This window comes from Pedobacter jeongneungensis (assembly GCF_000633455.1).
GTDB classification, from domain to species: Bacteria; Bacteroidota; Bacteroidia; order Sphingobacteriales; family Sphingobacteriaceae; genus Pedobacter; species Pedobacter jeongneungensis_A.
Genome location: NZ_AYMG01000037.1, coordinates 1 through 57,671, shown reverse-complemented (window position 1 = coordinate 57,671; position 57,671 = coordinate 1). Strand labels below are relative to the sequence as shown.

Below are 57,671 nucleotides of genomic sequence, written 5' to 3'. Positions count from 1 at the left end.
GCTTTTCCGTAAGAGTTATTTCCATAGCCAGCACCCGAAACCTGATCAGACATCGAAATTACCGGTTGATCTTCTTCTGTAGATTTATCGTTAATGTATTGATCAACTCTAAATTTCTTGTAAAAATCATCAGCAGCTTGTTTGCCATGCTCAGCAATACCAATTACATATTCGAATGTTGTGGCCCAACCTTCGTCCATATAAGCATAACGGGTTTCGTTAATGCCCATGTAAAATGGAAAGTAAGTGTGCGCCACTTCATGATCCTGAACCAGCTGTGCAAAAACAGGATCGCCAAACTGCGAATCGTTCACCATCATCGGGTATTCCATGTCAGCAAAACCCTGAAAAGCAATGGTTTTAACGTAAGGATAAGGGATGCCCGGCCAATTGTTCGAAAACCAGTCTAAAGCATTCAAATTATATTTAACCGAGTTAACGAAATCTTTTCCTGTGGTTGGATTATATGCCGCTTGGGCGCTTGATCTGCGATTAGTCTTTTTATCTACAATCACACTTGCGCCATCCCACACATAGTGGTTGCTCAGTGCAAAAGTAACATCTGTAATATGGTTTACGGTAAATTTCCAGGTGTTCCAGTCTTTTTGCTGGGTTACTTTGCCATCTTTCATTTCCTGTTCGGTAGCAATGTGGATCACCTCATCACCATTATACGATTTTTTTAAACGGGCAGAAATCTCTGGCTGTAGCACCTCATCAGGATTAAGGAAATCGCCTGTGGCATATACCACATAATTTTTAGGTGCTTTAACCGAGAATTCGTAATCGTTAAAATCGTTATAAAACTCAGCCCTATCGGTATGTGGAATGCGATCCCAGCCGTTATAATCGTCGTAAACTGAAATGCGGGGATAACTGTAAGCCACAAAGAAAGAGTTTGGATCAATCTGCCCTTCGCGGCCACTTTCTTTTGATAAAGGGTAATCCCATTCAATTTTAACGGTAATTTTCGATTTTGGAGCCAATGGTTTCTTCATTTTTACATTACCAACCGTTCCCCAGTTTTTGCTGTCTACCTTATAAGTTTCACCATCAATAGAAAAAGAGGTAATGTTTAGCCCTGTGCTCAAAAAATCTTCACTCACTGCGCCGTTTCTTGGAGAAGTTGGTTTATGCAGGTTGTTTACAAAGCGGATGGCCAGGTTTTTTAAGGTATCGGAACTGTTGTTGCTGTACAAAACTTCTTCTTTACCGCTTACCACTTTGGTTTCGGCATCTACTTTAATATCCATGTTGTACTTGCCATGGTTCTGCCAGTAATTTGGCCCTGGCTTTCCATTCATCGAGCGTGTGCCCTTGGCGTATGCTGCTTTGATATTCCGGGGCATATAAAGCTCCTGGGCCGAAGCCATATACCCGCCCAGACTAAGGAGCAGGGCAATAGAAAATAACTTTTTCATTTTTTAAGAATAATTTAAGCTAAAATAGGATTAATGATTGAGTTAGAGAATGATTGAAAGAGAGATTTAAAAAATGATTGGATAAAAGGTCTTAAAATCTAAAAATCCGTTAAATCTTAATCTTTTATTTGCTTTTGTAATTTCCACATTTTATCTTCGTTATAATTGAAGCAAGACTATGTAGCAAACCAACTATATAGTCTTGTTTGTTTTTTATAGCGTTTGAATAAAAATTAATAGAGCAATGACAGAGGTAACATACTACACCCAAGAGGGGTTGGATAAATTGAAAGAGGAGGTACATTATCTAACTACCACCGGTCGTCAGCTTATATCTAAAGCAATTGCAGAAGCAAGGGATAAAGGTGATTTATCGGAGAATGCAGAATACGATGCCGCAAAAGAAGCGCAAGGTTTGCATGAAGCTAAAATTTCAAAATTAAAGAATACGTTGGCAAATGCACGTTTAATTGATGAGTCGAAAATGGATTTATCAAAAGTATTGGCATTATCTATCGTAAAAATAAAAAATGTTAAAAACGGTGCAACCATGACTTACCAATTGGTGGCCGAAACAGAGGCAGATTTAAAAACAGGAAAAATTTCTGTTAAATCGCCGATTGCACAGGGCTTACTGGGCAAATCGGTAGGCGAATTCGCCGAAATTGAAGTGCCTGCAGGTAAAATGCAGTTTGAAGTGCTAGAGATATCGAGATAAGGTAAGAGGTGGAGGGTGTAAGGTTTAAGGCCTATCCTCAGCCATAAAAACCCTAAACCTCACACCCTAAACCCTATACCTCAAATGACTATCTTTTCAAAAATCGTTGCTGGCGAAATCCCTGCGCATGTTGTAGCCGAAACTGTAGAATATTTAGCTTTTTTAGATGTTCAGCCTTTAACAGCAGGGCATGTATTGGTGATCCCTAAAATTGAAACCGACTATATATTCGATATGGATGAAGATCTGTATGTTGGGCTTTGGATGTTTGCCAAGATTGTAGCCAAAGGTGTAAAAATAGCTTTTCCTTGTAAAAAGGTGGGTGTTTCGGTAATCGGATTGGAAGTTCCGCACGCACATATTCATTTAATACCAATGAATAATGTAAGCGATATGAACTTTAGCAAAGAAAAATTAAAGCCAACAACTGAAGAATTGGCTGAGGCTGCTGAGAAAATTAAGCAGGCTTTATTAGCAGTATAAAAAAGGCCGGCTGATACCATCAGCCGACCATTCTACCCGCCTAACCCAAGTATTTTTATTGTGCCGGAGCAACAGTAGCGTTTAGCTGTAATACAGGCCAAACCGATCCTGGCGTTTTTCCAACCAGGAAGCCTTGATTATCGCCCCTGTTTACATCTGGGACATAATAGTATAATGGCCATCCTTTGTAGGTTAACTGTTTTTTGCTAATTGTGGCTACAGTAATTACGCCGATATCGGTTTTTGTTACAGCCGAAGGCACATTAAGTATTTCAGATTCGTAAACGGGCCAAATACCTTCCTGTGTAGCACTTTTGGTATAGGTATTTACACCATTTTTATCTGGCGCAAAGGCATATAAAGTACGACCTTTGTTATCGGTGAGGTAAATGGTTTTGCCATCGCCTACAGCATAGGTATTTGTGAAATTGGTACTGGTTCCGCTTACTTTTCCCATCAATTGTGTATTAGCCAACATTAAAGAATAATCGGGCTTAGCCACAAACCAGATTCCACCAACACCATCTCCCTTAATATCACCTTTTGCAGCATCGCCGGCAAAGTAATAAAGTGGATAACCGCGATAAGTACTCTGTTTACGTCCATCAGCTCTGGTAACTTCTCCAACTTCGGCTTTGTTCAGGTTTAAATCTGTACTGGCATCTGCGGAATAATAAAGTGGCCAGGTTGTTTCGCAACCACCTGTACAGGTTGGTGTGCCTGCAGCATCAGATGAAAAGAAGTATAAAGTTTTACCATCTTTATCCGTTAGTACCGATCCAAATTTGGTATCACTTGCCAATTGGATTCCCTTGTTATTATTAGTAACAGGTGGTGTTGTAGGTTCGTCTGAACTATTTTTCTTGCAGGCAGTGAATACCATGGCTATACAGGCAATAACCAATAGATTCTTTTTTAAGTAGATTAGCATAAGATTTTTGTTTTTAGTTTTAACTTTAATAAAAATTGATATGCCGCTATTACGCCTCCAAATTGCAAATGGTTGCTTATAGAATGGATATTTTTAACCAAAACGAACAAAATAAAATATTTTTTAAAAAAGTAATTTTTAAGGCAACCTTTTGTTATCCCTTGCCGTAATGTGTGTTGAAAGGAGAACTTGTGACCGCTAACCGCGATAGTGAAGAAATTATACAAAAGTATATTCAGGGCTGCGTTAGAAATGAAAGAGATAGTCAAAAAGCACTATACAAGCATTTCTATAGCTTTGCTATGGGTATCTGTTTGCGTTACGCACACGATCGGTTAGATGCTGCAGGGATACTGAACGATGGTTTTTTTAAAGCCTTTAAAAATATAGCCAAATATGAAAATTCTAAGGCATTTATGCCCTGGCTCGGACGGATTATAACCAATACCGCTATCGATTATTACCGGGCGAATTTAAAATTTGCCGATCATGTAGATATTCAGGAACATGAAAACATCGCTCAGGTAAGTTCGGTGTACGATAAATTGGCCTATAACGATCTGCTGGCATTGGTGCAGGCCCTAAGTCCTGCCTACCGAACGGTTTTTAACCTTTTTGCTATAGACGGTTATAACCATGAAGAAATTGCCGAAATGCTGGGTATATCAATCGGAACATCAAAGTCGAACCTGTTCAAAGCCAGGCAGAAATTACAGGAAATGCTAAAAGCTACTGATGCGAAAACTTACCAGGTAAGGAGTTCGGGCGTAGATAAAAACCTTTTACATATAAGGTTAAACACAAACATGCAATGAAAGAGGGAAAAGATATAGATAAATTATTTAAAGATGGATTGGGAAACCCCGATCTGCCTTTTAATGATTTAGATTGGGATAATCTGGAGGAAAGATTGCATCCAACGCCGAAAAGGAGGGTTGTGCCTTTGTTTTGGCTAGCCGCTGCAGCGGGAATTGCAGCGATGTTATTGATCGTGTTTTTACTAGTAAAGCCATCTGGTAAACAAAATGATGTTAAAGCGGTGGTGAAAACCGATAAGGAGAATCAGAATAATAATAATAAACAAAATAATACAGGAAATTTAACCGGGCTACCTACAAAACAGATTGATCCTGTTGTAAATATAGATTCAAATTCGTTTGCTGTAAACCAAAAAAATATTGAAGCAGGTAAATCAATTCAGAAGCATATGACTGATGTAAATGTAGAAATTGGTCAAAAAGCCATTGAAACTACAGATAATAATACCAGTTTGTTAGCCAATGTGGAGTTTAAGCCAGATTTAAGTTCGAAAATCGCTCCTGTTGAATTTAAAGATCAAAATTTAACAGCAAATGTTGCCATAGGCAAGCCTGAGCGGATTAAACCACCGGTTTTGAAACAAAAATCACGGTTTGTGTTGAGTATTTTAGCTGCGCCTGATTTAACCCGCGTTCAAAAATCGGGTACAAGTAATTTAAGCGGCGGCTTTGGAATAGAGGCCACTTACCTGATAACCAAAAAGCTAAGTATAACCTCAGGAGCATCCTATGCCAAGAAAATTTATGATTCGGATTTTAGTTTATACAATCCCAATACCAGTTATATTTTTAAAATAGCCCCATCAAATATCCACGCCAATTGTGATGTGATCGATATTCCTTTAAATGTGAATTATAAGGTTTTTGGAAATAGCAGAAATTCAATTTCGGTGAGTACCGGGCTTTCGAGTTACCTGATGTTAAAGGAAAAATACAGTTATTCTTATACAGGAGATTATAAAGGCCCTCAAGATTTTGAAGTTAAGGGTCAAAATCAACATTATTTAGGTATTGCCAATGTTGGGATAGAGTTTCAGCATAAAATAAATAATAATTTAAGCATCAGCGCCAAACCTTTTATGAAAATCCCTTTAACTGATATTGGTTACGGAAATTCAAGGTTATCCTCAACAGGCGTAGCAGTTTCAGTAAATATGAACCTGTTTAAGAAAAATTAATGTTTAATATTCTTAATAGGATCGGGTAAAGGCACAAAATCTGTTTCGCCAGGTACAGGTTTAAAGCTTTGTTCGAGCCACTTTTGCTTTGCCTTCTCGATAAGTTCTCTATCAGAAGCAACAAAGTTCCAGTAAATAAAACGTTCTTCAGGAAAAGGCTCTCCTCCGAAAATGTAAACCGTGGTATTTGCGTGCATGGTAAATTCGCAGAGTTTAGCATCATTGGCAATTAAAATCTGGCGGGGTTCAAAAATATGTCCGTCGCTTTCTATTGCGCCTTCTAAAATATATAGGGCACTCTCTCCGAAAAGAGAATCGCCGATACTTACTTTCTGGCGATCAGTGCTTTTTAACTCTAAAAAATACAGCGGACTGTAAACGGGCACGGGCGATTTTCGTCCGAAAGCTTCACCAGCAATTAATTTAATGGCAACGCCATCTTGCTCCCATGCAGGGATATCGGCACCCTCTATATGAAAAAATTCAGGTTCCATTTGCTCCAGCGCTTTGGGCAAAGCCACCCAGATCTGTAAGCCATGCAGCATTTTATCGGTATGACGAAGGTATTCTGGCGTTCTTTCAGAGTGTACGATGCCACTGCCTGATGTCATCCAGTTTACCTGGCCTGGTTTGATGACTACATCAGACCCCAGACTGTCTTTATGGGTAATTTCTCCTTCGAATAAAAAGGTTAAGGTAGAAAGTCCGATATGTGGATGCGGCGGAACATCAAGATTTTCGTGATCGCTCATCGCGGCCGGCCCCATGTGGTCGATAAAAGAAAAAGGACCAACCATGCGCTTCTCTCTGAAAGGCAAAAGCCTGCCAACCATAAAATTGCCAATGTTTGCTGGCCTTTCTTCGATAATCAGTTTAATGTTCGACATGTGGAGATCAATTTTAAAAAGGTGAATTTAAGGAAAAATATTGTCATCTTTCCTCAAGTTGCCGTGCGGTTGGTCGGGATTTCAAATCCCGACCCTTGAACTGTGGATTTATAATCCACCCAGAAGGATTACAAATCCTAAGCCCTAATGACGGGATTGCAAATCCCGACTAGCGCCGCGGGAAAGATTGCTTCCCCGAAATCGGGGCAGGCTGTCGGCTGAAAAAGCCTTCTCGCAATGATGGATTAGGATATGGAAATTAATTCCGTGATTTCTGTGTTTTCCGTGGCAAAAGATTCTAATGTCAGATGGTAACATCTGACATCACAAAAAAAGCATCTCGAAAGAGATGCTTTTAAAATAAAAAGAAAAATAGGGATATTTATTATACTAATTGCATTAAAGCCTCTTTGCTAAAGCCTTTCAATTCTTCAGTACGGTTATGTTTAATTTTCTCTACCCAGTTCGAATCTGCTAAAAGCGGACGGCCAACGGCAACCAAATCAAAATCGCCACGATCCATTCTACGTACCAATTCATCTAATGAGCTAGGTTGTGAGCTTTGACCAGCAAATGCGCCAAAGAAATCGCCATCTAAACCAACTGAACCTACAGAAATGGTTGCTTTTCCGGTGATTTTTTTAGCCCAGCCTGCAAAGTTCAAATCAGAACCCTCAAACTCAGGCTCCCAGAAACGGCGTTGCGAGCAATGGAAAATATCAATACCGGCATCGGCCAATGGTGTTAACCACTGCTCCATTTCCTGCTCATTTTTAGCCAGTTTAAAATCATAAGCAGCAGGTTTAAATTGAGATAAACGGATAATTACCGCAAAATCTTCACCAACCCTTTTGCGTACTTCTTTAATTACCTCCACACCAAAACGGGTACGCTCGGCCAAAGTTTTACCGCCATAAATATCAGTACGGTTGTTTGTTCCTTCCCAGAAAAACTGATCAATCAGGTATTGGTGTGCACCGTGTATTTCAACGGTATCAAAACCTAACGCTTTGGCATCTGCAGCAGCCTGACCAAAAGCAGCAATAGTATCGGCAATGGCAGCATCCGTCATGGCTACACCATTTTCGAAACCTGGTTTGTTAAAGCTTGATGGACCTTCGAAAGGAGTACTTGGCAACCAGCCTGATGCATGGTTTTCCATAATTCCCTGGTGCCAGATCTGTGGACCCATTTGCCCGCCAGCCTGGTGAACATCATTAATTACCTGCTGCCATCCTGCCAAAGCTTCGGTGCCATAAAAATGTGGAATGTTTGGATCTGCAGAAGAAGATGGACGGTTGATTACCGTACCTTCTGATAAAATTAAACCTACTTCGCCAGCGGCTCTTTTTGCATAATAAGCTGCAACTTCGGGAGTTGGCACTCCACCTGGCGAGAAAGATCTCGTCATCGGAGCCATTACAATCCTGTTTTTTGTATTTAATGTTTTTAGGCTAAAAGGCCTGAATAAACTATCTGTGTTCATATATTTTTAAATTTTATAATGCTTTATGGATGATTTCGCTTAATTTTTCCAAGCCTTCTTTATTGCGTTTGTAATAGGTCCATTGCCCAACACGGGTAGAGCTGATTAATTCTGCACGCTGTAAAATAGAAAGGTATTCGGAGATGGTACTTTGTGATAAACCACTTTTTAGCTGGATCTGCCCAACACAAACACCAACGTTTTCAAAATCGGCATTTGGCTGTTCCGGAAAATTAAGCTCGGGCTCTTTTAGCCAGCCTAAAATCTGCAAACGTGTTTTGTTCGAAAGGGCTTTAAATATTTCTACCTGATCCATGACACAAAGGTATATCGGAATTTCCCGATATACCAATTAAAGAATCAAACTTTACAATTGTGTGTAGAACCTGTTGTTAAGCGTTGCTAAAACGTTTAAAGCTCAGCATGATATTAAAATAATGTTAGGATTTACATTAAACAATTTCTTACATTCGTTTAATCATTCTAACCATTGTCAACTTATAACTCATTAACCGATCACGAACTTTTCGTCCTGATGCAGGATGGGAATAGGTATGCGTTCGAAGAAATTTACGAGCGGTTTAACGGTTTGTTATATATTTATGCTTGTAAAATGGTACCTGATAGGGAAGATGCGAGAGACATTGTTCAGGAGATTTTTGTGTACCTCTGGAGTAATCCGAATATTAAAATCAAATCCCAGTTATCGGCTTATCTGTACACCGCAGTGCGGTATAAAATCTTCGATTGGCTGGATAAAAATAAATCGCGTACCAATTATTTACAATCATTGGAAAACTTTGCCGATCAGGGTGATTATGTGACGGATAATTATATTCGTGAGCGAGAATTTGCTTCACTGATTGAAAAAGAAGTGGCTTTATTGCCGCCAAAAATGCGCCTGATTTTCGAAATGAGCCGTCGGCAACACCTTACTCAAAAGGAAATTGCCGATATTTTGCATTTATCAGATAAAACGGTAAAAAAGCAGATGAGCAATGCATTAAAGGTTTTAAGGTTAAAGTTAACATCGTTTTTATTACTGGCTGTAATTTTAATGCTTCGCTGATTTTTTTGACTAACCCAAAATTCATAAATTGATTGATTTGGGCGTTACCCAATCCCGTGAACTACGGGAAAGGGGCGGGCTTTTCAGGGCTTCGCTTCGCTCCGGTACCGATGAAGGATCGGTACTGAACCCTTACAATCCCTAACGTAAAACCCACCGGTTCAAACCTCGCAGGTTTAATTCGATGTTAATATTGTTTTTAATGGCCTCATTGAAGGCTGCGCCGTTTAAAAAAAACCATAAGGTCTAAAGTTACCAGTCCTTTTAGAAAGCAGGCTTTGTTAAATAAACCTGATAGGACGGAAAGCCCGGAGCGAGGCACGGGTGAGGACTTGGAGGGATAGCAGGATTTTCGTAACCGAAGCACACCGAACCCTGTTTTTCTAAATAATATAAATCACTTTAGGGTAACTAAATATACAAGTTTGCGACGGCCAAAATTTATCATTCAAAAAAAAATAAAAATATTTTCTTTTCATCTACTACCTGGGCTTTGGTTAACCTACATGTATTTAATTAGCCAAATATTTTGAAGTAATGAATAAAGCCGAAGTTGAAAAACTTTTAGAACGATACAGAGATGGATTGTGTACTGAAGACGAAAAAGCTTTAGTAGAATCGTGGCACTCATCCGAACTGTCTAAAAAGGTATCCGATCTGGATCACTCCGAGTTAATTGATGCCAAAATCCAGATCTGGAATGCCATTGAAGAAGAAACAGCGCTGAAACCTGCACGTAGAAGCCTGCTTTGGCCAAAACTGGCGGCTGCGGCAGTGGTACTTTTCTTTATTGGTTTTGTGATCAATAATCAGCTGAAAAAACAATTCTCAAATCCTCAACAAATTAGTAAAACAGCAGAAAAAATTATCAGGCCCGGTGGTAACAAAGCAACTTTAACTTTGGCAGATGGTTCTAAAATATCTTTAACTGATGCTACGAATGGCGTAATTGCTAAACAAGCAGGTATTAACATTACCAAAACCAGTAAAGGGGAGCTAATTTATACCGTTGCTGCCCAATTGGCATCGAATGTTAAAAAAGCAGTGTATAACACAATTGAAACGCCGCGTGGCGGACAATACCAGATCAATCTTCCTGATGGGACCAAAGTTTGGCTCAATGCTGAATCGGTTTTAAAGTACCCGGCTGCTTTTAATGGCGAAGAAAGAAAAGTAGAACTGAAAGGTGAAGCCTATTTCGAAGTGGCCAAATTAACCGATAAAAAAGGTGCAAGGGTGCCATTTAAGGTAAAAAGCGACATTGGTGCAGGCAGAAGTCAGGAAGTGGAAGTTTTGGGTACGCATTTTAACATCAATGCTTATAATAACGAACCCAGCAACAAAACCACACTGTTGGAAGGTAGCGTAAGGATTAAAAATTTACAGTCGAACCTTTCGCAGTTATTAAAACCGGGCCAGCAATCGATCATCACCTCTTCATCAGCATCAGTGAAAGTAGAAACCGTAGATGCCGAAGAATCGGTAACCTGGAAAGATGGTTATTTCAGTTTTAATGAAGAGAATTTAGCAACCATTATGAATAAAATTGCCCGTTGGTACAATGTAGAAATAGATTACCGCGGCAATAAAATCAATAAAACCTTTGGTGGGCGCATTTCGCGTTTCAATAGCGTTAACGAGGTGTTGGATATGCTGCAAACCACTGGGGCCGTACATTTTAAAATAGAAGAGAGGAGGATTTTAGTTATGCCATAACCTATACTTTTTCATCAAAACGATGATGATTTTTTAGAATATGCCTGACTAAAAAACCGGAAGCGCGGCAACGCTCCCGGCCATATTTAAGGCTTTATTCTAATCGTAAAATTGTGAGATACAACTATTCTAAACCTAATAACCAAATATATGAATTTTTATACTGAATGGTTGCCCAAACCAAAGGGACGCCTGTTTAAAATTTTGTTGATTATGAAATTGACTTTTGTCTTGCTAATCACTACATTTTTACAGCTCAGTTACGGGGCTGCAAATGCACAAAACGTAACATTATCAGAAAAAAATACCACACTACTTAAAGTTTTTCGCAAGCTGAACAAAAGCGTGGGTTATAGTTTTCTGTACGATTTAGATCTTTTAAAGGAAGCTAAACCGGTAACCATCGATATCCGTAATACAGATATTAAAGAAGCGCTCAAACGTATTTTTAGTGATCAGCCGCTTGGCTATACCATAAAAAACAATACCATTATTATTCACCGTAAATCGGAAGAGGGTACACCTTTAATGATCCGCACTTTTGTTGATATAAGGGGTAAGGTGGTTGATGAAAAAGGCCAGCCCATGGCAGGAGCCAGTGTTAAGGTAAAAGGTACCAACCAGGGTTCGGTAACTGATGAAACGGGTACATTTACTTTAAAAGATGTAACCGAAGGAGCTACATTGGTGATTTCTTACATCGGTTACGAAAATAAAGAGGTAACTGCAGCCAACGGCTTAACCATAAAATTAGAACCGCAGGCAGGTTTACTGGCCGATGCCGTGGTAATTGGTTATGGTACACAAAAGAAGAGTGTGGTAACCGGAGCAATTGCATCAGTTAAGGCCGCCGATTTAGAAAATGCCCCGGTAGTGCGTTTGGAGCAATCGTTACAGGGCAGGGCATCCGGTGTAAATGTAATGACGAGTTCTGGTCAGCCAGGCGATGGCGGTACCATCAGGATCCGCGGTACAGCAAATATTAACAATGCCGATCCTTTATTTGTAGTGGATGGGGTGGTAATAGGCGGCGGGATTGAATACCTTAATCAATCAGATATCGAATCGATCGAAGTGTTAAAAGATGCCGCATCGGCGGCTATTTATGGTACACGTGCCGCAAACGGGGTAATTATTGTAACCACCAAAAAAGGCGCCAATACGGGAAGAATCAGACTGGAGTATAATAATTATATCGGTACACAGGCTCCTTCTACAAAGCTTAATCTGCTAAATGCTACGCAATACGCTACCATTTATAACGAATCACAGTTGGCTGATGGGGTTACTGCAGTGCGTTTCCCTAATCCGGCGCAGTATGGTGAAGGTACCGATTGGCAGGCAGCTGTATTTAATAACAGCGCCAAAATCCAGAACCACGATTTAAACATGAGCGGAGGAAATGATAAATCTGTTTATTATGGCTCGTTCAGTTATTTCGATCAGGATGGTATTGTGGCTACATCCAATTCGCAGTTTAAAAGATTTACCGCCAGATTTAACTTTGAACATAAAATCACCAAGAACATTAAGTTTGGTAACTCGATCGGTTATACCAGGATCAATTCGGTTGGCGTAAGTACCAATACCGAGTATGGTTCGCCATTAAGCCGGGCCATTAATATGGATCCGATAACACCTGTTGTTGAAACCGATCCTGCAAAATATGGTGCTTCAAAGTACCTGAATAATCCTGTGGTTAGAAATGACGCAGGTTTTCCTTATGGAATTTCTGATTATGCACAATCAGAGGTTTTAAACCCTGTTGCAGCACTAAAGGTTGCCCAGGGAAATAGCTGGAGCGATAAAATAGTAGGTAATGCATTTGCCGAAGTAGAATTTATTAAAGGTTTAAAATTTAGAAGCACGGGAGGCGTGGATCTTGCTTTTTGGGGCGGACAGAGTTTTCGTCCGATTTACTATCTGAACTCCATCAATCAATCTACTTTAACAGCTTACACCAGGGATAGTAACAGAGGTTTGTTCTGGTCGTTGGAAAATACCCTGAGCTATGATAAAACCATTGGTAAGCATGTATTTACGGCATTATTAGGCTATTCGGCACAGAAAAATAAAGGTGAAACCCAGGGTGGTATTAAAGAAGGTATTCCGGTTGATAACATTAAAGATGCTTCATTACAATTTCCGGTAGCCAGAACCAATTCAGATTTTTATGGAGGGGAGTATCTTAATACTTTAAACTCCATATTTGGTCGTATTATTTATAACTACGATGAAAAATATCTTTTTACGGGGATTATTCGCAGAGATGGTTCATCACAATTTGGCCCGAATAATAAATATGGTTATTTTCCTTCTGCATCAGCAGGTTGGGTTGCTTCACGTGAGGATTTTTGGCCTAAAAACGATATTGTTACTTTCCTAAAATTAAGGGGGTCTTACGGTATTAATGGTAACGACCGTATTCCGGATTTCAGATACTTAGCAACGGTAAGCGGTGGACGAAATTATTCGCTGGGAACAGCTTCCGGCCAAACGCTTGTTAATGGCGTTAGTCCGAATGCACTTTCAAATCCTGATTTAAAATGGGAAGAAACCTCTTCATTCGATTTAGGTTTTGATGCTACTTTATTCGAGGGCATTACTTTAAGTACCAGTTATTTCAATAAAAAAACGTACGGAATGTTATTGCAACAGGTAGTTCCATCATACGTAGGTAATAGTGGTCCTTATGCCAATACTGCCGATTTATACAACAGGGGTTTTGAAATTGAACTGGGATGGAACAAAAAAATAGGCGAAGTGAGCTTTCATGTTGCCGGTAATGCTTCATTTATTAAAAATCAGGTAACCTTATTAGGCGCAGATAAAGATTATATTCCAAGCAGACAAACCATTACACCTCAGGCTTTAGAAGTAACACGTGTAGCGGTTGGCCAATCAGTTGATTCATTCTTCGGATACCAGACTGCAGGCCTTTTCCAGAATCAGGCAGAAATCAACAATTATAAAAACGGTGCCGGTACTTTGATCCAGCCAAATGCAAAACCGGGTGATATTAAATTTTTAGACCTGAATGGCGATGGCGTAATCAGCGATGCAGACAGGACTTTCTTAGGCCGATCGAACCCGAATTTTACTTATGGCCTAACTTTTTCTGCAAAATACAAAGGTTTTGATATTTCATTGTTCGGACAGGGCGTTTCAGGAAACATGATCTTTAACGGATTAAGAAGGTTCGATTTAACCCCATCTAATTATACCACCAATATTTTAAACCGGTGGACAGGCGAGGGAACAAGTAATACCATACCGAGAGTGACTTTACAGGATGATAACAAAAACTATAGCCGGGTATCGAGCCTGTTTTTAGAAAGCGGTGCATATTTCAGGTTAAAAAATGTTCAATTGGGCTACACCTTGCCTAAGCAACTGGTAAATAAGGTTGGTTTGGATAAGTTAAAAGTTTATGTAATGGGCAACAACCTGTTTACCCTGACCAAGTACACTGGTTACGATCCGGAAATAGGAGGCGGAAGCTTAGGTGTAGACCGCGGTTTCTACCCTCAGGCCAGATCATTTTTTGTAGGTGTAAATGTTGGATTTTAATAAGAGCGATATGAAAATTAGACATATAAAATATTCGATTGCCATTTTGGCGATGATGCAATTAACAGTTTCTTGCAAAAAAGACTTTTTAGAACTTGTACCCAAAGGAACTGCAACAGAAGAAAATTTCTACCGTAACGAAACTGAGGTTTACCAAGGCTTAATAGCTGTATACGATGTAATGCAATGGGGTACTACTGGTGGTTACACCATGAAACAACCATTATTAAGTGCCGCCTCCGACGATTGTTTTGCTGGTGGCAGTAATGCTTCCGATCAACCAGGTTGGGTAGCTTACGATAACTTTAACATGGATTCGAGATTGGGCCCACAGGTGGGTTTATGGAGTAAAAATTTTACAGGTATTAACCGTGCCAATATTATTTTAGAGAAAATTGCAAAAGCAACAACGCTAAGCGCAGGTTTTAAAACCAGGGTAACTGCGGAGGCTAAATTTTTAAGGGCCTATTTCTATTTTGATCTGGTTAGGTTTTTCGGCAATGTTCCGTTAATTACGGCAACCATACCAACCGCCGATCTTTATACGCAAAAACAATCTGCACCGGCAGCAATTTATGCGCAAGTGGAGAAAGACCTTCGTGATGCTTATCCTTCCTTGCCTACAACTGTTGCCACAAATGAAAAAGGCCGTATTTCTATGGGGGCTGCAAAAGCATTGCTTGCAAAGGTATTGCTATACCAAAACGATAATGCCAAACTTCAGGAAGCAGCTACTCTGTTTAACGATATCAACAAAGTTGGCAATGCTTATGGTTATTCTTTATTGCCAAATTATGCCGATATCTTCAGACCAGATAATAAATTTAATGCTGAGGTAATTTTAGAAATTCCTCATTCTACTTTAGCAGCATGGGGCGATTGGGGCTGGGTTAACGGTGGCGAAGGTAATGTAGGTACACAGTTTGTTGGTATGGATAGCTATAATGGCGATACATATTCTGCTGGTTGGGGTTTCTGTCCGGTAACGCTAAGCTTAGTTAATGCAATGAAAACCGACCCGCGATTTGCCACTTCTATCATCGATGGTGCTGCATTAAAAGCTACAGGCGCAACTTATAATGGAAGGTACCAAAACACCGACTATTTCATTAAAAAATATGCGCCCTTAAAAGCATACCGCTCAAACAGCGGTACTGCCGAGTTAAACTGGCCAATTGATGAAATTGAAATGCGTTTGGCCGATACTTATTTAATGGAAGCCGAGGCTTTGGTGAGGTTAAACAGCGATCCAACCCGGGCATTAGAACTGCTTACTGCTGTAAGGGCAAGAGTAGGTTTAACTCCGGTTCCTGCAACTTTAGATAACATCTTTAATGAGCGCAGGTTAGAGCTTGCTTTTGAAGGTCACCGTTTCTTTGATCTTGTTCGCAGTGGCAGAGCGGTTACCGTTTTAGGTCCGGTGGGCTATAAAGCAGGCAAAAGTGAATTTATACCGATCCCACAGCAGGAAATCGATCTTACAAAAGGGGTAATTAAACAAAATCCAGGCTATAATTAATTAAATATATCATGAAATTAAATTATATCATTAAACAAACAGCCGGGTTTATGACCTTGCTGCTTTTGCTGAGCTTTAGTGCCTGCAAAAAAGGAAATACAGATAAAGATTTGGGTGCTGCACCCACGGCCGATCAGGTTAAGTTTAGCGTAACGCCTACTGCAACCAACGCCAATATTGTTACTTTGGTTAATCAATCGCCAGGTTTTAAGGCCCTTTGGGATTTTGGTAATGGCGCCACAGCCGATGGTAATACGGTTACCGCTTCCTATCCTTTAGCAGGAACTTATACTGTTAAATTAACCATTGTTACTGATGGAGGTTCGGTTTCGAGTACCAAATCGGTGGTTATTGCGGCTACTAACCCAGCCATGTTAACTGACCCGGCTTTTACTACCCTTTCGGGAGGTTTGGCAAACGCTACAGGTTTTACCTGGGTAATCGATCAAAAATCGGCCGGACATCTGGGTGTTGGTCCTGTAACTTCTCAAACGCCAGACTGGTATCAGGCTGGTCCTGATGAGAAAGCCGGACTGGGCTTTTACGATGATGAGATGACTTTCAACATGAATGCCTTAAAATATACCTACGACAATAAAGGTACAACCTTTGCCAATGCATCTAACGCGCCGGGTATTGGTGGACCAACAGGTTCAAACGATCCAACGGTAAATTATACGCCACCCACCAATTTAACCTGGCTGGTTACCGAAACCAATGGTGCGAAATACATTACCATTTCTGGTGGAGGTTTTATAGGTTATTATCTTGGCGTTTCGCAATATCAGATCTTATCGTTAAATGAAAACGAAATGTGGTTGCGCTGTTTGGATAAAGCCAACAGTGGCAATGCCTGGTATTTAAAACTTGTTAAAAAAGGTTACGTAAGGCCAATTGTGCAAAAGCCGATTCAGGCCGCAAACCTTGCTGATGATTTTCAGGGTACTTCGAACTTCACCTGGACGGCGGAGAACATCAACTTTACAAGTCCTTACGATAATCCGGGCAAATTTCCTGTTAATACATCCGCAAAAGTGGGTTATTATGAAAAAAGAACAGGCGATGACGGTCAGTATGGAAACCTCAATGTAACCTTACCATACCGTTTTGACCTTGCGGCAAAAAACAAAGTCCGTTTAAAAGTTTTCATCCCCGGAGGAAACGATTTTACAACATTACAGCCAAAAGTTTCGGTTAAGCTGCAAAACTCGCTGTTGGGTGGCAACGCTTATACGACACAGATCGAAATTGTTAAAACGATTGCTGCTACCGATTACAATAAGTGGGTACAGTTAGAGTTCGATTATTCGGGCTCGGCTGCTCAAACGTTATATGATAAAATAGTGGTTCAGTTGGGTGGCGAAGGTCATCCTGCTCCGGGCATATTTTATATTGATGATTTTGAGTTTAAGTAAAGCCTGATTTACCGGGCAGTTTGTGCAACATACAAACTGCCCTATTTTAAAAATTAATACGATGATACATTCAGTAAAGCATTTTAAAAGTATGGTTTTTGCTTTTGCAATTGGAGCAATGGCATTGAGTTCCTGCTCAAAAAAGGGAGGTGATGATGGCTTGGTTTATGTACCGCCTGTAGTTGGACCGCCTGTTGATAAAGGCTGGGCTTTTGAATCAAACCCAACTTGGGCTGATGAATTTACCAACACCGGTGCACCACTTTCGGGCAATTGGGATTACGATACCGGAGGTGGCGGCTGGGGAAACAATGAACTGGAATATTATACCAATACCACCAATAATGCCAATGTGGCTAACGGAATATTAACCATTACCGCTAAAAAAGAGAATATGGGCGGCATGGCTTACACCTCATCACGTATGGTAACCCGTAATAAACTTGATGCTTTATATGGCCGTTTCGAAATTAAAGCGAAACTTCCGACAGGAAAGGGTACATGGCCTGCCATTTGGATGTTACCAACCGACCGCGCTTATGGCGATTGGCCTAAATCGGGCGAAATTGATATTATGGAGCATGTGGGCTACGACCAGGATATGGTGCATTTTAGTACCCATAGCGAAGCTTATTATTTCAAAATTAACACCCAGAAAACCATTACCAAAAAAATTGACGGGGCAAGTACAGCTTTCCATTTGTACCGTGTAGATTGGACACCTTTTGCCATCCGGGGTTATTATGATGATGTAAAGGTATTTGAATTTACCAATGAAGGAACGGGTTACAAGGTTTGGCCCTTTGATAAACGTTTCCACCTGTTGTTAAATGTTGCTGTTGGTGGCGATTGGGGCGGGGCAAATGGTATTGATGATAGTATCTGGCCACAAAAAATGGAAGTAGATTATGTCCGTTATTACAAAATGATCGATAAATAAGATACGTTAGTTTGATTGTAAAGTCGCTGAGGATTCAGCGGCTTTTCCGTGGTCTGTGTCCTCACAGACCACTTTTAGTTATAACCACCGCCCATGGTCTGTGTCCCCACAGACCATTTTGAAGAGTAAAATTTCGTTCTGTGAGGACACAGACCGAGGGGGGTAGATCTCTCCATTTCGCTGCGCTTCAGTCGAGATGACGATCGCTTTATTGAAACTGTCATCCTGAGCGTAGTTGAAGGGACAAAAAAAACGGGGATCGATCATACCGACCTATCCCCGTCATCTAAATTAACGCTCTCATATATATAAACAACCAAAAAGGCGATTTATTATATTCGGTGTAAAATATTTTTTATTTTTTTGCTACAGTCTTTTTCGCTGCGGTTTTTGCTTTCTTTTCAACGGCTGGAGTTTCTTCCGTGGCCTCTGCTTTTTTCTTGGCAGGTGCTTTTGCTTTCTTCACTTCTGTAACAGTTTCTTCAGTTACTTCAGCTTTCTTTTTTGCAGGCGCTTTAGCTTTTTTAACCTCCGCAGGAACTTCTTCCGCTACTGCTTCTTTTTTCTTGGCTGGTGCTTTAACTTTTTTAGCCTCAACAACTGGTGCTTCAACAACCTCTTCTTTAATTTCTTCTGCTTTAGGAGCATGATCTTGTTGCAGGTAATTGGCTAAAACCTGCTTTAAATATACCTCTGGTTTAGGCATATTAATAATTGTTCCCCGCTCCTTATCCTGAGATTGTTTAATATAAGCCGATTTAATTTTACCCCAATCTTTAGAGTAAAGTCTGATAAACATCTCTACAAATTGTTCATCCGTATATTTTTTAGGCAACCTACCCAGCACTGCCTGAATTTTTTCTTCTTTTTTATGTAATACCGCCATCGATTTTATTTTGCACAAAGATAGCCGAATTTTATCATTATCAGTTTTTTGCTTTTTTTAGCAATTTACAAACCCGATTAAGCACTCATTGCTTCTAAAATGGGCTCAGTTTTTCTGTTTTTTACCAATCTTTCGCGGTGTTTTAAGCCCCATTCTCTCAACTCATTAATTACCTTATCCAGCGATTCGCTGTAAGGTGTTAGCTCGTAAGTTACCGTAACAGGAGTAGTAGAAAATACTTTGCGCACTACGAATTCATTCAACTCTAAATCCTTCAGCTCTTTTGATAAAATTTTTGGTGTAATTTCTCCAACCGACTTCTGGATTTCATTAAACCGTTTTGGCCCTTCCTGTAAAGAGATGATTAAAGGCAGTTTCCACTTACCATTTAATACATAAAGTGCATCTTTTACTGCATTTAAGCTGGCTGTACAAGCCTCTTTACTACGGTGTTCTTTTGCTGGTCCCATGATGCAAAGGTATATGCTTTCGTAAAGGATACCACTATCCTTTTGGATACTAATATCTTTTTGATAGTAATATTACATGTTTATTGGATATCCGCAATAACCGAAAACTTAAAGTTATTATTCCATCTATGTTTTAATCGCATCCATGATTACCTTCTCAGTTCTTCACTGCGTTCTAAATGATAATATATAAAACGATTTAGCTGTATTTGCAACAAATTAATTGATGAAATCGGCACTCTCGGATTTTTATCTTAATTTGAGTTATGATGCGCACATTTACCAAATATTCAAGTCTGTTTTTAATCGGATCGATCGGTGTCTTATCCGCTTTTACCTACAAACCAAAACCTAAAAAATCGGAAGATAAACGGCCAAATATCATTGTAATCCTTGCCGACGATCTAGGTTTTTCCGACATCGGGTGCTATGGTGGCGAAATTAAAACGCCTAACATCGATTATCTGGCCAGTCAAGGGGTTCGGTTCAAAAACTTTTACAATACCTCACGCTGTTGTCCAACAAGGGCTGCTTTATTAACCGGACTTTATAACCACAATGCAGGTATTGGCGAAATGACTACTGATAGAGGTGTGGAAGGATACCGTGGGGCCATCACCAAAAATACGGTAACATTGGCCGAGGTATTAAGAGATGCAGGCTACAGAACGGCCATGTCTGGCAAATGGCATGTTTCCAATACCATTGAACAGCCTACGCCAAAGGCACAACTGGATTGGCTGAACCATAAAACTTCTTTCCCATTATTTTCTCCAATTGATCAATATCCGACCAGCAGAGGCTTTGAAAAATTCTTCGGAACGCTCTGGGGAGTAGTCGATTTTTTTGATCCTTTCAGTTTGGTAAGCGGTACCACCCCAATTAAAGACGTGCCCAAAGATTATTACCATACCGATGCGATTAATGATACGGCTGCCACCTACATCCGCGAATTTAGTAAAGGTAATAAACCTTTTTTTCTTTATGTTGCCGAAAACGCCCCTCATTGGCCATTACAGGCAAAACCCGAAGACATTGCTAAGTATAAAGATACTTACAAAGTGGGCTGGGATGCCATCCGGGAAGCGAGATACAAAAAGATGGTATCGATGGGATTGATTGACCCTAAAACAGCTCCATTATCTCTACGGAAATCAACCATGAAATGGGAAGATAATCCAACAAAAGCTTTTGATGAAATGGCGATGGCCGTACATGCAGCTATGATCGATCGGATGGACCAGGGTATTGGCCGGATCATTAAAACCTTAAAAGAAACCAATCAACTGGATAATACGCTGATCATCTTTTTAAGTGACAACGGTGCCAGTCCGGAAGATGCCATGCGTTATGGGCCGGGTTTTGACCGGCCAAGTGAAACAAGGGCAGGGGAAAAAATTGCTTATCCCATTTATAAAAGGGTAATGCCGGGTCCGCAGACGAGTTATACTTCTATTGGACCAATCTGGGCAAATGTTGCCAATACACCTTATCAACTGGCAAAAGCCCAATCTTATGAAGGTGGTGTACATACGCCAATGATTGCTTTCTGGCCAAAAGGAATCACAGCCAAAAAAGGTAGTTACACGGATCAAGTAGGGCACGTGATGGATTTTATGAGCACATTTGTCGAACTGGCCAAAGCCAGATACCCGAGTAATTATAAAGGGAATACAATTAAACCGATGCAAGGTCTGAGCCTGGTGCCTGCCTTAAAAGGAAAAGTTTCAAAGGGACACGAAACTTTATTTAACGAGCATTTTAATGCAAGTTTCGTACGTGCCGGAGATTGGAAAATGGTGAATTTATCTGATGATTCTACCTGGCACCTTTACAATATTAAAAGTGACAAAACAGAGCTGAATGATGTAGCCTCGCAACATCCTGATAAGGTAAAAGAGCTGACTGCAAAATGGCAGGCTTGGGCAAAAGAAAATAATGTGCTGCCGAAGCGATAAGGTTTTGGTCGGTGAGACACGGATAAATGGAATTAATTATATTTAGATTTGTCGTCATTCTCGCGCATGCGGGAATCTTAATGCTTATGAAATAACAATCATTTTGCATTAAGATTCCCAATTAAGTTGGGAATAACGACATACCGCAGCTGCCTCCATGCCCATTTTACATGTGGGCCGCCAATACCTCAATAATCTTATCTGTCTCACCAACCTCTCCCAATCTTGGAAAGATAAGTTTTACGCTATGTTCGTGCGCATCGATATTGGTATCTGCTATGGCATCTTCGGCGAAAGTAATGTTATATCCATGCTCACTGGCTGCCCTTGCGGTCCCTTCAACACCCACACTAGTAGAAATACCGGCCAATACAATTCCGGTAATGCCTCTTTTTTTTAATTCAACATCCAGATTGGGGTTTGTAAAAGCGTTCCATGCATTTTTAGTGATGAAAATATCACCTTCAATGGTTTTAATTTCTGGTGCAATTTCGAACCATTCCGATGGAAAACTGGTAAATTTTGCATTGGCATTAGTGCGTAGGTTATTGAGAAGTGATTTTGTCGGATCAACATTTACCACTACAACAGGCAGATTTGCCTTGCGAAATGCCGAAACTAATGCTGCGGCCTTTTCTAAAATTTCGTTAACAGGTTTTGCGACCGGAAATTGTAAAATCCCTTTCTGAAGATCGATGAGCACTAAAGCTGTTTTTTTATCTATTGAAGTAATCATTTTTGTATTGATTTAAATTAAACTTTTTCTAATTCGAGCTGATTAATTTCTGGTTTGATGGAGGTGTTTTTGATTTCTTCTTTCCGGAGTTTCCGGTATAAAAATGCACCAATGATGAGGGCAATTGCACCTTCCAATAAAACCGTATCAGGTGTGCCGATCCATTGGGAGATACCACCAACGAGCAATCCGCCCAGTGGTTGCATACCAAAAAAGGCCATGGCGTAAAAACTGATTACACGGCCACGCATAGATGGATCAACCGTAGTTTGGATCAGGGTATTGCTAATGGTAATCTGCGACATCATGCCGAAGCCCGAAATGGTCGCAAAAACCAATGCGATGGGATAATAGGTGGTGTGTGAAAATAAAATCAGGCCTAACCCAAAAATGAGGGTATTAATCGCCAATATTTTTCGAAGATTTCTTCCTGGTTTTAGCGAAGCCAGAAAGATGGCACCAGAAAAGGCACCTAACCCTATCACACTGTCAATTACGCCGAAGGTGGAAGCGGTGCCTTTAAAGATATCTTTGGCATAAACCGGGATTAACGTACTAAAGGGTAAAACCGTTAAGCTGATCAGCGCCAGCATCATCAAAATGATGCTGATAGAAGGCGTTTTCCTGATATAGGCAAAACCTTCTTTTAGTTCTTCCACTACATTTTTGGTGCCCGGCTTGGCAATATATTTCGGCAGTTTCATCATTAATAAGGAACCGATAACCGCAATAAAACTTACCGCATTTAATCCAAAGCAGATGTCATCGCCAAATTTTTCTAATGCTAATCCGGCTAAACCCGGGCCAATTAACCTTGATAAATTTACCATCGATGAGTTTAGTGCCAGGGCATTGGGCAGATCGGCTTTATCATCTACCATTTCGTAAACCAGCGATTGCCTTGCGGGAACATCAAAGGCATTGATCAGCCCTAATAAAGCACTTAAAGCAATAATTTCCCATACCGAGTAATGCCTGAAGAAAATTAAGAGCGTTAACAATACCGCCTGTATCATGGAAGCCACCTGGGTAATCAACAATAATTTGTAACGGTTATAACGGTCGGAAGCCACGCCACCCAAAAAAGAAAAGATAAATGAAGGGAACAGGCTGGCGAAAAGCGTTAAGCCCAACATAAATTTAGAATGGGTTTCGGAATAAATTACCCAGCTCACGGCAGTTTTTTGCATCCAGGTCCCGATTAGGGAAATAGACTGGCCACCGAAATATAACCTGTAGTTACGGCTTTTAAAGGCATTAAATGTGCTGATTTTCATATGTTTAAAATTCAACAAGTTTAGCCAAAGGGCCAATTGCTGCTTTTAAAATTTCCTGTTCCTGTGTATTACAAACTTCTGCAATGGCCTTACTTAACCATTCATCACGCTCATTCCGCACCTGCTGGATCATTTCTTTTCCCAATGTTGAAATGGAAAGATACACCTTACGTTTATCGGTTGCTGATGGGGTTTTTTCAATCAGGCCAAGTGAATTTAAATGTGTAATCACCTGTCCCATTGATTGTGGTGTTATTTTTTCGATCACAGCCAGCTCTGCCGATAAAAGGCTTTGGTTTTCTAAGGAGACCAACACTGCTCTTTCTGTTTGCGATAATGGGGTATCGATGGGCGAAAGTTTCCGCATCTTTCTCACCAGTCTGGTTAGAACAGGACGAAGCTGTGAAGCGATGTCATGACTATTTTTTGCGCTCATTGTTGTAAGTAAAACTTATAAGTTTACCTTACAAATATAAGGTTCTTTTTATTTAAGAAACTGTGTTTATAAAAAAAACAGACACAGCATTTACAAATGGACTACTTTTTCCAGCCCTTCTGCATTTTCTTATAAGCCTTTTTACTGATTTTCGATTTCTTTTTCGATCGAGATTTACCCTTTTTCTTTCTGGCATTGATGTTATTCACCAGCGAATTTTTAACGCCTAGTTTGTTTTTCTTGCCCTTCTTTTTGTCCTTTTTCTTTTTGCCTTTTTTATTTGTCTTAGTCATAAAGTATTTAACTGATTACCATGATTTAACATTATATCACCTAAAAAGGTTCCAATAAAAATAAATGAGCTTTTTAACAAAGTAAATTGAGCTTTTTAGCAAAGCTTTCCCTTGCTGTTCAACCTACCTTTGATTTATAAATGATAGAAAAAATGAAAAAAGTTTGGTTTATAACAGGTAGCTCCCGCGGATTGGGACGTAGCCTAACCGCACAGGTATTGGCAAAAGGGGATTTGGTTGCTGCAACGGCAAGAAATACCGAAGCGTTAAAAGATTTGGTAGAAAAATATCGTGATCAGGTTTTGCCGATCACTTTAGATGTTACCGATAACGATCAGGTTAATTTAGCGGTAGAGGCTGCCATAGCACATTTTGGTAGAATAGATGTATTGGTAAATAACGCCGGTTTTGGGATTATTGGCGCGGCAGAAGCTTTTACCGAAGAGCAGGTACGTAGTCAACTGGAAACCAATTTATATGCACCAATCGAAATTACCCGTGCTGTATTGCCATTTATGCGCAAACAACGCTCGGGCAGGATTTTGCAGATCAGTTCGGTAGGTGGCCGTGTGGGCAATGCAGGTTTAAGCATGTATCAGGCTGCAAAATTTGGTTTGGGTGGCTTTACCGAAGCTTTGGCAAAAGAGGTGGTAGATTTAGGTATTTATGTTACCAGTGTAGAGCCAGGTGGTTTCCGTACGGATTGGGCAGGCGATTCAATGACTTATGCACCTGCCGTGGAAGGTTATGAAAACTCGGTCGAAAAACGTTCTGATTTCTTTAAAAGTGGCAATTTTGTGCCAATGGGCGATCCGGAAAAGGCTGCAAAAGTCATGATTGATCTGGTAGAAAGCCCTGAGCCACCCGTACATTTGGTATTGGGTAGCGAGGCCATTGGCTTACTGAAACAGGCCGATGCTGCAAGAACTGCCGAAATGGAAAAATGGATGGAAGTGAGTTTATCAACAGATCATGATGAAGCAGAGAATTTTTTAGCCACTGATCTGGGAAAATCTTTTATAAAGAAGTAAGTTTCAGCCACGGAGGCCCAGATTTGCATGAGGATTTATAGAATAATTCTTTCGCTCCTTTTGTCATCCTGAACGGAGTCGAAGGATCTTTGCTACAGTTAAGATTGCGACTATTATTTCGCCACGGAGACACAGATTTGCACGGATTATTTATAGGCTAGTTCTTTCACTCGTTTTGTCATCCTGAGCGAAGTCGAAGGATCCTTGCTCCAGTTAAGATCAGACAATTATGTCGCCACGGAGACACAGATTTGCACGGAGGATTTATAGAATAATTCTTTCACTCGTTTTGTCATCCTGAGCGAAGTCGAAGGATCTTTGCTACAGTTAAGATTGTGACTATTATGTCGCCAGGGAGGCACAGATTTGCACCGAGATAAATTTCTCTGTGTTTCCCGTGCATCCGTGGCAATTATAAATAATATTAACCACAGATAAAAAGGATGAACACAGATGACGTATTGCATGACTAAGATCTGTGTTTATCTGTGTGCACCTGTGGTAAAAAATAGTAAGCCAGGCAAGTGGGGTAACACATAGTAATATTAAGATCTGTGTTTCCCGCGCATCCGAGGGGATTATAAATAGCGCTAGTAGAAACTAATCTGTGTCCATCCGTGGTTAAAAAGTACATCAAATCTCCTTAAAAACCTTAAATTTGATCAACATGCCAAATCAAGTAAAACGTCCAGATATCATGTTTTCCTGTTATGCCCAAAAAAGCAGTGAGGGCGAACAGTTTATCCCCAGCCATTCGTTAGGATTGGTGATTGCGGGTACTTCGGAGATATTTATAGGCGGAGAGAAATTTACGTTTTCTGATGGTGATTTCAGGTTTTTCAGGCGTAACCAATTGGCCCGTTATACCAAATATCCACCGGCAGGTGGGGAGTTTAAATCCATTAGTATCACCATTGATCAGGAGATTCTGCATAGTATCAGCAGCGAATATAACCTGCAAATGGAAAAGCCCAACCACGACCTTAAAGGTTTGGCACTCGAAAATAATAGTTTATTAAAAAACTACATCGATTCAATATGGCCTTATCTCGACGGAAATAATGCATCCAACCAGGCTTTGGTTGATTTAAAAATTAAAGAGGCTGTAATGATCCTGTTGCAGACCAACCCTATACTAAAAGATGTGCTTTTTGATTTCTCGGAACCCGGGAAAATTGATTTGGAAGCCTACATGAATGCCAATTACAAATTCAACGTAGATATTAACCGCTTTGCTTATTTAACGGGGAGAAGTTTAGCTACGTTTAAAAGAGATTTTGAGAAAATTTTTAACCTTTCACCTAACCGCTGGTTACAGAAAAAACGGTTAAACGATGCTTATTACCTGATTACAGAAAAAGGCTGGAAATCGTCGGATGTATATCTCGAAGTGGGTTTTAAAGATCTTTCGCATTTTTCTTTCGCCTTTAAAAAAGCCTTTGGAATGGCGCCTTCGCGGGTGGGCATTTAAAAAAGAATCCCGGTTAACCGGGATTCTTTTAGATCTAAAATCCAATTGAATTTTTTAATATAATCCCAGCTCAGCAAGCGCTGCAAACTGCAGTCCATCGTAAGCTGAATTGGCAATGATTTTAAAATATCTTAACGATTTTGGCGTACCAAAGCTAAAATATTGCGCGCCATTCGTATTTGCGGCTACATAATTGTTTACCGAAGTGAAATTAGTGCCATCGGTACTGGTGAGTACCTGGAAGTTTTTAACTGCCCTTGATAAGCCACTTCGCTGGGTTAAACTTAATCCATTTGCCGTTTTAAGTGATCCGAGATCCACCACAATGGTATGCGGATAGCTTGTTGCAGAACTGCTCCACCTAGAATGCCAGTAGGTTGCAGAGCTGCCATCAATTAATTTACTCGCCCTCCCGTTTACAGTGCCTTCGCCACTGGTTTCTTCAGAGCTGAACGAGGCTATAGACCAGCCTGTTTTGCTTAATTCGTTCTGGGTGCTAAAAGTTAAAACAGGTATTCCGCTGGCGAAAGTATAGTTATACACGGTTTCGGTTACCGTTCCATTTTCGTGCACCAGTTTTACCTTTAATTCATAAGGGATGCCGTCAGATTTGTATTGCAGGTCAGAAATAGGCATTTCGACATAAAAACTATCCAAACCTATTGATTTAGATTCCCAGGTAGTGGCATTATAATCGTGATTTACGCCGGTACCTTCATTATTTACATTCGGATCGTTATAGTATACAATGCTGTTTACCTTTACACTGGCAGAATATTTTCCTGAAACAACAATGGCACCTTTGGTTGTTGAATAACTCGCATGTATTTTATCAACAGATGCAGTAACGGCACCATAATAGGTTTTATTATCGTTATTAAAAATCTGGTTCACATTTAAAATTGCGGCATCGGTAGCGGTTAAAAAGGTTGGCGATTTACCAAGCGTTCCGTTACCTGCCCACATTAAAGCCATACCGAGTGTTGAATTTTCTGATACTTTTTGGCAATTGTGTGGTAAGTTTAAACCATGCCCCAGTTCGTGCATCATGCCACCAAACCACACACTAAAACGGTTACCCTCTGTATCACTTTTTCCCAGGTTTTTAATGTCCATGCCTTCATAATCGAGTGCGTAACACCATCTGCCTGTTCCGTAAAACGGACCACCGCTAGGCGTACCATCAGGTTGGAAACTGTATCGTGGAATGATAACTAAAGTATGTTCGCTGGTTTTTTCAGTTGGGTGGGCAGCAAAATAAGCGTTGATCTCGCTCGCTACTGCACCGCTTCCGCCTGAGTAAGGATAACTGCTTTTTGGCAGGCTACCCCTGATCAGGATAATCTTCACTAAACCATTACTGGTATCGGGCAATAAGCCAAAGGTTTTGGCACCGTAGCCATTCCGCTGCATTTCACCTTTGTACCAATTTTGGCCCCAAATCATTAAATCACCAAGTCTTTTTCTGAAACCTGCCAGTGTATCCAGGTCGTTAGGCACAAAATAGATCAGGTTAAGATTGTGTGTTTGTGTAATCAGATTCGGGTTTACCAATGAGGATTTGTTCTTTAACGTCGGCGAAATTTCCTGATTTTCTGCGATCTGGTTTTTCCGACAGGCCGTGCTAAGCGCTGCAAGCAATATGCAGGCGTAAAAGGCAATTTTTTTCATAGTTTTTTAGAGGTTTAGGTTGTTTAATATTGGTTAGGTATAAATGGGATTTTAGATTTCAGACTAGGTAGAAGAATAACTATTGGAAAGGAATAAATACTGAAACGGAGAACGCCAATGCTTTTTTAGTAAAATTGAAACCATAAGTGATTGTGTTAGATTTGTTTATTGTTAAATCAAGATAAACACAATTGGTAACTGGCAGCGAAAGAAACTCAACGCAAACGTTTGATGAATTATTTGAAAATTAGATTTTTAAAGTGTGAAAAACAGCTTATTTAGTATAAAAAGTTGCTTTTTAAGGCAGTTTTTTCGCTAAAGTTTGGTCATTGCCCTGAAAAAGAGAGGAAGTTTGGCTGTATGGTTAAAAAGACAAACGTTTGTTCAGTTTTTTCTATAAATGAAGTTTACTGGAGGCATAGTGGATTACAGACCACCATGTAAGCATAAGATAAATGTTCTTTTTTTTGGAAAGCAGAATCACTGCTCATCGATTACATCAGTCCTGCTTTCCTTACAGCTTCAATGGCATTGCTCATTCAAAGAAACTGCGCCAGCTTTCATCCATCCGATAGCTATCGGATCAGGTTTATTTGAGCAAGGCCGGCGCAAAAAACAGACCTTTCGGACCTAAGCCCGATTGTACGGATGCCGTTTTATCGGGATATTTTCTTTTTCTAAGTTTTAAAAACGGCAGGAGGGAAAGCGGGGCTGCAGCCCGCCACAGGGAACGGGACTTCTCACTTCCAAAAAAAGGAAAGTGTTTTTAGGAAAGCAGAATCACTGCTTATCAGTTACATCGATCCTGCTTTCCGTATGGCTTTAGATTTTAAACTTTTTTAGGAGGAAGATCGAATGCAATGGCCTCATGCTCGAAATGGCCATTGTGTGCGCCATCGCAAAAAGGTTTGTTTTTAGATAAACCGCAACGGCAGATCGAAAGTACTTCTCTGCCCTGTAAGCCATAAACGTTTCCGTTTCTATCTACAATTTCGAAATCGCCCTCAATTTTAACAGAGCCGTTATTGTTAATGGTAAGTTTTGTTTTAGACATGTTTTGTTATTTGTTCAGCAAAACTAAGCCATAAAAACCGCAATTTTTTTGCTGATTTCTATTTAGAAACATTCTCCCTTGAATGTAAAGCCTCTTTTTTGATCACGTAGGCAATCATATCCGTCCTGATTTCGAAACCCAGTTTCTGATAGAGTTTGATCGCGCCTTCATTATCGTTGCGTACATGCAGAAAAGGGATTTCGTCGCGGAGTAATATGCGCTTAATCTGTTCCTGCAGGATCTTAAAGGAATAGCCTTTCCCCAAATGATCGGGATGGGTACAAACCGCGCTTACCTCGCGATAAGGGCTGGGGAAAAAACGGTGACCAGCCATAGATGCCAGTTTCCCGTTAACAAATATGCCAGTATAATTGCTCAATTCGATGGTTTTAGCAAGAAAAGGCCCTGGTTTGGTTAACTCCACAAGATCAATCATCTCGGTAACGTGTTCAAGATCAAGGTCTGTGAGTTCGGCTCCATCTGTGTCAGAAATTTTTGTGCCCCGAAAAATAAACTGAAACATATCAATATGCGTCAATAATTTCCACTGTTCAGGAATTTCGACCGGTGTTTTTGCGAAAAAAACAAAAAGGCTTTCAGGAGGACTGATCTGATAAAGTGTATCTAAATTCTCCTGCGAATTATCTTTTAATCCGGCAAACGCCGTAATATCTTCGATATAATATTTTACCGTTTCAACACCTTTTGCGAGGTGAGCATGGCCGGATGATAAGGCATAAAAAATGGGATTATCCAATACGTGTTCCATGCAGCAAAGATATTAAAAGCTAAATCAGGCGGGAGTAAATTTTAACCGAATAGATTATCCCTGTGGTATTATTGATTCAAAAAAGTCTCTACCAGATGCGCCGTAATCCCGATCGTTTTATCGCTTACATCCGGGTTCAGGTTTTCGCCAATCATGGCACCATGCAAGCCAGGCAAAATAACCAACTGTGCATTTGCAATCAATTTCGACATTTTTACCACATGTTCAGTCCTGATTACATCACGGTCTGCTACCATTAATAAGGCCTGAGATTTGATTCCCCTAATATCGTCATCACTAAGGTCAACGAAATCGAGCATGCGCTGTTTGTCTTTCTCAAACATGGTTTGCAATGCCTTTTGATCTGGATTTACAGCTAGGAAAGCTGTTTTCAGTGGTTCGGGCATGTGGTCGATAGTAGCATTTCCAAAGCCATTATAAAAACCTTCAATTAAACCTTCCCGTTGGTAATTAGCCGAAATCACGATGATTTTATTTACTACATCGGGATAATGGGCAGCAATATGCAGCGTAGTTGTTCCTCCATTACTAAAACCCAAAAAATTAGCCTTTGCTATTTTGAGTTGATTTAATAAAGTGGTTACATCTTTTGCATCCTGGGCAAAAGATTCTGGCTGTTCGCGGTCGCTGGTTCGTCCATGGGCCTGAAGTTCAACTGCTATTACCTTACCACATTTGGCCAAATAAGGAATAAACCTGCCGAATGTTGATTGAATGGTAGAGCCGCCGCCATGGATTAGCACCAGGGGGACTTCTCCTTCGCCATAAACCTCATAATACATGTTAATGCCATTTACCTGCTCGTGCCAGGCTTTTTGATAAGTTTCCATTGGTTTTGATTTTAAATGTCGCTAAACAAAGCTAAGCAGGAAGGCTGAAAATAAGGGCCTTATAACAGACAATATTAGGGTGGTTTGAGCCATTTTTAAACTTTATTTCTTTAGCTTTTTGGTTTTCCGGGTATAAGCTTCCAGAAATTGATCAATACCGGACGCCGTATAGCCCAATAACCTCGAGTTTTCGCCTAGCTCAGAAGAAGCGATGGTTGTTTTTTCCCTGATCTGTGTCATACAGTACATATTAATAGCCTGCTGCATGGGTAAAGTAATGTACTGCTTTGCTTCGGCAATTTTACCGCTTAAAACAATCAGTTCAGGATTAAACAGTTGAATTAGCATTGATATCCCTTTGCCCATATAGGTACCCACATTCGATAATAACTGGATGGCATACTGATCGCCTTTATTGGCCGCCTTAATAATTACAGCGGGTTCAATCCTTTCCAGCTCTTCTTTAGTAAGCTGGTTAAGCATAGAATTTTTTCCTGATAAAATACCTTCTTTAGCCATTTCTGATAAGGCATTTCCCGAAGCAACGGTTTCTAAACAGCCATGTTTGCCACAATAGCACAATACACCATTTTCAACAAAAGGGATGTGGCCGAGTTCCCCTGAAAAGCCACAGTTGCCTCGCCTCAGTTTACCATCCATGATAATGCCCAAACCAACGCCCCAATCCATTAATAGTACGAGTACATTTTTCTTACCTTTGGCCATTCCGTGTGTAAATTCGGCCATTGATGAGCCATTTACATCGTTCTGGATTACCACAGGTAAATTTAATATCTTTTCAAAAGCAGCTGTTAAAGAAATATTTTCTCCATCATTTAAAAAATAACTGTAGTTCTCCCCTTTTTCGGCATCAATTAAGCCTGGCATGCCTACGCTGCAGCCAATTAAATGCGCTTTATTAATCGCTGAAGATTTTAAGAAATCCTGTAATTGTGTATCTAAAATGTGAAAAAAATCGGTCCGGCTCTTAGAAATGGGAAGCAGAAAGGTTTTAACCTCCGATACCAGATTATAATTATTGTCGATAATGGCAATTTTGGTATGGAATAATTCAATATCGATACATAAAATCAAGATTTTTCTATCCTTTAAGCGATAAAGGTCGGGTTTTCTTCCGCCTATTGATATGCCATAACCTTTTTTCTCTACCCAGCCCTCATTTATCAAAATATTTAAAAGTTTTAACAGGCTCGGCGTACTCATTTCCATAATTGAGCATAAGCTCGAAACCGAAGAAGCACCTAAATTAAAAAGATATTTAATCAGCTTGTTTTTATAAATTGATTGCTTATCGTTGGGTGCCGAGATTAAGTTATTTAATAGGGTAAGATTCATTTGGTTAAACATACTGTTTTGATAAATATAGATAACTTCTATTAAAAATTTATTAAAGTTTTTTTAATGCGTAAAGAAATCATTGATGTTTTGTCGTTATAATAATTTCTTATTAATATTAAACTACCAATATGCTTTGAACCAAGCGGATTAACCACCCATATAAGCTTATTTTTTACAACACCCTAACCAAAATGAAAACCAAAGAAGAACCACAAAAACAGCCCAACTCCAGGCGCGCTTTTATCAAAAAAACTGCAATAGGCCTCGCCACATTTACCATTATTCCACGTTATGTAATGGGTGGGCAAGGCTATCTAGCTCCAAGCGATAAACTGACCAAAGCCGTAATAGGTGTAGGCGGCATGGGAAGAGGACATTTCGAATATGAAGGCACACAGGTAGTGGCCATTTGCGATGTTGATCAGAACCACCTTAAACAGGCAGCAGCCATGCTGGATAAAGGGGTAAAAACATTTAGTGATTATAGAGAGCTGATCCAGTTACCGGAAGTGGATATTGTACATATTGCCACCCCGCCACACTGGCATGGTATTATGGCGGTAGATGCTGCAAATGCAGGCAAAGATATTTGGTGCGAAAAACCGATGACCCATACCATTGGTGAAGGAAAAAGGGTGGTAGAAGCTGTAAAACAACACGGCAGGATGTTCAGGTTAAATACCTGGTTCAGGTTTAAAGATACTTTTTATGGGATGGGCACGACCGTAAAACCAATTAAAAAACTGGTTGATAGCGGTATGCTGGGCTGGCCTTTAAAAGTAACCGTAAGTAAACACACGGGTTACGACTGGAAATTTTACTGGGTGGGTAAAGACCATTTAGAGCCTCAGCCTGTGCCACCAGAATTGGATTATAATGCATGGTTAGGTCCTGCACCTTATAAGCCATATAATGCTCACCGTGTGCACCAAACTTTCAGGGGGTATTGGGATTATGATGGTGGCGGATTAAGCGATATGGGCCAGCATTACATCGACCCTATACAATACTTCTTAGGTAAAGATGATACCAACCCGATTTCGGTTGAAGTGGATGCGCCACAGCAACACACCGATGCCGTTGGCATTTGGCGCCGGATTACCTATACCTATGCCGATGGCTGCCAGATTATATTGGATGGCGAGGGTAAAGATGCCAATGTACCTTATATAGAAGGACCAAAGGGTAAGTTGTATCCGGGCTTTAAATCAGATATTCCCGATCTGGAGCGCAAACTGGCACAATTTCCTGATCCGGATCCTGAAATTGTAGAATTTTCGGAATCGGTAAGGACAAGAAAGAAATTTGCCTTGAATGAAGAGAACGGGCACCGTTCATGCAATATTGTAAATATCGGTTTGGCTGCGCTGCGATTGGGTAGATCGTTAAAATTCGATCCTGTTAAGCAAGAGTTTATTGATGATGAGGCCGCAAACAGATTAATTAATCCTGTAATGCGAGCACCATTTTCCATTTAAAACCTCCCTTCATACCAATCATCATGAATAAAAAAATAATATTGGCGCTGTTGGCCATTGTAATGCTTTCGAATGCATTATTCACCCCAGCTGTTTTTGCCCAGGATAAAAAAGACGAAAGGACTACAACCACACGTATTGCCGATCTACTGGCACAGCTGCCTGCCAGGGATGCCGCTCAGCTAACGCGCAACATGAAAGAAGTTGTTGATTTAGGTGAAGATGGATATGTAGCCTTAATCAGCGGTTTAACTTCCTCGGGAAAAGGTAATAATGCTTTAATAGAATATGCTGTTGGCGGTTTTACGGCCTTTGCAACTAAAAAAGATCAACAAGCGGCAAGAGATATGGCCGTTAAAGCTTATTGTAAAGCTTTACCAAAATTAACCGATAAACAAAATAAAGCTTTTATCATCAGTCAGTTCGATCTGGTGGGGAATGATGCTGCCGTAAGCTGTTTAGAAAGTTACCTTACCGATGAGCAGTTGGCCGATGAGGCATCCAGGGCTTTATCTAAAATTGGCACGGCCTCAGCTACTACAGCATTAATTAACGGCCTAAGTAAAGCGAGCGGCAAAGCAAAAATCGCCATTGTAGAGGCTTTAGGACATAGTAATACCAAAGCAGCCGCTACTACCATTGCACCTTTGGCTGCGGGTACCGACAAAGAATTAACTAAAGTGAGTTTATATGCGCTTGCCAACATCGGCGATGCTTCATCTAAAGAAATTTTGATAAAAGCCGCTGAACATGCAGGTTATAAATACGACCAAACCAACGCCGTAGCCGCATTATTGGTTTATGCGCAAAAAAATGCAGCGAATAACAAAGCTTCGGTTGAAAGTATAGCCAAAACAATTTTAGAAAAAGCAACAGCTGCTGATCAGGTAAATGAGCGTATTGCAGCCTTAAAATTACTTGCTGATACACAAACTGATCAACAGGTTCTGTTATCGGCCATGGCCGATCAGCAGTTTGAGTACCGTGCAGCTGCGGTAAAATTTGCCGCTACTGGTGTAAATGATGGCAATGGTGCCGCCTGGATGAGTCAATTGAAAAAGGTTGATGCACCAACACAGGTGGCTATTTTGGATATGCTGGCCGGTAGTAAAGCAAAATCTACACTGCCTGATGTATTGAACCTGATCAAAAGTGAAAATCAACAGGTAAAATTGGCGGCCATTAATACAGCTGTAAAACTTGGTCAGGAAGCGGTGTTAGATGACCTGTTAAAATTAATGGGTAAAGGTAATGCTGCAGATATTTCTGCTATTTCGAATGGGATTTTGAGGATTAAAGGAGAAACCGTAGCTACAAAAGTGGCTGCTTATATTCCAAAAGCTAAACCAGAAGTGCAGGTAGCCTTGATCAATATCTTAGCCGCCCGTGCAGCAACAAATCAAACTGCTGTTATTTATGCTTCGTTAAACAGTAAAAATCCTGAAGTAAGGAAAGCGGCATTTCTTTCTTTAAAAAATGTTTCTACATCAGAAAACAAGGCGCAATTGTTCGATCTTTTAAATAAAACAACTGATCAGGCCGAACTGGTTGCTGTTCAGGATGCCATCATTGCTTCGGTAAAAGGAAGTGCGGATGCCGCTGCACAAACGGATGCCATCTTGCAGCAAATGGGCAATACAGCAGCCGATAAGAAATTATTGTTTTATAAAGTGTTGGCTAGTTTGGGCGGGCAGAAATCATTAAAAGCGGTTTCCGAAGCGTATGCCTCAGGTGATGATGCGACAAAGAAAGCGGCAATAGAAGCACTTTCATCATGGTCGGATGCAGGCTCAGCCGATGCATTAATCAGCATTGCACGTACCACAACCAATGCAGATTTTTTAAACCAGTCCATTACAGGTTACCTTAGTCTGGTAAGAAAAAACAGCTATCCTGCAGAGCAGCGATTATTGTTATTACGTGCTGCAATGGCCGTGGCTAAAACTCCGGCGCAGCAGCAGCAGATTCTTAAAGATACCGAACAGGCCAAATGTTTTAACGCAATTGTATTTGCAGGTCAGTATTTAGACAATGCGGCTTTACAGCAGGCTGCGGCAAATGCGGTAATGAATATTACCATGGCTGGCACCTACAATGGCGATATTGTAAAAGGCCTGCTGAACAAAACCATTGCTGTAATTACTGGTGGCGATGCAGGTTATCAAAAAGAAGGCATGCGCAAATACATTTCAGAAATGAAGCCAGGCGAAGGTTTTGTAAAAGTGTTTAACGATAAAGATTTATCGGGCTGGAAAGGCCTTGTTGCCGATCCCATCAAAAGATCAAAAATGGATGCCAAAACCCTGGCTGATGCACAAGCGAAAGCCGATGCCGAAGCACAGGAAAGCTGGAAAGTGGTAAATGGAGAATTGCAGTTCCAAAGTCACGGCAATAACCTGGCTACGGTTAAAAAATATGGCGATTTTGAGATGCTGGTAGATTGGAAAATTATCGACGACAAAAAAGGCGAGGGAGATGCCGGTATTTACCTGCGTGGTACACCACAGGTGCAGATCTGGGATCTTGCCCGTACAAAAGTGGGTGCCCAGGTTGGTTCTGGTGGTTTATACAATAACCAAAGCAACGAAAGCAAACCCCTTAAAGTAGCTGATAATAAATTGGATGAATGGAATACATTCAGGATTTTAATGAAAGGCGACCGTGTTACGGTTTATCTGAACGGACAATTGGTTACTGATAACGTGATTTTAGAAAATTACTGGGACAGAAGCCTGCCGATTTTTGCCGAAGAGCAGATCGAATTACAGGCACACGGATCGCCGGTGGCCTACCGCGATATTTACATCAAAGAAATTCCGCGTCCAAAACCTTTCGAACTCAGCGCTCAGGAGAAAAAAGAAGGTTATAAAATCCTGTTCGATGGGACCAACATGCATAGCTGGACTGGTAATACTACTGACTATGTGATTGAAGATGGTAACATCGCCATCCGTCCAAAACCGGGCAAAGGATCGGGCGGTAATTTATTCACCAAAGAAGAATTTAGCGATTTTGTTTACCGTTTCGAGTTTCAGTTAACGCCGGGTGCAAACAACGGTTTGGGTATAAGGGCACCACTAGAAGGTGATGCAGCCTATGTAGGCATGGAATTACAGATTCTGGATAATGATGCGCCCATTTATAAAGACCTTAAAGTGTACCAGTATCATGGCTCAGTTTACGGAACCATTCCGGCCAAAAGAGGCTTTTTGAAACCTACCGGAGAGTGGAATTACGAAGAAGTGATTGCCAAAGGATCGAAGATCAAAGTCATCCTAAACGGAACCGTAATTTTAGACGGTGATATCGAACCTTTTAAAAAAGGTGGTACCCCTGATCACCAGAAACACCCAGGTTTGTCGCGGGAGAGCGGTCATATCGGTTTCCTTGGTCATGGCTCGCCGGTTCAGTTCCGAAACATCAGGATCAAAGACCTCAGCAAAAAAGAAACAGCTACTAAAAAGAAATAAATTAAATTAGCATTATAACCTGAAATAATAATGGAAGATAAGGCAAATTCGAATACCGAAAATTCGAGACGGAACTTTATTAAAACAACCGCTCTTGCTGCAGCGGGATTTATGATTGTACCCCGGCATGTACTCGGTGGGCAAGGTTTTCTGGCACCAAGCGATCGCCTGCAATTGGCAGGTATCGGTGCAGGTGGAAAAGGAGAGGGCGATATTGCCAGTATTGTTAGGGGTGGCAAAACAGATGTTGCTTTTTTATGCGATGTAGATGATAGAAGAGCTGCAAATTCACTGAAAAATTTCCCCAAGGCAAAATATTATAAAGATTACCGCGAGTTGTTGGATAAGGAAGGCAAAAATATTGACGCCGTAACGGTATCCACACCTGATCATACTCATGCGCAGATTGCCATGGCTGCCATGCAGTTAGGTAAACATGTGTATGTGCAGAAACCTTTAACGCACGATATTTATGAAGCCAGGATGTTAACCGAAGCTGCAAACCGCTATAAAGTGGTTACGCAGATGGGTAATCAGGGTGCATCGGGTGATGGAGTAAGGCGACTGCAGGAATGGTATGATGCTGGCCGGATCGGTAAAGTACATACGGTTTACTGCTGGACTAACCGACCTGTATGGCCACAGGGAATTTCCTGGCCGACAGCAAAAGAAGCAGTACCAAAAGAACTCGATTGGGATCTTTGGTTAGGCAGTGCCCCATATAAAGATTATATCAATAAACTTGTTCCCTTCAATTGGCGTGGCTGGTGGGATTACGGTACAGGTGCCATTGGCGATATGGGCTGCCATTTGGTAGAACCACCATTTAGGGTATTGGGACTCGATACGCCGATCAGTGTTGAATGCAGCGTGGGCAGTGTGTATGTTGATGAATTTAAACGCGCTTATTTGCCGGAGAGTTGTCCGCCATCAAGCCATGTGATCATGACTTTTGCTAAAACACCAAAAACCAAACACGAAGTACAGGTACATTGGATGGACGGAGGAATTAAACCCGAACGTCCGGAAGAATTAGGCGCAAACGAAAGCTTTGGCGACAATGGTGTGCTGTTTATCGGCACAAAAGGCAAGATGATCTGCGAAACTTATGGCAAAAACCCAAGGTTACTACCTTTATCCCGCAACGAATCGGATAAAACCAAAATCACCATTCCGCGCATTGTTAATCAGGAAGAAGGCCATTACACACAGTTTGCCGAAGCTGCAATTGCGGGATACGGAAAAATGCAGCTCAGCTCACCTTTTGAAATTGCCGGGCCACTTACAGAAACTTTACTGATTGCCAATTTAGCCATCCGTGGAACTGATGTGCAGCGTAGAGATGCAGCAGGCAAAATCAGTTATCCGGGCAGAGATATCAAAATGTTATGGAATAAGGTAAATATGAAAGTGACCAATTTTGACGAGGTAAATCAGTTTGTGAAACGCGAATACCGAAAAGGCTGGACTTTAGGTGTTTAATTTTAAAATTTTTCAGCCTTAAAACTTTCTAACTTTTACAAATGACAGAAAATAAAAATTTAAGAGTTTTAGTAGTGGGCTGTGGCAATATGGGAGCTTCCCATGCTACAGCTTATCATACCTTACCCGGTTTTGCAATATGCGGATTAGTCTCAACCGGAAAAAGCAAAGAGATCCTCAACCAAAAATTAGGCGGCCAATACGATCTGTACACCGATTTTTACGAAGCCCTTGCTGCTACCAAACCCGATGCCGTTTGCATTTCTACTTATCCTGATACGCATGAAGCTTATGCCATTAAATCTTTCGAAAGCGGTTGTCATGTATTTATCGAAAAACCATTGGCCGATACGATAGAAGGTGCGGTAAAAGTAGCCGAAGCAGCTAAAAAGGCCAATAAAAAGTTATTGGTAGGTTATATCCTCCGTTATCACCCTTCCTGGGAGAAATTTACTGAACTGGCTCAGGAAATGGGAAAACCGCTGGTGATGCGCATGAACCTGAACCAACAAAGCCATGGGCCAAAATGGACCGTACACCGCAACCTGATGAAAAGTTTAAGTCCGATTGTAGATTGTGCCGTGCATTATATCGATATCATGTGCCAGATGACACGATCGAAGCCTGTGCAGGTAAGTGCCATTGGCGCCAGGCTTAGCGATGATATACCCGATTGGAATTACAATTATGGACAGTTGCAAATCCGTTTCGAAGATGGTTCTGTTGGTTGGTATGAAGCCGGCTGGGGACCGATGGTAAGCGACAATGCTTTTTTTATTAAAGATGTTTTTGGTCCGAAGGGCTCCGTATCCATCATGGCTAAAAAAGCAGGCGCTGCCGGAAATTCCGATAATATAGATGCCCACACCAAAACCGAATCGATTAAAGTACATCATGCCGATTTAAACGCAAACGATGAATTTAGCAAAGCCGATGAATGGATCGATCTTAACGATGAACCCGATCATCAGGAACTTTGCAACCGTGAACAACGGTATTTCTTAAAAGCGATAACAGAAGATCTCGATTTAACCAACGCCACACAAGATGCGGTAAACAGCTTGAGAATCGCTTTTGCCTGCGATGAATCAGTGAAAACCGGCGAAATGATCCGGTTGAATTAAAATCTCTTGTTTCGATATTTTCAAATAGAATTCCGTTATCTCGACCGAAGCACCGCGGAGTGGAGAGATCTTTGTGCCACGTTTGTTAAAAGTTCAAAAATTTTTCGGCTACGCTAAAAGATCGTCATTGCGGAACCAATCCTTTATTGTTTGAACAATCAACGAGGGTAGAATAAGTTCGAAGGCGGGCTTATTTAGTTCCAATGAGGGCAGGCTTAGTTTGATGGTGATCGTTTGGAGTCAATTACCTCAATTATTCTTTATACTTGTGCCTGTTAAACTTAATTATGCGCCGTCACCCTATGAAATTCATCCTAACCAGTGTGTTACTTTTATTCCTCATTTCTTCTAGCTCTTTTGGACAGACTTGTAACTGCAGTCAGGAATTTAATGATGTTAAAAATAAAATTGAAAAAAATTACGCTGGTTTTAAAGATAAGGTGAATGCTAAAACAGAAGCTACCTATCATAAACGTACGCAGGTTGCACTTGAACAATCACAATCTATAACATCACCTGCTCAATGTGTTTATTTAATTAATGAATGGTTAGCTTTTTTCAAGGATGGGCATATTCAAATAGGCAGAAACAGGATCTCGAAAGAAATAGAAGAAGCTAAATTAAAAGAGCGTATTCAGGCAATAGAACATTTAAATCTGTCGAACGAGGAGCTGACCAACCTTAAAAATACAAAAGGAATTACGGGCATTTATTGGAATGAAGATTCCACATCCCGAATTGCAGTGATAAAAAACAAAACCCGCTTCCGGGATTATGCCGGGGTAGTAGTTTCTTCAAAGCCTGGTAAATGGTTGCCCGGACAGGTAGTGTTAGAACTTAAGCGCGACAAGGATATGCTTAAAGGCATCATGTATGATAGGTATTATATCCCTACAAATGTGTCATTACAAATTAGGAGGGATGCTTTAGGCTCTTTTAAAATGGAAGGAAGTAAGCAATCGTCAACAGAACTTATTAGTGATGCAGCTGTAGCCAGTAAAATACTTTCTACAAAAACACTATATATAAAAATTAGCACATTTAATCAGAGTAATGCCAAAAACATAGATTCCTTGTTTAAAGCAAATCGATCTAACTTAAGTAAAATGCCCTACCTGATTCTTGATTTAAGGAATAATGGTGGTGGCGCTGATTTTTCTTACAGGCCGATAACTCCTTATCTTTACACAAACACATTTAGAGAAATCGGTGCAGATGTACTATCTACATCTGACAACATAGCAGGTTGGGCTGCAATAGCTACAACAAATGGCCTTCCTCCTGATCAAAAGGTATTTATTAGCGATGTTATTGAAAAGATGGAACAGAGTAAAGGTAAACTGGTCTCCTTTTCTGATGACCACAATGTTACTTTAGACAGCGTTAAACCTTACCCTCAAAAAGTAATAATTCTGATTAATAAAAATTGTGGAAGCACTACTGAAGAATTTCTCTTGTTGGCTAAGCAAAGTAGTAAAGTAACTTTAATGGGCGAGCATACTGCAGGTGTTTTAGATTATTCTAACGTGAGAGGAGCCGATTTTAGCTGTATGCCTTACATGCTTTATTGGGCTACTTCCAGAAGCAGAAGAATTGATGAAGGGATAGCAATAGATAACATAGGCATTATGCCTGATAAAGTTTTAAAACCTGAACAAAACTGGATTGATGAGGCAAAACACTATGCTGAAAAGTAAATTCCAAATGGAGCTTTGCCATGAAAAAACTTCATTAGTCATAAAGAAAAATGAACGATAACGACACCAAACGCCTTTCCCGTTTAACCGCAATTTTAACTCAGTTGCAAACGAAACGGCTTTTAACAGCGCCAGAACTCGCCCTCAAATTCTCGGTAAGTGTACGAACCATTTACCGCGACATTAAAGCTTTAGAACAGGCTGGTGTGCCTGTTTTTACGGAAGAGGGAAAAGGGTACAGGTTAATGGAAGGTTATAAAATTCCTCCTGTAATGTTTACCGAAAGCCAGGCGAATGCTTTGATTCTTGCTGAGCAACTGGTATTAAAAAACAAGGATACTTCGTTTATTAAAGATTATTTAGAAGCCATCGACAAAATCAAAGCAGTATTGGGGCATCAGGTAAAGGACAATGTAAACCTTCTTGCCGACCGCACCCGCTTTACTCAAAATTTCAACAATGAAAGAAACAGCAGTAACCTGTCTGATTTGCAATTTGCCCTCACCAATTTCTATGTTGTAAAGATTGACTATACAAATGAAGCCGGCCAAACCAGCAACCGTTTAATTGAACCTTTTGCCTTGTTGAGTACGCAGGAAAACTGGCTATTGGTGGCCTGGTGCCGTTTGCGAAACGAATTTAGGTTCTTCCGCCTGGATCGGATCAAAAAACTCGAAATGCTTGCTGAGAAATTTGCTCCGCACAAAATGACCCTGCAAGAATATTTCGATAAAAATCATTAAGGCATTTATACCCCTGACATAGGGCTGTCATTTGGCCGCATTAGTTTTGTGTTATAAACATAAAATTAATGAACATGAACAATCTATTTAATCCTTCCGATACCGCAGCTATTCTGGCACGAATTGAAAAACTAACACCAACTGCGCAGAAACAATGGGGCAAAATGAATGTGAACCAGATGCTCGCACATTGCAACGCCTCGCTCGAAACTGCCATGGGGTTGCATAACCCAGAAAGATTAGGCTTTGTGGGTCGGTTGTTTGGTAAATTATTGAAACCCAAATTTTTTAGCGAGGTACCATTTCCTAAAAACAGTGCCACTGATAAAAGTTACATTATCAAAGGTAATCCCGATTTCGAAGCTGAAAAAGCAAAAGTAATCAAACAGATCAAAGCTTTTTCGGAAGGTGGTCCAGCCAAATGCACCACGCATCCGCAGGCCTTTTTTGGGCCGTTAACACCTGAAGAATGGGCGTTGATGCAGTGGAAACATTTAGATCATCATTTAAGACAGTTCGGATTTTAACTAAAATGAAAAATGAAGAAGAGATCGAAAGCTTTTGTCCGGCAAATCAGGGGGATTGGAGAGCATGGTTAGCAGAAAACCATCGCTCAAAACAATCCGTTTGGCTTGTTTATCACAAAATAAAATCCAATGTGCCTTCAATTTTATGGAGTCAGGCTGTTGACGAAGCCCTGTGTTTTGGCTGGATAGATAGCACGGCAAGGTCGATAGATGATAAAACCTTTATGCAGTTTTTCTGCAGACGCAAACCAAACAGTGTATGGTCGAAAATAAACAAGGCAAAAGTTGAGCGCTTAATCAACGAAGGCTTAATGACAGCCGCTGGTTTTGACAGTATTGAAAAAGCCAAACACAATGGTTCATGGACAATTTTAGATGATGTGGAAGAGCTGAAAATCCCGAAAGATTTAACGCTCGCATTTAAAATTCATCGTGGCTCAAGATCCTTTTTTATGGGTTTGAGTAAATCTGTTCAAAAAAGTATACTGCAATGGCTTGTACTGGCTAAAAAACCAGAAACCCGGCAGAAAAGAATAAACGAAATAGCGCTGTTAGCCGGTCAAAAGCTTAAACCAGTACAGTTTAGGTAGGTGTGTATTATTTTTTCTAATTTACTAAGCGAAATTGCTCCCATTCAAATCAAAAGTCATTTTAAGTGGGCGTTAAATTGCGCCCACTTAAACAATATCAAGGGATTTACCACGGACTAATTCCGGTTTCAGGTGCATTGTCATCGCTAAAAAATTGTCCCGTTGGTCCGTCTGCTCCCAATGTGGCAGCTTTTACTACTCTCGCTGCGGCATCAGGTACGGTTCCAGGGCCTGAGTGATGGTTAAAATCCGTTGCTGTATAGCCTGGGTCAACAGCATTTACCTTAAATGGAGTATCTTGTAAATTATTGGCTAACACAATGGTATACGCATTAAGAGCAGCTTTCGATGAAACATAACTCGTTGGTTTTACACCGTAGTATTTCCATGTAGGATCGTTATGTAAAGTAAGTGAGCCTAAACCTGATGTTACGTTTACGATTCTTGGCGCTGATGATTGCCTTAATAAATTTATAAAAGTTTGAGTTACTTCTATTACGCCAAAAAAATTGGTTTCAAATACCTGTCTGAATACATTTATATCAGTTTCTAATGCTGTTTGCGGCATATCACCACTAATCCCCGCATTATTAATTAATACATCGAGTACTTTGGTTTTTTGTGCAAGCAATTCTCCCGCGGCTTTAATTGATCTGGTATCATCAACATCGATTTCTATTGGCTCTACCTCATTTAATCCTGCTGATTTTAGTTGATTTACAGCTTGTTCTCCTTTTTTAATATCTCTGCAACCCAGATATACATAATATCCTTGCTGTAATAACTGCCTGGCTGTTTCAAAACCAATACTTTTGTTTGCTCCTGTGATGAGTACTGTTTTCATATTTAAATTATTTATGATACAAATGTAGGCTGGGATGTTAACCGGGGTGGAACACATCCAACGGTATTAATGGTACATTTCGCGGATACTGGCCCTGTACGCTGCTGGCGTTAACCCCGTTTCGCGTTTAAAAAAACGGTTAAAATAAGAGGTGTCAGAAAAACCCAAATCGAAAGCAATTTCCTTTAACGATTGATGGGTATGAAAAAGCAAACGCTGTGCCTCTAGTACCAATCGTTCATGAATATGTTTAATGGCGGGTTTACCGCTTTGTATCTTCACCACTTCGCTTAAATGCCCTGCAGAAATATTTAAAAGCGATGCATAATCGCCCACTTCGCGCAGTTCGCGGTAACATTCGTTAACTTTTGTCTGAAAGTTTTTCAATAAAAGCTTGTCTACACCATGTTCACTTTCTTTAAACTGCTCGGTATACAGCCGGCTTAAATAAGTGAGCAATACAGTAAGGTAGGCGGTTAGCATGCGCTGTTGCCATTCACTTTTGTTTTGATATTCTGCATAGATTTTGGTAATCATATCCTCAACAAAGGCAAGATCGTTCTCCGTAAGAAACAGTTCATGTCCATTTTGAGGGTTTTGAATAATCGGCAGTTTACTTAATGAAGCATTTTCCTGTAGAGAAAGAAATTCCTTTGTAAAAGCAAGACCTGTGCTCCATAATTGCTTAAAACCCTCTTTTACGATAATGTGATTTGGACCGGAAAAGTAAATGGTATTGTTTTTAAGCGTATAGGGCGTCATATCAATCCACTGGCGACTATCAGCCTGTCTGATCAAAACAATCAGGTAATGATCTTTTCGGTGCGGGATGAGCAGTTCAGACTGGTTTGGTAATGTACCTTCAAACTGATAAACCCTGAAATTTTTATTGCCTGCTATATCGTCGGTTTCTAATGTATAAATGGGTAATTGCTGATTGGGATTGAGTATCTGCATCGTTTACTTACAAATTGAAATAAAATCATCAATTGTACATCAATAATATACGTTGTTTTTTTGTAAAAACTATTAATCATCCTTTGCTAAAAGTTAATTAATAACGAATGTATTATTATAAATACATAATTGTAATTAACAAATATGTTTATGTGTAATTTTTAATGATATTATATGTAGGTGTCTTTTATTGAAAATAAAGTCCGTATCTATGTATAACTAAAATCCATCTCATTCTTCCAGACTTTAAACCGCTCATTCAAATGCAACACGCTCTTTCCTCAGTTATCCCGATTATTATCCTTTAATTTTATATTATAACTGTATGTTATTATATATCAGTTAGTTGATTTTTATTTTGTTTGTCTATATTAATTTATCATGCCAAATAATCTGATGTGGTAATAACGGGCTAGCAATTTTTTTGGCCTTTAATGTGTTTCAAACAAAATAAGAATATTTTTATCTGTATTTATTTACATTTTTAATAAACCTTAAACCAAACAATTGTGAAAAATTTACTATCAATTATCATTCCCGTGCTCGAAGGAATGGAAGAATCTCCATTAAAGCATCAGCTTTTAACCTATTTCCCACAACAGGCCGAACACTTCGCTACAATCGAAGAAAGTTTTGTGAAACTTACGGCAATTCCGCATGACAGGGATCACCTTAAGCCCTTTTTTCATAGCTGGAGTCAAACCAACAATAGTGCAGTTACCGTTGCCGGATTGAGTAACCGTATGACGATGTTGATCCATAAAAATATACCTGTACCAGATGAAGCACAGCTTTTCAGGTCGGTGGCAAGCTTAAACAGGATTGTTGATGAAGATTTGGCTGTTGTTGGAAAAGTACTGCATTCTGACCTCTTTTATACCATGGCTACAAATACCTGTGGCGATGATGGATGGTTGTTAAGACAATATCTTGATCCAAGTGCCCGTGCTTTTAAGTATTGGAAAGATCAGAATTCGTTGCGCAATAAAGATTTATTGATCGGTCTTTTAACCACACTGGTGCATGAGATTTATACACATGGTGAAGTGGAATTTGTATTGCCAAAGTTTACGCGTTGGCTGGAAGATGATTTTGGTTTTGATAAAGATACCTTAAAACATACCCTGGCATGGATAACCGTACACTGCGGCCCTACAGAGAAAAACCATTTCTTTTACGCCGTTAATGCCATTAATTACTATGTAAAAGCGATGGATGTAAACCTGGCTGATTATGACCTCAGCGAAATTGTTGCCGATTATTTGAGCAAAAAAGCGGCGGTAATGGAAACCATTAGCGCCAGTTTAGAACCGGTATTGGCAGATGAAATTGCATAAATTATGACTGGTGAGCTTGTAGAAGGACAAAGCATTTGTAGCAGGGATGCGCTGAATGAATTGCTGATGAAACACCTGGGCGAAATTCCATGTAATGGTGCCGATTCATTTTCTCCGGTTCCCGTTGCTGTAAATCGCAAAGAAATAGCACGGATGGAGGAGTTATGCCTGGTATTGAATAAAGCATTAACCAGTGTTGTAAATGCTTATTTTGCTGATGATAGGATACGTGCCATTTATAATTTTGATGAGCGCTTGAACCATATTTTGAGTATCGCAAATGCGCAACCTTACGAAGTGGGGATGTACCGCCCCGATTTTTTACAGGCAGAAGATGGCAGCATCAAAATTTGCGAAATAGGGGCCCGGTATCCGATTAATGGGTGGATGTTAAGTTATTACCTTAACGTGATTACCGAAGATAGCAGGTTGCCCTTATTGGAAGCCGTTCCCGATCAGCGAGACTTTATTAATACCATTTTTGGCCGGTTTAACAGTAATGAGCCTATTGTGCTTGTACATGAGAAAGAAAAAGGTACTGAGGTGTTTTACCTGTTAAATGAATTTAGCAAACAGGGATTGGATCACGCTTCCGCAAGTCCATCACAGTTAACATGCCAAAATGGGTTGATTATGTTGCATGGTAAACCCGTTAATCAGTTTATACTGGAGATGGATCGCGAAGAACTGCGCAATTTTGATCCGGAAGTATTAAAGTTGATCATCAAACAAGGTAACTACTTTAATGATGTACGTACATTGATATTGGTTCATGACAAACGGATACTTGCTGTTCTGTACAGTGAAGAGATCATGAAAAATTATCTTTCTGAAGAAGAATACCGTTTTTTACGATCGTTTTTAATACCAAGTTATGCCCTGTATACAGCCGAAAAACGGGCAGAGGTAAGTAACTCACCGTTAAATTGGGTGTTAAAACGCAATAGCGGTGGCCGTGGTATCGATATGTATGTAAAAAGTGATTGCGAAGCTGCGGTTTGGACTGATATTATAGCCAAACAATGGCCCGAATACATGATACAGCAATACGTACCTCAACGTTGGTTTAAATACGGTATTGATTCGGATAAAACAATGATCAATCTGGTAGGAATGCTGTTATGTTACAATAACCGTTCTTTCGGTCCTGGTTTATTCCGCGGTTCAGCAGAAAGCGTGGTTAATGTTCACCAGGGCAGGGGAGTAATTTTTCCTGCAATGATGTCGGCATCATAAGCATGACACATGCCATCATTGTACCGCTATTCAATAAAGCGGCTTATATTGTCCAAACGCTTAATTCACTCATCCGGCAAAGTAAATTACCGGATGAGTTGATTATTGTTGACGACTTAAGTACGGATAACAGCCTTTCCGTTGTCCATGATTTTTTGCGCGATAATATTTCGGCCTTTGGCAATTGCAGGATACAAGTAATTGAACTGACCGAGAATAAAGGTCCTGGTAATGCACGGAATATTGGTTTTGCCGCCTCTAATAGCGAATTAGTTAGTTTCCTGGATGCTGATGATGAATATCACCCAAAGCTGCTGGAAACCGCTGCTAATGCATTTATAGGATACCAGCTTGATTTTATGGTACTCAATATCGCTTTTATGCCGGGTAATGAAATATATCCCAATCTGGAACCTTTAAAAAAGTACATCGAATCAGTCGCTGCAGATCTATATTTGCTTAAAGACCCGCTAAGGGCTGTTAGCTCGCCACATTTTATCATGGGGGTTGGCAGTAATGTAATTGTAAAGAGTAAATGGATTGCTTCTCACCAATACCAAACCGAAGCCCAATTAAATGAAGGAATCGATTTTTGGTATCGGGTGCTAAAAGGCATTCTGGATAAGGTGCCTGGGAAAATAGTATTGCAAACGGGTGGCTACCTTTATGTTAATGAGGTACCCGGAAGCCTTTCGCGGAAAAATTATAACCATTTTAAGCAGATCGAATTGCCGCCGGTAATTTCTAGGTACCAAAACAGTAAGGATAAGCACGATCGCCTGTTAATGGGCATGATCGGTGAACGATGGTATAAACACGCTTTACAAAATTTGCCCTCTAATACCCAGAAAGTACGATTTTTGTGGCATTATCGTAGTTTTTTGCCAAAATACATTGGTTACCTGCTACTCAAAAGATAAATTTTAGCAATGATTAATTCCCTACTTAACCAATATTACCAGATTGTTAGGCAGTCAGCGCTTTTCAAATCCTATTACCTTCGTTACGACGATTATCAAAATGCGCCCTTAATGGGCAAAAAGGAATTGATTACTCAATTAAACAATAATTTTGATCTTCATAGCCAAAAACAAGGTGTTTATTTGGTGCGTTCTGGCGGATCTACACAGAAACCATTGGTTTTTCCTGTTGATATAGTAGAAAACCTGGAGCAACGCGCCGTACTTGCTGCCGCATTAAAGCAAGCCGGGGTATTTATCCCAAAAACCATTGCACTCAATATGTTCGGTTATATAGATATGTACCGCACAGCCGCAATTATGGATGATTTATTGGAGAGATGCAGTGCAACCACCCTGGTGGCGGGTGCTAGTTTGCCTTATGAAGATGCCTGTCAGATGGCTCTAAATTTTAAGCCCAATTTATTATTGGGTACACCTTCCAAATTATTCCTTTTTGCGCAATATCTTAAAAAACATCAGCTTAGTTTATCCATTAAAAATCTTTTGTTTGGTGGCGAGTTTTTGCCTCCTTCACATATCAAACTTTTCGAAGAGATTTTTGGAACACAGCAGGTATATTCATTATACGGTTCGGCAGAAACAGGGATATGGGCCTGGTGCGACTATAGCCGTTCACCATCATTATTCAGGGTGATTGATGGCCTGGTGGTAGAGGTAAATGAACCCGATACAGATGGCTATGGTTCGCTCTTGGTGAGCAATCTATTCCGTAAGCGTTTCCCGATCTTTAGGTATAATACGGGAGATATCGGTAAATGGATTGAAATAAACGGCCAGCTTTATCTTGAATTAAAAGGTAGAGAGAAGAGATCGTTTATGTTTAACGAATGTAACTATGAACTGGATGATTTCAACACTGTTTTTACGGATGTTGAACGGTTTCAAATACAAATAGCGCCAAACGAAGGGCATACAGTAATAAAATTTATGCTGGTAACCGATTTAACCAGTAATGAGAAAGATGTATATATCGAACAAAAAATTCAACAGGTACATGAGGTATTTGGCTACAAAGTGAAAAATTTAGAGGTTTTGGCAGGTGCAGATCTAGATCTTTATACCAACGCAACTACAGGTAAAACGCCTGCAATCGTCGATTATCGGTTTTAGTGTCTCTGCTCCAGGGTTGTAGTCAAATTTATTTACCAATAATTACCTTGCGATGTTCCAGTCCCCAGGCTGTAAGATCGTTGATAATGGTTTTCAGCGTCATGCCATATTCTGTTAGCTGGTATTGAACAGATATGGGTTGGGTATCCAATACAGTCCTTTTTACCAATTTATTGATCTCAAGCTCTTTTAATTCTTTACTCAGCATTTTGTTTGATATTCCTTGTACATCATTTAAAATGTCAGAAAATCTTCTTTTGTTATAATAACAGATAGATGAAATGATGGAGATTTTCCATTTTCCGCTCAGCACGTCCATCGCATCGTGAACCGCCATGATCTCTTTTTTGTGCCCTAATTCGCAATGATTTTCAGTCATAAGTTACTTTGTTACCCGAAAGTTACTGTTACTTTTCGTAACAAAGTAACTGAAATAAATTGATTCATTTTAACTTTGCGACTTAAATAATAAAAAAAATAATCATGGATTTTACAAATAAAAACGTTGTCGTTACAGGCGGCACTACAGGAATCGGGTTAGCAACAGCAAAAGCATTTATTAATGCCGGGGCAAATGTTTGGATAACAGGAAGAAATGCCGGCAATCTCCAAAAGGCAAATGCAGAAATAAATAGCCCAAAACTAAATACCGTCGTAGCCGACACTTCAAAACTTGCAGACATTTCTATCCTGGAAAAAGCAATAGCAGAAAGAGGCAACAAAGTAGATGTCCTTTTCCTAAATGCAGGAATCGCAACATTTGAGCCAATAGAAAATGTTACCGAGGCAAATTTCGACGCACAATTCAATACTAATGTAAAAGGCCATTTTTTTACCTTGCAAAAGTTACTTCCTCATTTAGCTGATGGAGCGGCAGTATTGTTTACATCTTCAACGGTAGCAACAGCCGCAAATGTAGGAGCCAGCGTATATTCTGCAACTAAAGGGGCATTGAATAAAATTGCTCAAATTGCAGCAAACGAACTGGCGGGTAGAAAAATCCGTGTAAACATTGTTAGCCCTGGGCCAGTGGCAACACCTGGTTTAGAAAATGCTTTAACAGCAGAAGCAAAAGAGTTATTAGCAGGTGCTACGGCCTTGCAAAGAGTCGGCAATCCCGATGAAATTGCGAAAACAGTATTATTCCTGGCTTCTGATGCGGCAAGTTTTATTACAGGAACAGAGATTGTAGCTGATGGCGGTTACCTTAACTATGCATTAAAATAAATTAGCATTCGGTTTTTGTAGTCTGTAAAGGTCTTGATAACTATCGGGAACCTCTATTTCCAAAATGCATAAGCAATAAAAAAGCCGCTTCTATTTGAAGCGGCTTTTCGTAGCCCGTAGGGGAATCGAACCCCTGTTTCCAGAATGAAAATCTGGCGTCCTCACCCCTAGACGAACGGGCCATTTTTCAGTTTCAAATTTCCAATTTTCAGTGGGCAATTAAAACTGCCAACTGAGAACTACCAACTGAATTGGTAGCGGGGACACGACTCGAACGTGCGACCTTCGGGTTATGAGCCCGACGAGCTACCAACTGCTCCACCCCGCACTCTATATCTTCAAATTTTCTTCGTTTGAAGGAGTGCAAAGGTATAAATTGTTTTGACATCTGCAAAGCCATTTGCAATATTTTTTAAAATATTTTTATGATCCTAATTTGCCGGGAACAATTTAAAAACCATAGCAAATTTATTGTCATAAATTTCGTTTTGATAATGAGGGAGTTGTGTGGTTACAACAAAAGTTTAACGAATTTCTTTTAAAAATAATTGGATTATTTCGTTTTCCTTTTTTATCTTTGTTTATAATTAGTCTAAATAAAAATTATCATTTCTTGTTTTAGCGCTAATTCATAGTTCAATATATATTTGGTTAGTTATGTTGATTAAAGTCCTGTTTACCCGCATCGCATCGGATGCGGGTAAATCAGGCGCTATTTTTTAGCTAAAATCTTTTGGCTTCTCTATTTTTGGCTCGTTATCCTTTACAACTATGTTGGTAAAAGGAGCGGTTTGTCTGAAAGCTACCGTATCTGCCGGTGTATTGGCAACAAAGACAGCCAGTTTTCCGTTGGTGAAACTATCGTTGTGTATGGTAGATGGTTTAATCGCCAGGGCTGATCCATCAGCAGGTACCCTGAAAGTGGTGAATATAATTCTGGGGTTTTCTTTTTCCGGATCCATAACCTTCACCTTGTGCCCTAAGGTAACTTTGGCTTCACAAAATACCTTTCCGTTTTCATTTGGCTTGGGTAGAAAAATATGAGGGAAGGGATGGTGTTCAACAAACATGCCTCCGCCACCTATGGGCGACATGGCATAATTGCGGATATAATCCGGTAAAGAGGTATCGTACTCCATGCCAAATAAGGTGTCTTCAAAACCCATGTAAAATGCTTCTCTTGGTTTAAGCAGTTTGGCTCCGTAAAAAGCAAGTGTTTCTTCGTAATCGGGGTGGCTAGGCTCAATTACCGGAAAAATTACAGCTGTTTCATTCACATATAACGAGCCTGTTTGGCCGAATACGTTTGCAGAAGGATCGAGGTTAGGCAATCTTCCGCCATCAATGCTGCTTACCCAGTTCGAGTTAACCATAACTGCATTACCTTCTTTTGGTGTTTTTGCATTTCGCGCCAGGGCTTCCAGTTCATCAATTAATGATGTTTCTGTTGGTGCTTTCGGCAATATCGTTACGCCGGTTCCTTCGCCTGGTGTTAAAGCTACTTTAGCATCTTTATGGATGGGGCCGTAAATTGCTGTAGTCGTCATTAAAGGAACACCCTCTCTGCTTTGTCTTAAAACAACTGCGTCGTTTAAAAACCATATATTTTCTTTGAGGTCTTCCTCCGAAATTTTAATATCAACAGTTTGCCACTTTCGTTGTCCGATGATTTCTTTCAATTTATCGTCGGTTACGGTGTCTGGATCCTGGGTGTAGGATGTTCTGAATACGGAGCTCATTAATTGCGTTTTAGATGGTAATAGGGATTTTTGTTGTATGCTAAAATAAGATTAAAAATGTGATTATGCGGTGGGGTAGGAATATTATTGATTGATCTGGGAGATAATATTCTCTAGAAAGCAAAAATCCCGCTCTATTTATCGTAAAGCGGGATCGTAGCCCGTAGGGGAATAACCTAGTTATTTTAACCTATTGATCTTCAATTCATTAATTGATTGTCCGAATTCCTGCGCACCGAATTACTCACTGCTATCTTGATGCAGATTAACTCTGTGCCTTACAATTCAAAGATACAATTTGAGTTAAAATTAAACAAATTCAACTTCCACATTATAAATCCATATAGTGTTTCGACTTTCGAGGTTACTAAATGTTCTATATTATGGGTGGCTATTAAAAATGAAATAGCGACTGTGCACACTTTTCTCTGTGGAATAAACGGTCGGTTTACTGTAACCCCATTTGAAAACAACCGGCAAGATTTTTTTCACAATATGCCGTTCATTTTCGTGGTACATTAAATTAAATTATATTTATAAAAAATGAGTAAAGTGTAATTATGGTAATTAGATATGCAAGGGTAAGCAAGTTTGAACAAAATTTAGATTTACAAACTGATGCTTTTAAAAACATTGGAATAGAAAAATTTTTTATTGACCAGGTTAGCGGTGTAAAATCTGAAAAACCACACCTTAACGAACTGTTAAGTTTTATAAGAAAAGGAGATACTTTAACAGTATGGAGATTAGACAGGCTAGGTAGGACTACAGTAAAGTTAATTGAATTTGTTACTCAACTTATAGAATCAGGAATTCACTTTAGATCTCTTACAGAAAATATCGATACTTCTACGGCCAGTGGTAAATTAATCTTTCATATTTTTTGCGCCTTAGCCGAACATGAAAGAAATGTGTTAATTGGAAGGACTAATGCAGGATTGAAGTCTGCCAAAGCTAGGGGAAAAAATGGTGGTAGGCCAGTGGGTATGACAGATAAGTACAAAGAGATTGCCCCATTGGTAAAAGCTTCTTATGAAAGCAAAAACGGATCAGTAGAAGGGATTATGAAAGCTTTTAACATTGGAAGTAAAACAACATTTTATAAAATCATCAATCTTAAATAATAAAATATTTAATTATGAAGGATACACAACCAATAGTAAAGCTTATGTTATTGATTTTTTCAATAGCTATGTTATCATTATTGTTTACCTGTTTTTTAAAGAAGGAATTTTAGCAGGGTATTATCACATTTCTTTTCCCTGTTGTTGTTGCTTACTTAGTGAATGCCTTTGACAGATTCAATTTGGGAGAACGTCCGGGGATTGCATTCAATCCCTTTAAAAAAAAATGAAATTGATAATTTCAACTAATTAATTCAATTGAATAAATGACAGAAAATAAAGTGTTAATAGAAGTTATAATGAGTGCGATAATGCTGCTCGTTATCGTTGGAATATTAGTTCGTAGCTTGCGTAGGACGGCTGCTAGCGGAAAACCATCAGGTATCGGTGCCCAGGGTAATTCAATTTACCTGTGTAGCAATTATTATTCCGGCAATCATTATTCTAGGAATAGAGAAAATTTTGGTGGGGGAAACTATTGCAACTATAATTGGTGGCCTTATTGGATATGTTTTACCTGGTGTAGGTAATTATAAGAATAAAGATGAAAATAGTTAAAAAGAGGGATTTTATGAGTATTGAACTGCTGTACATCTACCGTTAACATTGGAGTAAATTATAATCAAAATCTCGAATAAAGATCAAATTAACGCATCATGGAAATTGAAAAAACTTATAATATATTATTAGGCATTTTAACAATTGTCGGGTTTGGGCTTACAATTTATTATGGCATAAAAGCTGCTAAATCCGAGGAAAAACTAAACGCAATAACAAAAGAGCAGACTTTATTAAATATACAATTTCAAGATCTTGAGAGACAAAAGCGATCAATTGATTTCCAAGATATTTTATCGTGTGCAAATGAATTGAAAAGTGATTTATTAGAATTGGGCTTCCGTCCAGATGTTATTTTTGCTCCTGGTCTAAGAGGAGCAACGTTTGCCAACGTTTTAGAAAACGAATTTATTAAAGATAGCCTACCTGTAATGGTAGGGATATCCACTTGGTCAAATTTTGATTATTTTGACAATGTTGTGGGTTACAGAATCTTAACCACTAAAAAATGGCAACTACTTATACCAGAACTACTTTTTGTCGATACTCAACGAAAACTACTAATAGTTGATGATTTCGCTATGACCGGAGACTTTTTGTCTATACTTAAAGAGGAACTAATTAAACATGGTTACTTGCCACATAATCTAAAATCAATTACCATTGCAACAACAAGAGTTGCTATTGAAAATAAAACAGCTCCAGACTTGTATTGGCGCGAAAATGTTGATAGTAATTTCTTTTTTCCATGGGGTAAAGCTAAATAGTTTGATATAATGAATAGCTATAGAACATTTTCATGATTCAATTGAAAATATATAATGAGGGTAAACCCGATTAATGTCCACAGTTTTATATGAGCTAAGGATTCTAGGTTAATAACTCTCAAAAAACGATTATTAGAGGGTATTATGAAAGCTTTTAATATTGGGCGTAAAACAAGATTTTATAAAATAATCAATGAAAATCTTTAAAAGATAGAACAACTAACGTCGAAATATGGAGAACTTTGAAATTAAACTTAAAACCCTTTTAAGTGAAGTTATAAAAGAGTTAATGGGAAATGTTATTCCATTAGTTACTAGTCAGTTCTATAATCTTGCGATAAAAAGGGGATACTTTACCGTGAAGAATACACCTATTAATGGGCGACAACACGGATCGGTAATTCCAGGACAAATCATAGATGAAAGTATAATGCGAATGGCAATAACTGAAGTTATTGAGTCATTTGAAAGTACAAAAGAATTATGTGACTTGATGAGCAGTAGTGGAAAATGGTATAACAATGCCAAAGTTGGTTCGACAAGGGGTAATTTTGACATAATTAACAGTTTACCAGCAGCATTCATTACAAGAATATTTGTATTGGGGGGACATACGGTTAATGCCGAGGTATCGAATTTTGAGATTGCATTTTCAGAACTCCTAACTTTTCTAAATAAACAAACAGTGGATTATACACTATATATTCATCTATCTGGCGTTTATGGTACCGTCGAAGAAATTAAAATAGCGCCCTTAGCAATTATTAAAAAAATTGGTGAAAAGGTGGCCAAGGATTTTACACTTAAATTTGGTACTAGTCATTTTACAAATGATTATCAACTGAATGCAACAGATTATGCCTTAGTTGTGAAAATTTCTTATCCAAAAAGTGAATTTGAGGATTTTAATCGTTATTCAGCAACAACTAATATTTTTTACGACGATTATATAAAAAAATTGAGATTGACTTTGTATCTATCTATTGGTGGCTATTTTTCAATAGGCCAATTTTTTACATACACCACTGATTGGCCAATAATTCAAAACATTGGCTCGTTACCACGTTTTGAATTATCGTTAAAAGCGATAGGTCGTTACAATGATTTGGATTTGTTGTCAGATAGAATTAAAAATATACATAAAAAAATTGAATCAATATCCCTTAAAAAGATTTCCCCTCTTATAGATACGTCATTGAGTAGATTAATGAAATCAAAACATTCACGGAATATAAGCGATAGAACCATTGAGTTAGCAATAGCTTTTGAAACAATGATTGCCACGACTAAATCAGAGGTTGTAGGTCTCCAAATTAAAATTAAATTAATTAACTTAATACATGAGCATAATGCAAGTGAAGTGCCATTTAAGAAATTATCAAGCTTTTATGATTTAAGAAGCACTATAGTCCACGGGAATTCTCTTGTGCAAGAAAACGAAAAAAACAAATTAATAGTAGATGAAGCAGAACAAATGATACAAGAAGGTCTAATGAGCCTAATTATATTGATACAAAACTACCATGAAAAAGAGATAAAGGAAGCACTGCAAAAGTCAATGTATTATAAAGATCCGCTGTCAAAACTTTTAATAAAGGAAAATATGTGATCACCAGGTTTATGCTGGTACAAAGTCCTTTATCAAATACCAATTCATTAATCTCAAAAAACGAACCTAAATAATCAACCTAAATAATCGCTATCAAAATGCCGTACATAGGTATCAACACTCGTTCAGAGGTGCTTCAATATGCTCTCGTAGTTGAAAATTTAACTTCAATTTTTCTGGCACCTTGCTGGATATTAAGGATATAAAAAACAGCAAGGTACTTGGCAACAAGAGCAATCCGATAAGTTTTAATCAAAAAGTTACATTGCTAATCGAGATCGAGGCCTTAGACTCCGCCGAAAAAACTAAATTTCAAACCTTTATGGAGGTTAGAAACCAGTTTATGCATAATATTTAAGCGGTTAATTATGAAACATGCTTCGCATATCTTGATGGCAGGGATAAATATGTATTAAAGGCCTATCCACAAAAAAATGAATTACCAATTGAGCAGCAGCTTAAATTTGCATTTGCAGCTTGCAAAAGTGATAAAACTACAATTAAGATTGATGAACTTAAGGAATTAGGAACTATGGTTCGTAAAATATTTTATAGGATCGTTATAAGGAAAATGAGTTCAAGGGGGGTAGAGGAAAGCGTCGATGCTAGTCCCCGAAAAACTACCTAAGAACCTCTGTCTCGTCCTGCTATAGCTT

At 39.6% G+C, this 57,671-nt stretch carries 49 protein-coding genes and 2 tRNA genes (1 of these 51 running past the window's edge); 29 read left to right on the top strand and 22 right to left on the bottom strand.

What is annotated here, in order from left to right:
• A protein-coding gene (locus U859_RS0127265) for a M1 family metallopeptidase (RefSeq protein WP_025146398.1) crosses the window boundary here: on the bottom strand, nucleotides 1-1,421 show its 5' portion. It extends 460 nt beyond the left edge of the window; only the first 1,421 of its 1,881 coding nucleotides appear in the window; the start codon lies at nucleotides 1,419-1,421; the stop codon falls past the left edge of the window.
• 244 nt (nucleotides 1,422-1,665) lie between these two features.
• On the opposite strand from U859_RS0127265, the gene greA reads away from it, so the two are divergent.
• Both greA and U859_RS0127255 read left to right on the top strand, forming a co-directional pair.
• Nucleotides 1,666-2,139, top strand: coding sequence for a transcription elongation factor GreA (gene greA, locus U859_RS0127260; RefSeq protein WP_025146397.1), 474 nt, complete (start codon nucleotides 1,666-1,668; stop codon nucleotides 2,137-2,139).
• 84 nt (nucleotides 2,140-2,223) lie between these two features.
• Complete coding sequence (locus tag U859_RS0127255) at nucleotides 2,224-2,622, top strand: HIT family protein (RefSeq protein ID WP_025146396.1); 399 nt, start codon at nucleotides 2,224-2,226, stop codon at nucleotides 2,620-2,622.
• Nucleotides 2,623-2,677: 55 nt separating this feature from the next.
• Here U859_RS0127255 and U859_RS0127250 read toward each other — a convergent pair whose 3' ends face one another.
• Complete coding sequence (locus U859_RS0127250) at nucleotides 2,678-3,553, bottom strand: hypothetical protein (protein WP_025146395.1); 876 nt, start codon at nucleotides 3,551-3,553, stop codon at nucleotides 2,678-2,680.
• Nucleotides 3,554-3,729: 176 nt separating this feature from the next.
• On the opposite strand from U859_RS0127250, the gene U859_RS0127240 reads away from it, so the two are divergent.
• Nucleotides 3,730-4,368, top strand: coding sequence for an RNA polymerase sigma factor (locus tag U859_RS0127240; RefSeq protein ID WP_025146394.1), 639 nt, complete (start codon nucleotides 3,730-3,732; stop codon nucleotides 4,366-4,368).
• A complete protein-coding gene (locus U859_RS0127235; protein WP_025146393.1) occupies nucleotides 4,365-5,549 on the top strand; it encodes a hypothetical protein in 1,185 nt (394 codons plus the stop codon). Before U859_RS0127240 ends, U859_RS0127235 begins: the two co-directional genes overlap by 4 nt.
• Here the strand turns inward: U859_RS0127235 and U859_RS0127230 are convergent.
• The 3 genes from U859_RS0127230 to U859_RS0127220 all read right to left on the bottom strand — a co-directional run bounded on the left by U859_RS0127230 (nucleotide 5,546) and on the right by U859_RS0127220 (nucleotide 8,238).
• Nucleotides 5,546-6,436 (bottom strand): pirin family protein, encoded by an 891-nt coding sequence (locus tag U859_RS0127230; RefSeq protein WP_025146392.1) that lies wholly within the window; start codon nucleotides 6,434-6,436, stop codon nucleotides 5,546-5,548. The genes U859_RS0127235 and U859_RS0127230 overlap by 4 nt on opposite strands.
• Before the next feature lie 385 nt (nucleotides 6,437-6,821).
• Entirely contained in the window at nucleotides 6,822-7,922 is a 1,101-nt protein-coding gene (locus U859_RS0127225) for an NADH:flavin oxidoreductase (RefSeq protein ID WP_025146391.1), read from the bottom strand.
• A gap of 13 nt (nucleotides 7,923-7,935) precedes the next feature.
• Complete coding sequence (locus tag U859_RS0127220; protein WP_025146390.1) at nucleotides 7,936-8,238, bottom strand: ArsR/SmtB family transcription factor; 303 nt, start codon at nucleotides 8,236-8,238, stop codon at nucleotides 7,936-7,938.
• Nucleotides 8,239-8,412: 174 nt separating this feature from the next.
• On the opposite strand from U859_RS0127220, the gene U859_RS0127215 reads away from it, so the two are divergent.
• From U859_RS0127215 to U859_RS0127190, 6 genes are all read left to right on the top strand, one after another.
• Nucleotides 8,413-8,991 (top strand): RNA polymerase sigma factor, encoded by a 579-nt coding sequence (locus U859_RS0127215; RefSeq protein ID WP_025146389.1) that lies wholly within the window; start codon nucleotides 8,413-8,415, stop codon nucleotides 8,989-8,991.
• Nucleotides 8,992-9,528: 537 nt separating this feature from the next.
• The gene (locus U859_RS0127210; RefSeq protein ID WP_025146388.1) at nucleotides 9,529-10,707 is read left to right on the top strand and encodes a FecR family protein; all 1,179 of its coding nucleotides are present in this window, start codon (nucleotides 9,529-9,531) and stop codon (nucleotides 10,705-10,707) included.
• Nucleotides 10,708-10,920: 213 nt separating this feature from the next.
• Complete coding sequence (locus U859_RS0127205) at nucleotides 10,921-14,277, top strand: TonB-dependent receptor (RefSeq protein ID WP_240183105.1); 3,357 nt, start codon at nucleotides 10,921-10,923, stop codon at nucleotides 14,275-14,277.
• A gap of 10 nt (nucleotides 14,278-14,287) precedes the next feature.
• Nucleotides 14,288-15,796, top strand: a complete 1,509-nt coding sequence (locus U859_RS0127200; RefSeq protein ID WP_025146386.1) for a RagB/SusD family nutrient uptake outer membrane protein — start codon at nucleotides 14,288-14,290, stop codon at nucleotides 15,794-15,796.
• A gap of 11 nt (nucleotides 15,797-15,807) precedes the next feature.
• Nucleotides 15,808-17,211 carry a PKD domain-containing protein gene (locus U859_RS0127195; RefSeq protein WP_029986213.1) on the top strand — a complete coding sequence of 468 codons (1,404 nt, stop codon included), beginning with the start codon at nucleotides 15,808-15,810 and terminating at the stop codon, nucleotides 17,209-17,211.
• Between the two features lie 61 nt (nucleotides 17,212-17,272).
• Nucleotides 17,273-18,151: a glycoside hydrolase family 16 protein gene (locus tag U859_RS0127190; RefSeq protein ID WP_240183104.1), complete on the top strand. Its 879-nt coding sequence runs from the start codon at nucleotides 17,273-17,275 to the stop codon at nucleotides 18,149-18,151.
• Nucleotides 18,152-18,506: 355 nt separating this feature from the next.
• Here the strand turns inward: U859_RS0127190 and U859_RS32305 are convergent, their stop codons facing one another.
• Both U859_RS32305 and U859_RS0127180 read right to left on the bottom strand, forming a co-directional pair.
• On the bottom strand, nucleotides 18,507-18,986 hold the full coding sequence (locus U859_RS32305; protein WP_205314447.1) for a hypothetical protein: 480 nt from the start codon (nucleotides 18,984-18,986) through the stop codon (nucleotides 18,507-18,509).
• Between the two features lie 128 nt (nucleotides 18,987-19,114).
• A complete protein-coding gene (locus tag U859_RS0127180) occupies nucleotides 19,115-19,507 on the bottom strand; it encodes a winged helix-turn-helix transcriptional regulator (RefSeq protein WP_025146382.1) in 393 nt (130 codons plus the stop codon).
• 266 nt (nucleotides 19,508-19,773) lie between these two features.
• Here U859_RS0127180 and U859_RS0127175 point away from each other — a divergent pair, with 266 nt between their 5' ends.
• Complete coding sequence (locus tag U859_RS0127175; protein ID WP_025146381.1) at nucleotides 19,774-21,465, top strand: arylsulfatase; 1,692 nt, start codon at nucleotides 19,774-19,776, stop codon at nucleotides 21,463-21,465.
• 166 nt (nucleotides 21,466-21,631) lie between these two features.
• On the opposite strand, the gene U859_RS0127170 is transcribed toward U859_RS0127175, so the two are convergent.
• The 4 genes from U859_RS0127170 to U859_RS0127155 all read right to left on the bottom strand — a co-directional run bounded on the left by U859_RS0127170 (nucleotide 21,632) and on the right by U859_RS0127155 (nucleotide 24,207).
• Nucleotides 21,632-22,201: an isochorismatase family protein gene (locus tag U859_RS0127170; RefSeq protein WP_025146380.1), complete on the bottom strand. Its 570-nt coding sequence runs from the start codon at nucleotides 22,199-22,201 to the stop codon at nucleotides 21,632-21,634.
• 17 nt (nucleotides 22,202-22,218) lie between these two features.
• Nucleotides 22,219-23,478, bottom strand: coding sequence for an MFS transporter (locus U859_RS0127165; RefSeq protein WP_025146379.1), 1,260 nt, complete (start codon nucleotides 23,476-23,478; stop codon nucleotides 22,219-22,221).
• Nucleotides 23,479-23,482: 4 nt separating this feature from the next.
• Complete coding sequence (locus U859_RS0127160; protein ID WP_025146378.1) at nucleotides 23,483-23,914, bottom strand: MarR family winged helix-turn-helix transcriptional regulator; 432 nt, start codon at nucleotides 23,912-23,914, stop codon at nucleotides 23,483-23,485.
• Nucleotides 23,915-24,015: 101 nt separating this feature from the next.
• Nucleotides 24,016-24,207, bottom strand: coding sequence for a hypothetical protein (locus U859_RS0127155; protein WP_025146377.1), 192 nt, complete (start codon nucleotides 24,205-24,207; stop codon nucleotides 24,016-24,018).
• A gap of 152 nt (nucleotides 24,208-24,359) precedes the next feature.
• Here U859_RS0127155 and U859_RS0127145 point away from each other — a divergent pair, with 152 nt between their 5' ends.
• Entirely contained in the window at nucleotides 24,360-25,238 is an 879-nt protein-coding gene (locus tag U859_RS0127145; RefSeq protein ID WP_025146376.1) for an oxidoreductase, read from the top strand.
• 667 nt (nucleotides 25,239-25,905) lie between these two features.
• Nucleotides 25,906-26,709: a helix-turn-helix domain-containing protein gene (locus U859_RS0127140; RefSeq protein ID WP_025146375.1), complete on the top strand. Its 804-nt coding sequence runs from the start codon at nucleotides 25,906-25,908 to the stop codon at nucleotides 26,707-26,709.
• Between the two features lie 54 nt (nucleotides 26,710-26,763).
• Here the strand turns inward: U859_RS0127140 and U859_RS0127135 are convergent, their stop codons facing one another.
• The 5 genes from U859_RS0127135 to U859_RS0127115 form a co-directional block, all read right to left on the bottom strand.
• Nucleotides 26,764-28,380, bottom strand: a complete 1,617-nt coding sequence (locus U859_RS0127135; RefSeq protein ID WP_025146374.1) for a discoidin domain-containing protein — start codon at nucleotides 28,378-28,380, stop codon at nucleotides 26,764-26,766.
• 829 nt (nucleotides 28,381-29,209) lie between these two features.
• Nucleotides 29,210-29,434 carry a CDGSH iron-sulfur domain-containing protein gene (locus tag U859_RS0127130; RefSeq protein ID WP_010600649.1) on the bottom strand — a complete coding sequence of 75 codons (225 nt, stop codon included), beginning with the start codon at nucleotides 29,432-29,434 and terminating at the stop codon, nucleotides 29,210-29,212.
• Nucleotides 29,435-29,492: 58 nt separating this feature from the next.
• Nucleotides 29,493-30,203, bottom strand: coding sequence for a GNAT family N-acetyltransferase (locus U859_RS0127125; RefSeq protein ID WP_025146373.1), 711 nt, complete (start codon nucleotides 30,201-30,203; stop codon nucleotides 29,493-29,495).
• Between the two features lie 68 nt (nucleotides 30,204-30,271).
• On the bottom strand, nucleotides 30,272-31,054 hold the full coding sequence (locus tag U859_RS0127120; RefSeq protein WP_025146372.1) for an alpha/beta fold hydrolase: 783 nt from the start codon (nucleotides 31,052-31,054) through the stop codon (nucleotides 30,272-30,274).
• A gap of 102 nt (nucleotides 31,055-31,156) precedes the next feature.
• Nucleotides 31,157-32,410: an ROK family protein gene (locus U859_RS0127115; RefSeq protein ID WP_037505879.1), complete on the bottom strand. Its 1,254-nt coding sequence runs from the start codon at nucleotides 32,408-32,410 to the stop codon at nucleotides 31,157-31,159.
• 194 nt (nucleotides 32,411-32,604) lie between these two features.
• On the opposite strand from U859_RS0127115, the gene U859_RS0127110 reads away from it, so the two are divergent.
• The 8 genes from U859_RS0127110 (at nucleotide 32,605) to U859_RS0127075 (ending at nucleotide 43,524) form a co-directional block, all read left to right on the top strand.
• Complete coding sequence (locus tag U859_RS0127110) at nucleotides 32,605-33,891, top strand: Gfo/Idh/MocA family oxidoreductase (RefSeq protein ID WP_025146370.1); 1,287 nt, start codon at nucleotides 32,605-32,607, stop codon at nucleotides 33,889-33,891.
• A 23-nt stretch (nucleotides 33,892-33,914) separates the two neighbouring features.
• Nucleotides 33,915-37,361 (top strand): family 16 glycoside hydrolase, encoded by a 3,447-nt coding sequence (locus tag U859_RS0127105; RefSeq protein ID WP_025146369.1) that lies wholly within the window; start codon nucleotides 33,915-33,917, stop codon nucleotides 37,359-37,361.
• A gap of 30 nt (nucleotides 37,362-37,391) precedes the next feature.
• Nucleotides 37,392-38,843, top strand: coding sequence for a Gfo/Idh/MocA family protein (locus U859_RS0127100; protein ID WP_025146368.1), 1,452 nt, complete (start codon nucleotides 37,392-37,394; stop codon nucleotides 38,841-38,843).
• Between the two features lie 41 nt (nucleotides 38,844-38,884).
• Nucleotides 38,885-39,967, top strand: coding sequence for a Gfo/Idh/MocA family protein (locus tag U859_RS0127095; RefSeq protein ID WP_025146367.1), 1,083 nt, complete (start codon nucleotides 38,885-38,887; stop codon nucleotides 39,965-39,967).
• A gap of 302 nt (nucleotides 39,968-40,269) precedes the next feature.
• Complete coding sequence (locus U859_RS0127090) at nucleotides 40,270-41,664, top strand: S41 family peptidase (RefSeq protein ID WP_162800062.1); 1,395 nt, start codon at nucleotides 40,270-40,272, stop codon at nucleotides 41,662-41,664.
• 50 nt (nucleotides 41,665-41,714) lie between these two features.
• Complete coding sequence (locus U859_RS0127085) at nucleotides 41,715-42,407, top strand: helix-turn-helix transcriptional regulator (protein ID WP_025146365.1); 693 nt, start codon at nucleotides 41,715-41,717, stop codon at nucleotides 42,405-42,407.
• A 74-nt stretch (nucleotides 42,408-42,481) separates the two neighbouring features.
• The gene (locus tag U859_RS0127080; protein WP_025146364.1) at nucleotides 42,482-42,934 is read left to right on the top strand and encodes a DUF1569 domain-containing protein; all 453 of its coding nucleotides are present in this window, start codon (nucleotides 42,482-42,484) and stop codon (nucleotides 42,932-42,934) included.
• A 5-nt stretch (nucleotides 42,935-42,939) separates the two neighbouring features.
• Nucleotides 42,940-43,524 carry a YdeI/OmpD-associated family protein gene (locus tag U859_RS0127075; protein ID WP_025146363.1) on the top strand — a complete coding sequence of 195 codons (585 nt, stop codon included), beginning with the start codon at nucleotides 42,940-42,942 and terminating at the stop codon, nucleotides 43,522-43,524.
• 106 nt (nucleotides 43,525-43,630) lie between these two features.
• Here the strand turns inward: U859_RS0127075 and U859_RS0127070 are convergent, their stop codons facing one another.
• Entirely contained in the window at nucleotides 43,631-44,368 is a 738-nt protein-coding gene (locus U859_RS0127070; RefSeq protein WP_025146362.1) for an SDR family oxidoreductase, read from the bottom strand.
• 66 nt (nucleotides 44,369-44,434) lie between these two features.
• Entirely contained in the window at nucleotides 44,435-45,325 is an 891-nt protein-coding gene (locus U859_RS0127065) for a helix-turn-helix domain-containing protein (RefSeq protein WP_025146361.1), read from the bottom strand.
• A 509-nt stretch (nucleotides 45,326-45,834) separates the two neighbouring features.
• Here U859_RS0127065 and U859_RS0127060 point away from each other — a divergent pair.
• From U859_RS0127060 to U859_RS0127045, 4 genes are read left to right on the top strand one after another with little or no spacing between them, the layout of a single operon-like run.
• Nucleotides 45,835-46,662: a hypothetical protein gene (locus tag U859_RS0127060; RefSeq protein ID WP_025146360.1), complete on the top strand. Its 828-nt coding sequence runs from the start codon at nucleotides 45,835-45,837 to the stop codon at nucleotides 46,660-46,662.
• A 3-nt stretch (nucleotides 46,663-46,665) separates the two neighbouring features.
• Nucleotides 46,666-47,898 (top strand): hypothetical protein, encoded by a 1,233-nt coding sequence (locus tag U859_RS0127055; protein ID WP_025146359.1) that lies wholly within the window; start codon nucleotides 46,666-46,668, stop codon nucleotides 47,896-47,898.
• Nucleotides 47,899-47,900: 2 nt separating this feature from the next.
• On the top strand, nucleotides 47,901-48,818 hold the full coding sequence (locus U859_RS31400) for a glycosyltransferase family 2 protein (protein WP_025146358.1): 918 nt from the start codon (nucleotides 47,901-47,903) through the stop codon (nucleotides 48,816-48,818).
• Between the two features lie 9 nt (nucleotides 48,819-48,827).
• Nucleotides 48,828-49,991 (top strand): AMP-binding protein, encoded by a 1,164-nt coding sequence (locus U859_RS0127045; protein ID WP_025146357.1) that lies wholly within the window; start codon nucleotides 48,828-48,830, stop codon nucleotides 49,989-49,991.
• A gap of 28 nt (nucleotides 49,992-50,019) precedes the next feature.
• Here U859_RS0127045 and U859_RS0127040 read toward each other — a convergent pair whose 3' ends face one another.
• Nucleotides 50,020-50,370, bottom strand: a complete 351-nt coding sequence (locus U859_RS0127040) for a winged helix-turn-helix transcriptional regulator (protein WP_025146356.1) — start codon at nucleotides 50,368-50,370, stop codon at nucleotides 50,020-50,022.
• A gap of 104 nt (nucleotides 50,371-50,474) precedes the next feature.
• On the opposite strand from U859_RS0127040, the gene U859_RS0127035 reads away from it, so the two are divergent.
• A complete protein-coding gene (locus U859_RS0127035; RefSeq protein ID WP_025146355.1) occupies nucleotides 50,475-51,218 on the top strand; it encodes an SDR family oxidoreductase in 744 nt (247 codons plus the stop codon).
• 110 nt (nucleotides 51,219-51,328) lie between these two features.
• On the opposite strand, the gene U859_RS0127030 is transcribed toward U859_RS0127035, so the two are convergent.
• From U859_RS0127030 to U859_RS0127020, 3 genes are all read right to left on the bottom strand, one after another.
• Nucleotides 51,329-51,400, bottom strand: a tRNA-Glu gene (locus tag U859_RS0127030).
• Between the two features lie 70 nt (nucleotides 51,401-51,470).
• Nucleotides 51,471-51,546, bottom strand: a tRNA-Met gene (locus U859_RS0127025).
• Between the two features lie 391 nt (nucleotides 51,547-51,937).
• Entirely contained in the window at nucleotides 51,938-52,957 is a 1,020-nt protein-coding gene (locus tag U859_RS0127020; protein ID WP_025146354.1) for a hypothetical protein, read from the bottom strand.
• Between the two features lie 560 nt (nucleotides 52,958-53,517).
• Here U859_RS0127020 and U859_RS0127015 point away from each other — a divergent pair.
• The 3 genes from U859_RS0127015 to U859_RS0127005 all read left to right on the top strand — a co-directional run bounded on the left by U859_RS0127015 (nucleotide 53,518) and on the right by U859_RS0127005 (nucleotide 57,015).
• Nucleotides 53,518-54,081, top strand: coding sequence for a recombinase family protein (locus U859_RS0127015; protein WP_025146353.1), 564 nt, complete (start codon nucleotides 53,518-53,520; stop codon nucleotides 54,079-54,081).
• Nucleotides 54,082-54,737: 656 nt separating this feature from the next.
• Nucleotides 54,738-55,406: a hypothetical protein gene (locus U859_RS0127010; RefSeq protein WP_025146352.1), complete on the top strand. Its 669-nt coding sequence runs from the start codon at nucleotides 54,738-54,740 to the stop codon at nucleotides 55,404-55,406.
• A gap of 232 nt (nucleotides 55,407-55,638) precedes the next feature.
• Nucleotides 55,639-57,015 (top strand): HEPN domain-containing protein, encoded by a 1,377-nt coding sequence (locus tag U859_RS0127005; RefSeq protein WP_025146351.1) that lies wholly within the window; start codon nucleotides 55,639-55,641, stop codon nucleotides 57,013-57,015.
• Nucleotides 57,016-57,671: the final 656 nt, after the last annotated feature.

Bases quoted from the DNA above. Each gene is read 5' to 3' on its own strand.
- greA (WP_025146397.1), top strand. From the start codon at position 1,666: ATGACAGAGGTAACATACTACACCCAAGAGGGGTTGGATAAATTGAAA.
- U859_RS0127255 (WP_025146396.1), top strand. From the start codon at position 2,224: ATGACTATCTTTTCAAAAATCGTTGCTGGCGAAATCCCTGCGCATGTT.
- U859_RS0127250 (WP_025146395.1), bottom strand. From the start codon at position 3,553: ATGCTAATCTACTTAAAAAAGAATCTATTGGTTATTGCCTGTATAGCC.
- U859_RS0127235 (WP_025146393.1), top strand. From the start codon at position 4,365: ATGAAAGAGGGAAAAGATATAGATAAATTATTTAAAGATGGATTGGGA.
- U859_RS0127230 (WP_025146392.1), bottom strand. From the start codon at position 6,436: ATGTCGAACATTAAACTGATTATCGAAGAAAGGCCAGCAAACATTGGC.
- U859_RS0127225 (WP_025146391.1), bottom strand. From the start codon at position 7,922: ATGAACACAGATAGTTTATTCAGGCCTTTTAGCCTAAAAACATTAAAT.
- U859_RS0127220 (WP_025146390.1), bottom strand. From the start codon at position 8,238: ATGGATCAGGTAGAAATATTTAAAGCCCTTTCGAACAAAACACGTTTG.
- U859_RS0127210 (WP_025146388.1), top strand. From the start codon at position 9,529: ATGAATAAAGCCGAAGTTGAAAAACTTTTAGAACGATACAGAGATGGA.
- U859_RS0127205 (WP_240183105.1), top strand. From the start codon at position 10,921: ATGAAATTGACTTTTGTCTTGCTAATCACTACATTTTTACAGCTCAGT.
- U859_RS0127200 (WP_025146386.1), top strand. From the start codon at position 14,288: ATGAAAATTAGACATATAAAATATTCGATTGCCATTTTGGCGATGATG.
- U859_RS0127195 (WP_029986213.1), top strand. From the start codon at position 15,808: ATGAAATTAAATTATATCATTAAACAAACAGCCGGGTTTATGACCTTG.
- U859_RS0127190 (WP_240183104.1), top strand. From the start codon at position 17,273: ATGATACATTCAGTAAAGCATTTTAAAAGTATGGTTTTTGCTTTTGCA.
- U859_RS0127180 (WP_025146382.1), bottom strand. From the start codon at position 19,507: ATGGGACCAGCAAAAGAACACCGTAGTAAAGAGGCTTGTACAGCCAGC.
- U859_RS0127175 (WP_025146381.1), top strand. From the start codon at position 19,774: ATGATGCGCACATTTACCAAATATTCAAGTCTGTTTTTAATCGGATCG.
- U859_RS0127170 (WP_025146380.1), bottom strand. From the start codon at position 22,201: ATGATTACTTCAATAGATAAAAAAACAGCTTTAGTGCTCATCGATCTT.
- U859_RS0127165 (WP_025146379.1), bottom strand. From the start codon at position 23,478: ATGAAAATCAGCACATTTAATGCCTTTAAAAGCCGTAACTACAGGTTA.
- U859_RS0127160 (WP_025146378.1), bottom strand. From the start codon at position 23,914: ATGAGCGCAAAAAATAGTCATGACATCGCTTCACAGCTTCGTCCTGTT.
- U859_RS0127155 (WP_025146377.1), bottom strand. From the start codon at position 24,207: ATGACTAAGACAAATAAAAAAGGCAAAAAGAAAAAGGACAAAAAGAAG.
- U859_RS0127145 (WP_025146376.1), top strand. From the start codon at position 24,360: ATGAAAAAAGTTTGGTTTATAACAGGTAGCTCCCGCGGATTGGGACGT.
- U859_RS0127140 (WP_025146375.1), top strand. From the start codon at position 25,906: ATGCCAAATCAAGTAAAACGTCCAGATATCATGTTTTCCTGTTATGCC.
- U859_RS0127135 (WP_025146374.1), bottom strand. From the start codon at position 28,380: ATGAAAAAAATTGCCTTTTACGCCTGCATATTGCTTGCAGCGCTTAGC.
- U859_RS0127130 (WP_010600649.1), bottom strand. From the start codon at position 29,434: ATGTCTAAAACAAAACTTACCATTAACAATAACGGCTCTGTTAAAATT.
- U859_RS0127125 (WP_025146373.1), bottom strand. From the start codon at position 30,203: ATGGAACACGTATTGGATAATCCCATTTTTTATGCCTTATCATCCGGC.
- U859_RS0127120 (WP_025146372.1), bottom strand. From the start codon at position 31,054: ATGGAAACTTATCAAAAAGCCTGGCACGAGCAGGTAAATGGCATTAAC.
- U859_RS0127115 (WP_037505879.1), bottom strand. From the start codon at position 32,410: ATGAATCTTACCCTATTAAATAACTTAATCTCGGCACCCAACGATAAG.
- U859_RS0127110 (WP_025146370.1), top strand. From the start codon at position 32,605: ATGAAAACCAAAGAAGAACCACAAAAACAGCCCAACTCCAGGCGCGCT.
- U859_RS0127105 (WP_025146369.1), top strand. From the start codon at position 33,915: ATGAATAAAAAAATAATATTGGCGCTGTTGGCCATTGTAATGCTTTCG.
- U859_RS0127100 (WP_025146368.1), top strand. From the start codon at position 37,392: ATGGAAGATAAGGCAAATTCGAATACCGAAAATTCGAGACGGAACTTT.
- U859_RS0127095 (WP_025146367.1), top strand. From the start codon at position 38,885: ATGACAGAAAATAAAAATTTAAGAGTTTTAGTAGTGGGCTGTGGCAAT.
- U859_RS0127090 (WP_162800062.1), top strand. From the start codon at position 40,270: ATGAAATTCATCCTAACCAGTGTGTTACTTTTATTCCTCATTTCTTCT.
- U859_RS0127085 (WP_025146365.1), top strand. From the start codon at position 41,715: ATGAACGATAACGACACCAAACGCCTTTCCCGTTTAACCGCAATTTTA.
- U859_RS0127080 (WP_025146364.1), top strand. From the start codon at position 42,482: ATGAACAATCTATTTAATCCTTCCGATACCGCAGCTATTCTGGCACGA.
- U859_RS0127075 (WP_025146363.1), top strand. From the start codon at position 42,940: ATGAAAAATGAAGAAGAGATCGAAAGCTTTTGTCCGGCAAATCAGGGG.
- U859_RS0127070 (WP_025146362.1), bottom strand. From the start codon at position 44,368: ATGAAAACAGTACTCATCACAGGAGCAAACAAAAGTATTGGTTTTGAA.
- U859_RS0127065 (WP_025146361.1), bottom strand. From the start codon at position 45,325: ATGCAGATACTCAATCCCAATCAGCAATTACCCATTTATACATTAGAA.
- U859_RS0127055 (WP_025146359.1), top strand. From the start codon at position 46,666: ATGACTGGTGAGCTTGTAGAAGGACAAAGCATTTGTAGCAGGGATGCG.
- U859_RS31400 (WP_025146358.1), top strand. From the start codon at position 47,901: ATGACACATGCCATCATTGTACCGCTATTCAATAAAGCGGCTTATATT.
- U859_RS0127045 (WP_025146357.1), top strand. From the start codon at position 48,828: ATGATTAATTCCCTACTTAACCAATATTACCAGATTGTTAGGCAGTCA.
- U859_RS0127040 (WP_025146356.1), bottom strand. From the start codon at position 50,370: ATGACTGAAAATCATTGCGAATTAGGGCACAAAAAAGAGATCATGGCG.
- U859_RS0127035 (WP_025146355.1), top strand. From the start codon at position 50,475: ATGGATTTTACAAATAAAAACGTTGTCGTTACAGGCGGCACTACAGGA.
- U859_RS0127020 (WP_025146354.1), bottom strand. From the start codon at position 52,957: ATGAGCTCCGTATTCAGAACATCCTACACCCAGGATCCAGACACCGTA.
- U859_RS0127015 (WP_025146353.1), top strand. From the start codon at position 53,518: ATGGTAATTAGATATGCAAGGGTAAGCAAGTTTGAACAAAATTTAGAT.
- U859_RS0127010 (WP_025146352.1), top strand. From the start codon at position 54,738: ATGGAAATTGAAAAAACTTATAATATATTATTAGGCATTTTAACAATT.
- U859_RS0127005 (WP_025146351.1), top strand. From the start codon at position 55,639: ATGGAGAACTTTGAAATTAAACTTAAAACCCTTTTAAGTGAAGTTATA.